Genomic DNA, 53,891 nt, shown 5'->3' with positions numbered 1-53,891 from the left:
AAATGCGTCTCCGCACGGCCGAGCGGAGCGAGGCGTGAGCGACGCTTGCGGAGCGACAAGGGAAATGCGTCTCCGCACGGCCGAGCGGAGCGAGGCGTGAGCGACGCTTGCGGAGCGGACACGGGAAGGCGTCTGCGTCCGACGCCGCGCCCGGGGGCCCGGGCGACGCTGCGCCGGTCGGCCTCGTGCCTGCTCGCGACGGCCACGCTGCTCGGCGCGGCGGCGCTGGCCGCGCCGGCGACGGGTTCCGCGGCGGTGGCCCCGGCCGCCACGAACCGGGTTCGCGCCGACACCGTGTCGGTGTCCGTGGCGAACGTCGACCCGGCCGTCCCCGCCATCACCGCGACACCGAGACCGCTGACGATCACCGCGACGCTGGTCAACAACGGCAGCCAGACCCTGACCGGGGTGTCGCTCGCGGCCGAGCGCGGTGACCCGATCGGATCGCAGGCGGTGCTCGACGACTCGGTGTCCGACAGCAGCGCCCGCACCGGTGGCCGGACGATCGAGGCGACCAAGGCCCCGTCGGTCACCCTGCCGCCGAAGGTGCCGGTGACCGCGACCTTCACCACGACGACGAGCCAGCAGAACGACGAGCACGTCTGCCTCTGCGCGACCGCGTCCGTCTACCCCATCGACCTCACGGCACAACGGACCGTGGAGGGTTCGACCATCACCATCGGCGGGACCCGCACCTACCTGCCCACCTTCGACCAGGCCCCGACGACGAAGGTCGGCGTCACGTGGATCTGGCCGCTCATCGACAGGCCCCACCGCACCACCACCGGGCGCACCTTCACCGACGACGCCCTGGCGAGCTCGGTCGCGAACGGCGGCCGGCTCGATCGCGCCCTGCAGGTCGTCGAGAGGCTCTCGAGCAGCCAACCGCTGACGCTCGTCGTCGACCCCGAACTGCTCGACGAGCTGCAGGAGATGACCCTCGGCTACCGCGTCCGCGCGAGCAACGGCACCCTGTCCACCGGCACCGGTCAGCAGGCGGCGTCCTCGTGGCTGACCCGGTTGCGCGCGCTGCTGGACGCGCGCCCGAACGTCCTCGATCTCCAGCTGACGCCGCTGGCCGACCCGGACGTCACCGGCCTGACCCGGCGCAACCTGTCCTGGACGCAGAACCTGCCGGAGCCCGTCTCCACCGGGGTGGCCAACGCGCTCGGCGACCACCAGCTCGCGCACACGCTGGCGTGGCCACCCACCAACGCGGCCACCGGGGCCACGTTGGACAGCCTGGTCGCCGGCGGGGCCGGCACCGTGGTCCTCGACGGCTCGCGGGTGCGGCCCAGCACCCGCAGCAGCATCCCCGTGTCGTCGGCCGCCCTGGCCTCGACGGGCGGACGGGTCTCCGCCCTGCTCACCGCGCCGACCTTGCAGCGCACCAGCGCCGCGATGCTGACACGTGCCGGGTCGACGGCGGCGATGCCGCAGCTGGTCTCGGAGCTGGCGGTGCGCATCGCCCAGCAGCCCGACCAGGCGCAGCACGCCGTGTTCGCTGCGCCACGCTACGTCGACCCATCGCCCGAGGCCGCGGCGAAGCTCATCACCGCGACCAGCAGCTCGCTGTTCACCCGGGCGGTCTCCGCCGACGCCGCGGCCCGTGCCGGTTCGCCCGGCACCAGTTCGACCGGCACGACCGCCTTGCGCCGCACCGTCACGTCCTCGAACGGGCTGTCGCCGGCCCAGCTGGACCGGATCGCCGCGGTCCGGCGCACCGAACAACCGGTCGCGTCGCTCATCCAGGGCTCCGCGGCCGGGCGCACCGTCCTCGCCGCCCTGCCGGTCACGGTGCAGCTCGCCGAGTCCGCGGCGTGGAGCCGGGCCGGCGCGTCCGCCGGTGTCGGTGGCCTCACCGGGGGTGCCCTCCGGAGCCAGGCCCTCCAGCGACAGCTGACGCGCTACCTGCACGGCGTCCGCATCCTGAACCGCCGCAACAGCAGCTACACCCTGGCGTCGAGCAACTCCAAGCTCCCGATCACCGTGCAGAACGACAACGCGCTGAGCGTGCAGGTGCGGGTCGGTGTGAACGCGGTGGGCGGCCTGCCCGGCTTCGCCGACCGCACCAGCCAGGTCGTGCAGATCGGCGCCGGTTCGAAGGCCACCGTCAGGGTCGACACCCACATCCAGCGCACCGGACGCATCCCGGTGAGCGCCCAGCTGCACACACCGGACAGCGGGACGCTGGGCCAGCCGGTGACGGTCTTCGTCCACAGCACGGTGCTCGGCACCATCGGCGTGGTCATCACGGTCGTCTCCGGGGTGGTGCTCGCGCTCGCCCTGCTCGTGCGCCTGACCCGTCGCATGCTGCGTCTGCGCCGCAAGCGCAGCGGCGCCGCGCCGCCGACCCCGGCCTCCACGCCCGAGCACGAGCCGGCGTCATGATGGGGTGCCGATGAGCACGCCGGTCGCCGAGGACGAGTGGGGCAGCCCCACGCTCTACGCCGGCAGCCAGCCCTTCGAGCCCCGGATGTTCACCGAGGCCGACCCGATGGGCTCGGTCCTGGTCGACAGCGAGGACGTCGGCCCTCGCGACGAACCGCGCTGGAGCGAGCCGACCTACACCGGACGCCCGCGCAAGCGAGGTCGCAAGCCTGCCCACGCCGCACCGGAGACGGCCGGGCCGACGGGTGACCCGCTCGACAGCGGCGTCGAGACCGCCGCCCTGCAGGCCGCGGAGGCCGAGGCCCGCGAGGACCCGGTCGCGCAGGAGAACACCACCCGCGGGCTGATGGCGGCCAGCGGCTCCATCGCGGTGGCCAGCCTGGCCAGCCGGGTGACCGGGTTCCTGCGCAGCATCCTGCTCGTCGCCGCCCTCGGCGTGGGCGCGGTCGGCAACGCCTACAACTCCGGCAACAACCTGCCGAACATGATCTACGAGCTGCTGCTCGGCGGCGTGCTGTCCAGCGTGCTGATCCCGCTGCTCGTCCAGGCCCAGGTCCACGACGACGACGACGGGGTCGCCTACACCCAGCGGCTGCTCTCCATCGCCACCGTCGCGCTGGGCGCGATGACCATGCTGGCCGTCCTGGCCGCACCGCTCATCGCCGCCGGGTTCGTCGAGGCCGGCCCGCGCCGGGAACTGACGGGCATCTTCGCGACCCTGCTGCTGCCCGAGATCTTCTTCTACGGCCTCGGCGCGATGTTCGTGGCCGTGCTCAACATCCGGCACAGCTACCGTCCCGGGGCCTGGGCACCGGTGCTCAACAACGTGATCATGATCGTCACCGTCGGCGTCTTCTGGGCCCTGCCCGGCCCGAAGACGCTGAGCCCCACGAGCATCACCACCCCGCAGATCCTCGTCGTGGGCATCGGGACCACGCTGGGCATCGCCGGCCAGGCCCTGGTGCTGATCCCGGCGCTGAAACGATCGGGGTTCACCTGGCAGTGGCGCTTCCGGGCCCGGTCGCACGAGGTCGGCCGGATGCGCGAGGTCGGGTCACTCGCCGGCTGGGTGCTGGCCTACGTCGTCGTGAGCCAGGTCGGCGTCACCGTCATCCAGGTGGTGGGCAACCGCAACGGCGGTTTCAGCGTCTTCACCTACGCCGACCTGCTCTTCCAGATGCCGTACGGGATCCTGGTCGTCTCCCTGCTCACGGCGATCATGCCGAGGATGTCCCGGGCCGCCGTCCGCGGTGACAACGACGCCGTCGTCGGCGACCTGTCCCTGGGCGCGCGCCTGTCCGCGGTCTCGCTGATCCCGGTCACCGCGGGCCTGATCGTGCTCGGCCCGGCCATGACGGTCACGCTGTTCGCCTACGGCAGCACCTCCATCGCCGGCGCGCACCTCATCGGCTCCTCGCTGGCGTGGTCGGCCTTCGGCCTGTTCCCGTTCGCGCTCGTCATGCTGCAGCTGAGGGTCTTCTACGCGATGCGCGACGGTCGGACGCCGACCCTCATCAACGCGTTCATGGTGGCGACCAAGGTCGTCCTGGTGCTCGTGACGGATCGGATCTACGCCGCCCCCAAGGGCACGAACGTCGAGCTGCACCCGTCGGTGCACGCCGTCCAGTGGCTCAACATCGCCACCTCGTTCTCCTATCTCGTCGGCGCCGTCGTCGGCCACATCGTGCTGACCAGGCGGCTGGGACACCTCGGCTTCGGCGCCGTGCTGGGCACCGTCACCCGGATCGCCGTGGCGTCCGCCGTCGGGGCCGCGGCCGCGTACGCGGTCGTCCTGCTGGCCCGTCACGAGCTCGGCGGCGCCCGGTTCGGGTCGTGGACGGGCCTGGTCGGTGGTGGGCTGGTGGGGTTGCTCGTGCTCGTTGTGGTCGCTTGGCGGATGCGCATCCCCGAGGTCCAGCAGGCGCTCGCCTCGGTGCGGCGCCGATGACGCCCACCGCCTCCCGCGTCACAGCTGGGCCCGGAACATCGCAGGCCCTAGGGTCGTTGCCCAGACCGTGCGGTTCGCGCGCAGTCGTCCAGCGACACGCTCGTCGCGACCGCGGAAATGAGGACACGTGACCACCCACCGCAAGGTCATCATCGTCGGCTCGGGACCGGCCGGCTACACCGCGGCGCTGTACTCCGCCCGCGCCGATCTCGCTCCCCTGGTGTTCGAAGGCAGCCAGTACGGCGGCGCCCTCATGAACACCACCGACGTCGAGAACTTCCCGGGGTTCCCCGACGGCATCATGGGCCCCGAGCTGATGAGCAACATCCGCAGCCAGGCCGAGCGCTTCGGGGCCGAGCTGGTGGCCGACGACGTCGTGTCCGTCGAGCTCAGCGGACCGGTCAAGGTCGTGCGCACCCACGACGGCGAGTTCACCGCGGACGCGGTCATCCTGGCCATGGGCTCCGCGTACAAGTCGCTGGGCCTTGCGCGCGAGGACGCCTTGTCCGGGCACGGCGTGTCCTGGTGTGCCACCTGTGACGGCTTCTTCTTCCGCGACCACGACATCGCGGTCGTCGGCGGCGGGGACACCGCGATGGAGGAGGCGACGTTCCTGAGCCGCTTCGCTCGATCGGTCACCATCGTGCACCGGCGCGACACCCTGCGCGCCAGCAAGTTCATGATCGAGCGGGCGGCCAACGACCCCAAGATCAGCTGGGCGTGGAACAGCGAGGTCGCCGACATCCACGGTGACACCTCGGTGAGCGGCGTCCGCCTGCGCGACACCGCCACCGGCGCCGAGCGCGACCTCGACGTCACCGGGCTGTTCATCGCGATCGGCCACGACCCGCGCAGCGAGCTGGTGAAGGGTCAGATCGACCTCAACGCGGAGGGCTACGTGCTCACCCACGACGGCACCTACACCAACCTCGACGGTGTCTTCGCCGCCGGCGACCTCGTCGACCACACCTATCGCCAGGCCATCACTGCGGCCGGCACCGGGTGTCAGGCGGCACTGGACGCCGAGCGGTACCTCGCAGCCCTCGACGAGGACCACGTCTCACCGGCCGTCGCCACCGAGGAGTCGGAGCTCGTCGGCAACGCGTAATCCAGTCACCACACGGCACCATCCGTCCCATGCACCACAGGTTTCACGGGAAACGATCACCATCGGAGCGGAATCCGCAGCACCCGGTCCGCGTTCCACCAGAGCCGGTTCGCCGGCAACACCTCACCGACAGGAGAATCACATGGGCGCCAACACCAAGGCCGTCACCGACAGCAGCTTCGACTCCGACGTCCTGGGCGCCGACGGGCCGGTCCTCGTCGACTTCTGGGCCGAGTGGTGCGGGCCGTGCCGCCAGGTCGCCCCGGTGCTCGAGGAGATCGCCGGCGAGCAGGCCGGCAAGCTCACGATCGCCAAGCTCAACATCGACGAGAACCCCGAGACCGCGCGCAAGTACCAGGTCATGTCCATCCCGACGATGGCCGTGTTCCAGGGTGGCGAGCTCGTCAAGACCATCGTGGGGGCCCGGCCCAAGGCCGCGATCCTGCGCGAGCTCACCGACTACGTCGGCTGACGAAGCCCCGCTGAGGCGGTCACCCACCGGGTGACCGCCTCTTTCGGTCGAACGGCTCTACGGTCATCGCGCCGTTCCCGAGCCCTGCCGCCGTAGCCCCGAGTTGACGGCTGGCTGAGACCGCTCCCGGAACGCGTCAGGCGCGTTTCGGCCCGTCGCCGCGTTGAGGCAGAATGTCCGTGGTCCGATGGTCCCTCCGAGATCGGAACGACCAGCTCGATGTGAAGCATGACGACGTGAACCAGCCGATGAAGCGCGAGGTCCGAACCGATATGCAACCCCTGCGTCGCGGTGACTCCGGCACCGCTGTCGCGGAGGTCCGCACGATGCTCGCCACGATCGGCCTGCTCGACAACATCGCACCGGTGTCCCAGTCCCACTTCGACGAGGCGACCGAACTCGCCATCCGGCACTTCCAGCAACGCCGTGGGCTGTCGGTCGACGGTCAGGTGGGCCGCGAGACCTACGTCGCGCTGACCGGGGCGCACTGGAAGCTCGGGGACCGCGTGCTGGCCCACGAGGCCGGCCAGCCGCTGGTCGGCGACGACGTCGCCGAGCTGCAGACCCAGCTGCTCGAGCTCGGTTTCCCGCTGACCCGTCCCGACGGGATCTTCGCGCTGGCCACGGCCGAGGCGCTGCGGGACTTCCAGCGCGACTACGGGCTCATCGCCGACGGCATCTGCGGGCCCGACACCCTGCGGGCCCTGCGCCAGCTCGGGCGCCGCGTCGTCGGCGGTCGGCCGCAGCTGCTGCGCGACCAGATCGCCGTCGCCGACTCCGGGCCCAACCTGCTCGGCAAGCGCATCGTGCTCGACGCCGGCCACGGCGGCCCGGACGCCGGTGCGGTCGTCGACGGCATCCGCGAGGCCGACCTGGTCTGGGAGCTGACCTCCCGCCTGGAAGGGCGGCTCAGCGCGCTGGGCGTGCAGACCTGGTTCACCCGCGGGCCGCACAACGGGGCCAGCACCGAGCAGCGCGCGCAGCTGGCGAACGACGTCGGGGCCGACCTGCTGCTGTCGATCCATCTCGACGCCTCCCCGTCGCCGCGGGCCAACGGGGTCGCCGCCTACTACTACGGCGCGGGTGTCTCCAGCTCGACCATCGGCGAGCGGCTGGCCGACCTCGCCCAGCGCGAGCTCGTCGCCCGCACGGGCATGCTCGACTGCCGCATCCACGGCAAGTCCTGGTCGATGCTGCGGCTCACCCGCATGCCCGCCGTGCGCATCGAGGTGGGGTACCTGAGCTCCGCCGAGGACCGCGCCAAGCTGCTCGACCCGCTCTACCGCGACACCATGGCCGAGGGCCTGCTCGTCGCCGTGCAGCGCCTGTATCTGCCGCTCGGCGACGACCCCACCACCGGGGTCATGCGGATGCCCGCCGCCGCCCACTGAGCCGTACCGGCGTGCTCACGCTCTCGACCACCGACGGGCGGGCGTGCTGACGAACCGTCTCAGCGGGTCGCGGCCGGCGAGGTGATCCCGCCGAGCAGCCGCTCGATCGCGCCCTCCATCTCAGCCCGCCAGGTGACCGCACCCCGCACGTCCAGCCGCAGCCGGGGCAATGTCGGATGCCGCCGGATGACGGTGAAACCGACCCCGGTCAGGTACGCCGCCGGCAGCACACACCCGGTCCCGTCCCCGTCGCCGGTGCGCCCGAACGCCTCGAGGGCGCGGTACCCGCGACGGGCCATCTCCCGCACCGTGGTCTGGGCCAGGACCCGCCCGATGCCGCCGTTGCGGAACTGCGGCGTGACGTAGGCGGTCATCAGCAGGACGGCGTCCGCGCCCACCGGAGAGGTCGGGAACCCGGTCGCCCGGGGCACGTACCCGGGCGGCGCGTACAGCACGTAGCCCACCGGCCGCCCGTCGGAGTAGGCGAGCTGGCCACACGTACCCCACTCCAGCAGGGTGTCGGAGACCCAGGCCTCCTTGTCCAGCGCCGCGTCGGCGCCCGTGTCGGCCGCCGGGGCCAGCTCCCAGTACACGCACCGCCGACAGGTGCCGGGCAGGTCCGACAGGTTGTCCAGGGTCAGTGGCACCACCTGACGTCCCATGACCGGCCTCCTCCAGAGCGCGTCGGGCCGTGCGGTCAGAGATCGCCCTGGTAGCTCGACAGGAACTCGCCGAGGCGGCCGATCGCATCGCTGAGCTGGTCCGGGTAGGGCAGGGTGACGATGCGCAGGTGGTCGTTGTGCATCCAGTTGAACCCGGTGCCCTGCACCACCAGGACGTGATGCGTCCGGAGGAACTCGAGCACGAAGCGCTGGTCGTCGCGGATCGGGTAGCGCTCCGGGTCCAGGCGCGGGAACACGTACAGCGCCCCGCGTGGCTCGACGCACGTCACGCCCGGGATGGCGCGCAGGGCCTGGACGGCCGCGTCGCGCTGGGCCAGCAGCCGGCCGCCGGGCAGGATGAGCTCGCGGATGGACTGCCGCCCGCCCAGGGCGATCTGCACCGCGTGCTGGGCCGGCACGTTCGCGCACAGCCTCATGTTGGCCAGGATGGTGATGCCCTCGAGGTAGCTGGTCGCGTGCTTCTTCGGCCCGCTGACCATCATCCAGCCCGAACGGAAACCGGCCACCCGGTAGGCCTTGGACAGCCCGTTGAACGTCAGGGTGAAGACGTCGGGTGCGATGCGGGCGAACGGCACGTGCACCGCGTCGTCGTAGAGGATCTTGTCGTAGATCTCGTCGGCGAGCACGACGAGGCTGTGCTCGCGGGCGAGGTCGGCGATCGCCTGCAGGACCGACTCGCTGTAGACGGCACCGGTCGGGTTGTTCGGGTTGATGACGACGATGGCCTTGGTGGCGCTGGTGATCTTGGACCGGATGTCGTCGAGGTCGGGCTGCCAGCCGTCGGATTCCGAGCACCTGTAGTGCACGGGGCGCCCGCCCGCCAGCGAGGTGGTGGCCGTCCAGAGCGGGTAGTCCGGGGCCGGCACCAGGACCTCGTCGCCGTTGTCGAGCATGGCCTGCAGGCTGATCGAGATGAGCTCGCTGACGCCGTTGCCCAGCCAGATGTCGTCGACGTCGACGCTGTCGATGCCCTGTGCCTGGTAGTGGTGCATGACCGCGGTGCGCGCGGACAGCAAGCCCTGGGAGTCCGAGTAGCCCTGCGCGGTCGGGAGGTTGCGGATGACGTCGACGAGGATCTCGTCCGGGGCCTGGAACCCGAACGGAGCCGGGTTGCCGATGTTGAGCTTGAGGATCTTGCGCCCTTCCTCCTCGAGGCGCTTGGCCTCGTCGAGGACGGGTCCGCGGATGTCGTAACAGACGTCCTGGAGCTTGCGTGACTGCATCAGATCCACTCCGCAACTCTGGCACATCGCCGCGCCCGTGTCCGAGTCGATATCGGTGCCGGGTCGATATCGGCGCCGCGGCGGGCGGTGTCACAGTGCAGGGGTGGAGTTTGCCGAGGTGGTTCGTCGACGTCGCATGATCCGCAGTTACGACACCGATCGGCCGGTGCCGCCGGAGCTGGTCACAAACCTCCTGAACCTGGCTATTCGGGCACCGTCGGCGGGCCATACCCAGGGGTGGAGATTTCTCGTCCTGGCTGACATAACATCAACGGCTCGGTTCTGGTCGGCGACCGCACAGGACGGTGCGGACGGCTGGCTGCGCCGGATGCGCACCGCACCGGTACTGATCGTCTGCCTGTCCGACCGCGACGCCTATCTCGACCGCTACGCCGAGCACGACAAGGGCTGGACGGACCGCGCGGTCGAGCGGTGGCCCGTCCCCTACTGGCACGTCGACACGGGGATGGCCGCGATGATCATGCTGCTGGCCGCGGAGGACGACGGCCTGGCCAGCTGCTTCTTCGGCGTGCCGGGTGAGCGCTGGGCGGCCCTGCGCTCGGCCTTCGCGATTCCCGAGCGGCTCGAGCCGGTCGGCGTCGTCAGCCTCGGTTACCCGGCGCCGGACCGCCGCTCGCCGTCGTTGCGGCGGGGCCGCCGAGGACTAGACGAGGTGGTCGCCTACGGAACGTTCGCTCCGCCCACGCCGCCCACGCCGGCTGAATCGTCCGGCCCGTCCGTCCCGTCGGCGCCGTCCGGCTGACCGCGACGCCGGGCCGACACCTGCGGGGCCATGACGGCGACGATGCGTTCCAGGTCGTCGATCGAGGCGAACTCGACGGTGATCTTGCCCTTGCGCCGACCGATGTCGACGCGCACCCGGGTGTCGAAGGCATCCGACAGGTTCGAGGCCAGCTCCGTCACGGCGGGAGCGGTGAAGGTGCGGGGTGCGCTGCGCCGCCGCGGGCCCGGGTCGTCACCGCGTTGCGCCAGGGCGACCAGCTCCTCGGTGGCGCGCACCGACAGCCCTTCGGCCACGATGCGGCCGGCGAGCTCGTCCTGCCGATCCCGATCGTCCAGGCCCAGCAGCGCACGCGCGTGCCCGGCGGAGAGCACCCCGGCCGCGACACGGCGCTGCACGGCCACCGGCAGGTTGAGCAGCCGGATGGTGTTGCTGACCTGCGGGCGGCTGCGGCCGATGCGTTGGGCGAGTTCGTCGTGCGTCGTCCCGAACTCCTCGAGCAGCTGCTGGTAGGCCGCCGCTTCCTCGAGCGGGTTGAGCTGCGCACGGTGGATGTTCTCGAGCAACGCGTCGCGCAGCATGGCGTCGTCGGACGTCGTGCGCACGATGGCCGGGATGGTGTCCAGACCGGCGGCCGTCGACGCGCGCAGCCGACGCTCCCCCATCACCAGCTCGTAGCCACCGGCCGGGTCGGCACGCACCACGACGGGCTGCAGGACGCCGAACTCGCGGATCGAGTGGCTGAGCTCGGTCAGTGCGTCCTCGTCGAACACCTGCCGCGGCTGTTTGGCGTTCGCGTGGATCTCGGCGACGGGCAGTTCGGCCAGCGTTGCGCCGGGCACGGCCATCGGGGACGACCCGTCCGTGGGGTCGTCAGTCGAGCTCGCACCCGTCGGGGCGCGATCGGCGTCCCCGGCGATCGTGGACCCGGCGTCGGTCGGGACGTTGGCAGGCGACGATGCGCCGGCCGGTGCGGCCGAGGCACCCGCGGCGGCCGAGCTCTGCGCCGTCGCGTCCTCCATGGTCTCGCCCTCTGCAGGGTCCGGAGGCGCTGTGGGGATGAGCGCACCGAGGCCCCGGCCGAGACCACCACGTCGTTGCTTACTCATGCCCCGAACCCTCCGCTGCGTGTACCGATGAACCTGCCCCGCGGTCGGCGAGCTCCCGAGCCGCGTCGAGATAGCCGATCGCTCCGCGGGAGCCGGGGTCGTAGGTGATGACCGTCTGGCCGAAGCCCGGCGCCTCGGAGACCCGCACGTTGCGCGGGATCCGGGGAGCCAGGACCAGCTCCCCGAAGTGCCGGCGCACCTCGTCGGCAACCTGGTCGGCCAATCGGGTCCGGCTGTCGTACATGGTCAGCAGCACCGTCGTCACCTCGAGCTGCGGGTTCAGGTGGGACGTGACCAGCTCGACCGTCTTGAGCAGCTGGGCCAGCCCCTCCAGGGCGTAGTACTCGCACTGGATCGGCAGCAGCACCTCCCGCGCAGCGACGAGAGCGTTGAGCGTCAGCAACCCCAGCGAGGGCGGGCAGTCGATGAGGACGTAGTCGAGCTGGTCGCCGGCCTGCTCGAGATAGGTCTCCAGTGCGCGCTGCAACCGGTACTCCCGGGCGACCTGCGAGGTCAGCTCGATGTCGGCGCCGGCCAGGTCGAGGGTGGCCGGGACACACTGCAGCAGCGGGGCGAAGTCGGTGGTGTGCGCGACCTCGGCGACGGGTCGGCCGCCGAGCAGCACGTCGTAGATCGACGGCGTCCCCACGCCGTGCTCGATGCCCAGGGCGGTGCTGGCGTTGCCCTGCGGATCCAGATCGATGAGCAGCACCCGTTGGCCGTGCAGGGCCAGCGCCGCGGCGATGTTGACGGCGCTGGTGGTCTTGCCGACGCCGCCCTTCTGGTTCGCGACCGTCAGCACGCGGGTCTTCGGGGGGCGCGGCCAGTGCTCCTGCCGCACGTTGAGGACGTGGATCGCCTGCGCGGCCTCACGGGCGATCGGGGTTCCGACGTCCCGCTCCCGGTCTGGAGCGTCGATGTCGAGGGCGGACGTGGTTTCCCGTGAAACGTCGGAGTCAGTGACCGCGGCGGTTTCCCGTGAAACGTCACTGAGGTCGTCACTGGCGCGATCCCGCGGCACCTCGTCGGGTGCCGGTTCGTCGAGGTCCAACGACGTCCCTCGGTCGGGTTCGCCCGGCGAGGGGCTGTCCTGGTTCATCCTGTCCTCCGTCGTCTGGCCTGGCTGCGCGCGCTGCGAACGACGCGGACCACGGTCGTCACGTCGGCCGACCCGTGCGCCCCGTCCTCCGCAGCCAGCGTCGCCACGTCGATGTCGGCCACGGCGTCGCGGAGGTCACGTGGGGCACCCTCACGGAACCGGTCCACCTCATCGGCCGCCCTCGATCCTTTCAGGGCGAGCAGACGACCACCAGGGGCGAGCAGCGGTAGGCACCACCGGATTAGCCGTTCGAGGGGGGCCACCGCCCGTGCGGTCACCCACTGCTGACCGCTCAGCAGGGCGCGGACCGGCTCGTCGTCGGCGCGGCCGCGGACGACCTGGACGCGTCCGGCCAGGTCCAGCTCGCCCACGGCCTGCTCGAGGAACAGGGTCCGTCGTTGCATGGGCTCGAGCAGGATCACCGAGAGGTCGACCCGCCGGATGGCCATCGGCAGGCCGGGCAGGCCGGCTCCGCTTCCGACGTCGACCACGGTGGCCCCGGTGGGCAGCAGGTCGGTCACCACGGCGCTGTTCACCAGATGCCGGTCCCACAGCCGCTGCACCTCGCGCGGTCCCAGGTGCCCGTGGGCGATTCCGGGGCCGGCCAGAAGTTCGGCGTAGCGTTCCGCCGCGCCGAGCTCGTCGCCGAACACCGACCGGGCGGCTGCGGACGGCGCGGGGAGGTGGGCCACCCCGCCGCCGGCGCCGCCGGACGGCTCGGGTACCCGACCGCTCCTGCCCGGACCGACGCGCGGGTCGGCCGGATCGCTCACCGCTGGGTCAGGATGACAACCCGACGGTGCGGCTCCTCGCCCTCGGACTCGCTGACCACTCCGTCCGTGGCGGACACGGCGTCGTGGACGACCTTGCGCTCGAACGGGTTCATCGGCGAGAGCCGGACTGGTTCGCCGGTCTCGCGCACCCGCGAAGCCGCGTCCGCAGCGAGCTTTTCCAGCTCACCGCGCCGGGCCTGACGGTGCCCGCTGATGTCGAGCATCAGTCGGCTCCGGACGCCCGTCTGCTGCTGCACCGCGAGGCGGGTGAGTTCCTGCAGCGCGTCGAGGGTCTCGCCGCGACCTCCCACCAGATCCTGCAGATCACTGCCCACGACGGCCACGGCGGCGCGGCCGTTCTCGACGTCCAGATCGATGTCACCGTCGTAGTCGACGATGTCGAGCAGGCGCTCCAGGTAGTCGGCCGCGATGTCACCCTCCTGCACGAGCAGCGACTGACCGGACGGCTCGCTGTCCGACACGTCCGCTGTGCGGGGATCGTCGGGAATGTCCGGGGTGTCCTCGTGCACGTCGACGTCGGTGTCACTCATGGCGGTTCCTCTCCAGCAGGTCCCGGGCAGCACCCGGGCAGGGTCGATGGCGATCCGTGCGCGGATCGCGTTCGGCGACGGTCAGCGTCGCTTCTTAGTCTGGGTCGCGCGCTTGGCGGGTGGTCGCTTGCCCGACGGGCGGGACGGACGCTGGCCGGGCCGCGGCACCGCACCACGGGCCGGCTCGCTGCGCGCCCCACCCGACGACGCACCACCCGACGTGCCGGTGGACGACGCACCGGCGGAGGACGCGCCGTTCGAGGTGCTGCCGCCCGTGGGCTTGGTGCCGTTCGTCGGCTTAGTGCCGTTAGTGGACTTGGTGCCGCCCGTGGGCTTGGTGCCGTTGGTGCCGCCGGACTTGGACATGCGTACGGGCCGCTGCCCGGGCTTGGGCGCCAGCGTCTTGCCGACCGCACCGGTGACGACCGGTTCGTCGTCGTCGGTCGGCGGATGGAAACGGATGATGTAGGCCTGCTGGCCGAGGGTCCACAGGTTGGACGTGAACCAGTACAGCAGCACACCGAGCGGGAAGTTGAACAGCAGACCGGAGGCCAGCGTGCCGACCGGGATCAGGTACAGCATCAGCTTCTGGACCGTCGCCGCCGTGCCCTCCGGCGGGGTGGTGGCATTGGCCCGAACCAGCAGCTGGGTGGCGAAGGTGGCGCTGGCGCTGACGATGAGCAGGATGACCAGCAGGATGCGCGTGGAGCTCGGATCGCCGCCCAGCCCACGGATGATGCTGCCGCTGTCGCGGAAGGACGCCGCTAGCGGGGCACCGAAGATGTGCGCCTTGGCCGCCGAGCAGGTCTCGCCACCCTGGCCGCCGGTGAAGGTGTAGAGCTCCAGCAGCTTGCTGTTGCCGGTCTTGCTCTGGCACAACCGGTTGGAGTTCGAGATGTGCCGCAGCACGTGATAGAGCCCGATGAACACCGGGATCTGCAGGAACATCGGCAGGCAGCCGGCCAGCGGGTTGAACCCCTCCGACTGCTGCAGCGCCATCATCTGGCGGTTCAGCTCGGGCCGGTCGTCCTTGTACTTCTCGCGCAGCTTCTGGATCTTGGGTTGGATCTTCTGCATGTTGCGCTGGTAGTGCACCTGCTTGACGAACAGCCGGAACAGCAACAGGCGCGCGGTGATGACCAGGAAGACGATGGACAGCGTCCAGGTCCACCCGTTGTCCGACGGCAGGCCGATCGCCGTGAACAGCTGGTGCCACCGCAACAGCACCCAGGCGACCGCGGTGTAGAGGAAGTTCAGCACTTCGGTTAGCTCCTAGCGGCCGACGATCGCGGGGACAGTGAGCGTTGCGGGCTCCTGCCGACCAACGCGCGGCGGCACGGGGTCGTGCCCACCGGAATGGAACGGGTGGCACCGGAGCAGGCGGCGGATCGCGAGCCATCCGCCGCGCAGCCCGCCGTGCACGGTGACGGCCTCGAAGGCGTACTCGCTGCACGTGGGCAGGTACCGGCAACTGGGGGGACGGAGCGGGCTGATCGCCGTGCGGTAGACCGTGATCGCCGCGAGCAGCATCCGGGACAGCGGGCCGGGGCCGCTCACGACGTCCCCGCCGCCGGGGCGGCGCCCCGTGCCCGGCCGATCCGCGTCAGCGCGAGGTCCAGATCGCGGGACAGCGTCGCCGAGTCGGCCTGGGCCGCCGGAGGCAGGGCCCGTACCACGGTGCCGCTCGTCGCGGGCAGGTCGGACACCCGTGCGGCCAGCTGGGCCCGCAACTTCCGGGTGACGGCGTGGCGCTGCACGCTGTTCCCGACCGCCTTGCTCACCACGAAACCGACCAACGGCGCTGCGGACCGGCTCGGCGGATCGTGCGGGTGCTGCAGGTCCGGCGAGTGCTGCAGGTCCGGCCGGTGGTGCACGACGATCCGGCCGGTGCGTGCACGCAGCCCGCCACGCACGACGGATCGGAAATCCGCGGAGCGGCGCATGCGGTTGACGCTGGCCAGCACGGTGAGGGAGCCGACAGGCTCAGGCCGAGAGTTCGCTGCGGCCCTTGCGGCGGCGAGCGGAGACGATCGCCCGACCGGCGCGCGTACGCATGCGCAGCCGGAAACCGTGCGTCTTGGCGCGGCGGCGGTTGTTCGGCTGAAAAGTACGCTTGCTCACGGGTCTGATCTCCTGGTTCGGCAACGGTGCGGTCGCCGTCGGGCAGGGCGGGCAGCGTGGAAGGTCGATGCTCGACGATGCTGCGATCTGCCTCGGGGCGACCGGCCTGAAGACGAGCCACAGCGGCCGCTATCCACAGACCGCTCCACGGTACGGACGCACCGCCGCACTGGTCAAACCCGGGCCACCGCGGCGACACGCCGATCCCTATTGTCGTGCCTCACAGCCGCTGTTAGGTTCCCCCCTCGTCGCTCACTGACGAGCGAGCTGTGGTGGTCACCGCGGCGCCCATCCGGCAGGGACCGGGAGTGCCTGCGGCGCCGCCGCGTCGTCCGTACACAGTCTGTGGACAACCCTGTGGATTTCGGCCGACACGTCTGCTCGTGAGAAGGTCGTCAGCGCAGATACGCACAACAGCACCACCGTCGTGACCACGTCCGCCCCGCGGCCGCAGCGACCCGACATGCAACATGGAGTGAGCCGCCAAGTGGACGACAGCGCCGAACTGGTCGCCGTATGGAACAGAGCCAGACCGCGCTTCGAGGATCCGTCGATCCGTCCGCAGCAGAAGGCATGGATCGGTCTGACCCGGCCCCTCGGCCTGGTCGAGGACACCGCCCTGCTCGCCGCGCCGAACGACTTCGCCAAGGACTACCTCGAGAACCGCCTCCGTCCGCTGATCGCGTCGGTGCTCAGCGAGGAGCTCGGGCGCGACATCCAGGTCGCGGTCACCGTCCAGAACGGTGACGGCCCGCCGCCTCCGGTGGACGAGCTCGACGACGGCCTGACGACCGACGAGGAGGACTGGGTCGCCGACCCGCCCCGGTTGGTCAGCCCGTCCTACCGCCCGAGGCACTCCGAGGACCAGCGCGACACCAGGCTGAACCCGAAGTACACCTTCGACACCTTCGTCATCGGTTCCAGCAACCGGTTCACCCACGCGGCCGCGGTCGCGGTCGCCGAGGCGCCGGCGCGTGCCTACAACCCGCTGTTCATCTACGGCGACTCCGGCCTGGGCAAGACCCACCTGCTGCACGCGATCGGGCACTACGCCCAGCGGCTGCAACCGGGCCTGCGCACCCGCTACATCTCCAGCGAAGAGTTCACCAACGACTTCATCAACTCGGTGCGCGACGACAAGATGCAGGCCTTCCAGTCCCGCTACCGGTCCGTCGACCTGCTGCTCATCGACGACATCCAGTTCCTCGAGCGCGCCGAGCGCACGCAGGAGGAGTTCTTCCACACCTTCAACACGCTGCACAACGCCAACAAGCAGATCGTCATCAGCTCCGACAAGTCCCCGCGACAGCTGAACTCGCTGGAGGACCGGCTGCGCACGCGGTTCGAGTGGGGGCTGATCAGCGACGTCCAGGCGCCCGACCTCGAGACGCGCATCGCGATCCTGCGCAAGAAGGCCGCCCAGGAAGGCACCGATCCCCCGCCCGAGGTGCTCGAGTTCATCGCCTCGAAGATCCAGAGCAACATCCGTGAACTCGAGGGGGCGCTGATCCGCGTCACCGCGTTCGCCAGCCTGAACCGCCAGTCGGTCGAGCTGGGCCTGGCCGAGATGGTCCTCAAAGACCTCGTCGGCGAGAGCGACGCGCCGCAGATCAACTCCTCCACGATCATGGCGGTGACCGCCGAGTACTTCCAGATCAGCCTCGACGACCTGGTCGGCACGTCCCGCAGCCGCACGCTCGTCGGCGCCCGCCAGATGGCCATGTACCTGTGCCGCGAGCTGACCGACCTGTCGCTGCCCAAGATCGGCGAGAAGTTCGGCAACCGCGACCACACCACCGTCATGCACGCGGAGCGCAAGATCCGCGCGCAGATGGCCGAGAAGCTCACCGTCTACAACCAGATCACCGAGCTGACCAGCCGCGTCAAGATCCGGGCGCGGTCGTGACGGCGCCGGCGCTCCCCGGCCGGGTTCGTGTCGTCCACCCGGCTGTGGGTAACGCGGTGCACCGTTGGGGACACGGTGTGGACGCGGCGCGACGACCGGCCGCCGTCCACCGTTGCGTGCGTCGCCGGGGGACGTCCACCACGTTGTCGTCCACAGCCCGTACCGTCACCGGAGCCAGTAACGACGGCCGATCTAGGCTGTTGTCCCCAGTGTCCACACCTGCGAAGACGATGGACGAGAATCTCAATTCCTTGATGGTGAACGACCAGAGCAACAGCCCAGTGGACAACGTGGATATCCACCGTGACCTGCACGGTGCTCCCGGGGCCGGCGAGGCTGACGACGACGGAGGTTGGCGATGAAGTTCCGGGTCGAGCGGGACGCGCTGGCGGACGCGGTCACCTGGGCCGCGCGCAGCCTGGCCAGCCGGCCCACCCTGCCGGTGCTCGCCGGGCTGCTGCTCGCGGTCGAGGGCGACCAGCTGTCGGTGTCCGGCTTCGACCTCGAGGCCTCGACCCAGGTCGACCTCGAGGTGAGTTCGGGTGCGGACGGTCAGGCGCTGGTCTCGGGCCGCCTGCTCGCCGACATCACCCGGTCCCTGCCCCCGCACCCCGTCGACGTGACCCTCGACGGCAGCCGCCTGACCATCGCCTGCGGGGCGGCTCGCTTCACGCTGCCCGGTATGCCGGTCGACGATTTCCCGAAGCTGCCGGCCATGCCGACCACCGCCGGAACGGTGGACGGCGCCGAGTTCGCCGCCGCGGTGTCGCAGGTCGCCGTGGCCGCGGGCCGCGACGACACGTTGCCGATGCTGACCGGCGTGCGCCTCGAGATCGACGGCGACCGGTTGACCCTCGCGGCGACCGACCGCTACCGGCTGGCGGTGCGCGAGCTGTCCTGGAACCCCAGCGACCCGAGCGCCGCGGCCGTCCAGGTGCTGGTGCCGGCGCGCACGCTCGCCGATGCGGCCAAGAGCCTGTCGCACAGCGAGTCGATGACCATCGCGCTCTCGGGCGCGGGCGGAACGGGTGAGGGCATCATCGGCTTCGCCGGCACCACCAACGGCCGCGCCAGCCGGGCCACCACCCGACTGCTCGACGCGACGTTCCCCGCCTACCGCTCGCTGCTGCCCACCGAATGGGCCTCGACGGCCGAGGTCTCCGTGCCGCCGCTGGTCGAGGCCGTGCGCCGCGTGGCGCTGGTGACCGACCGCAACGCGCCCGTCCGGATGGAGTTCGCCGACGGCACGGTGTCGCTGACCGCCGGTGGTGACGACGAGGGCCGGGCCGAGGAGCAGCTCGAGGTGGCCTACGACGGCGAACCGATCACCACCGCGTTCAACCCGCAGTTCCTGCTCGACGGGTTGGGCGCCCTGGCCACCAGCACCGCACGCATGCTGTTCACGTCCTCGACCAAGCCGGTGGTGCTGCGCCCGACCGAGAGCGCCGCGGCCGAGCACGCCGGCGCCGCGGCCGAGTACACGTACCTGATCATGCCGGTGCGGCTGCCCGGCTGAGTCGCGGCGTGTACGTACGCCATCTCGCCGTCGCCGATTTCCGGAGCTGGCGCAGCGCCGACCTCGCCCTCCCACCCGGCCCCGTCGTGCTCGTCGGGGCGAACGGGCAGGGCAAGACCAACCTCGTCGAGGCCCTGGGCTTCCTCGCCACCCTCGGCAGTCACCGCGTGGCCAACGACGCGCCCCTGATCCGCTCGGGTGCCGAACGGGCGCTCGCGCGGGCTGCCGTGGTGGCCGACGGCCGCGAGCTACGCGTCGAGGTCGAGATCGTGGCCGGCCGGGCGAACCGGGCGCGCCTCAACGGGGCGCCGGTGACCCGGCCGCGCGACATCCTGGGGGTGCTGCGCACGGTGCTGTTCGCCCCCGAGGACCTGGCCGTGGTCCGTGGCGACCCGGCCGAACGCCGCCGCTTCGTCGACGAGCTGGTGGTGGCCCGCGCGCCCCGCGTCGCCGGGGTGCGCGCCGACTACGAGCGGGTGCTCAAGCAGCGGGCGGCGCTGCTGAAGTCGGCCGGCGGGGCACGCCGTTCCTCGGCCGGCGCGGACCTGCCGACCCTGGACGTCTGGAACGGCCATCTGGTCGAGCACGGGTCGCAGTTGCTGCACGCCCGCCTGCAGGCGGTGCGCGACCTCCACCCGCACGCCGCCGCCGCGTACGCGCAGGTCGCGCCCACCAGCGCGCCGCTGTCGCTGCGGTACGTGACCTCGCTGGCGGAGGTCTTGCCGGCGCTCGCCGAGGCCGACGCCGTACCCGAGCCGGGCGAGCTCGCGCAGGCCATGCTCGCCCAGCTGCAGACCGTGCGCTCGGCCGAGCTGGATCGTGGGGTCAACCTGGTCGGGCCGCACCGCGACGACCTCGACGTGCGGCTGGGCGAGTTGCCGGTGCGCGGCTACGCCAGCCACGGCGAGGGCTGGTCGTCGGCGCTGTCGCTGCGACTCGGCAGTTTCGAGCTGCTGCGCGCCGACGCCTTGCCCGGCGGCGAGCCGGTGCTCATGCTGGACGACGTGTTCGCCGAGCTCGACGTCGACCGTCGGGCGCAGCTCGCGCTGGTCGCCGGGAAGGCCGAGCAGGCCATCGTCACGGCCGCCGTGGGCGGCGATGTCCCCGGTGAGCTGGACGGGGTCCGCATCCAGGTCGCGAGCGGTGCCATCGTGGGAGGGGCGTGAGGTCGTGTCGTCGCCTGCGGTGAACGAGAGCTGGGTCACCCCGTTGTCCACACCTACCCGTGGAAAAGGTCCTCGGTCTGTGGACGACGAGACCAGCGGCCGACCCGGAAACCGGACAAACGTATGTCAATCTCACGCCGACAGCCCACGTCCTGTGGACAACCCTGTGCAGGACTGCGGCGCCCCGGTGAGGCCCCCGGGTGACCGTCTCGGTGGTGACGGCTGGTGAGCACCGAGCATCCGCCGACTCCAGACCCCGACGACGACGATGGCGCGTGGGCCCATGAGCCCTATCCCGCCGAGGACGTCGATGTCGATCTGGCAGACGGAGTCGACGACGACGGTCCGGACGAATTGGGTCCGGACGATGAGGTCGGACCGGACGATGGAGCGACGGACGACGACGACCTGGCGCGGATGATGCTCGCCGGCGCGCGCGGCACGTCGCGGACCTCGCGCCGGCGTCCGGGGCAGCGCGGCCGCCGGGCCGACGTGCCGGGCCGCAACCGGGGCGGCTACTCCGGCCCGGGACCGGACCCGGCGCGCGACCCGCAACGGATCGGCGCCCTGCTACCGGGGTACGTGGCCGACCTGGGATGGGAGGCGCCGATGGCCGACGCCCGGGTCTTCGCCCAGTGGCCCACCCTCGTCGGGGCCGACGTCGCGGCGCACTGCGAACCGCAGAGCCTGCGCGACGGCGAGCTGCGGATCACGGCGGAGTCGACGGCGTGGGCGACGCAGCTGCGCCTGCTCGCGGGCACGCTGCTCGCCCGCCTGGTCGCCGAACTGGGCCCCGACGTCGTCCGCAGGCTCGTCATCAGCGGGCCGACCGCGCCGAGCTGGAAACACGGCCCCCGCAGCCTGCGCAACGGGCGCGGCCCCCGGGACACCTACGGCTGATCGCCTCGCAGTAGTCCACACCAGGTGGTGTCGGTAGGTCCCCCGACGACCGGGGGCTGCAACGCTCAGCGGCGCACTGAGCCCGCGTGGCGGCCACCGAGTACGCCAACAAGGGCTAGACTGGTCGGGTACCGAGAACTGTCGGTCCCTGCCGCAACAGTGGCGTGGGCCGGTGCTCCGGCTCCGGCGCGCGACGCCGTGTCCCGCTGAGCAGTCTAGTCGCCAGCCCCGTCCCGAGGCCGGCGTGCGCCCTGGTGGCGAGAGAGGTCATCCTGTGACAAGTAGTCCGGCCCGCGCGAAGAGCCCGAAGAAGGACGAGTACAGCGGCAGCTCCATCACCGTGCTCGAGGGCCTCGAGGCAGTCCGCAAGCGCCCCGGCATGTACATCGGCTCGACCTCGGCCCGCGGCCTGCACCACCTCGTGTGGGAGGTCGTGGACAACTCGGTCGACGAGGCGCTCGGCGGCCACGCCGACCGCATCGAGGTCACCCTGCTCGCCGACGGCGGCGTCCGCGTCAAGGACAACGGTCGCGGCATGCCCGTCGACATGCACCCCACGCAGAAGCGCCCGACCGTCGAGGTCATCCTCACGGTCCTGCACGCAGGCGGGAAGTTCGACGGCAAGGCCTACGCCGTCTCGGGCGGTCTGCACGGCGTCGGCGTCTCGGTCGTCAACGCGCTGAGCCGCCGGCTCGAGGTCGACATCGAACGCGACGGCTTCCGCTGGACCCAGCCGTTCGTCGACCAGGTCCCGGCCGAGCCGCTGAAGAAGGGCGGCCCGTCGACGAAGACCGGCACCACGGTCACGTTCTGGGCCGACCCGGCCATCTTCGAGACCACCGAGTACGACTTCGAGACGATCCGCCGGCGCATCCAGGAGTACGCGTTCCTGAACAAGGGCCTGACGATCGTGCTGCGCGACGAGCGCACCGAGAAGATCGTCGAGGAGGACGACGCCCAGGTCGGCTCCACCGAGGCCGAGGCCAAGGCGCCGGCGAAGGTCCGCGAGCTCACCTACTGCTACGCCGACGGCATCGCCGACTTCGTGCGGCACATCAACCGGACCAAGGACAAGGAACCGATCCACGCCAACGTGATCTCCTTCTCCGGCGAGGACCCGGAGAAGGCCCTGTCGCTCGAGGTGGCCATGCAGTGGAACACCTCGTTCTCCGAGAGCGTGCACACCTTCGCCAACACCATCGCGACGATCGAGGGCGGTACCCACGAGGAGGGTTTCCGCGCGGCCTTGACCGGCGTGGTGAACAAGTGGGCGGTGGCCGCCAAGATGGTCAAGGACACCAAGGAGGACCGGCTCACCGGCGACGACATCCGCGAGGGCCTGGCCGCCATCATCTCCATCAAGCTCGGCGAGCCGCAGTTCGAGGGTCAGACCAAGACCAAGCTCGGCAACTCGGTGGCCAAGACGTTCGTGCAATCGGTGTGCAACCAGTGGATCGAGGACTGGTTCAACCGCAACCCCGGCGAGGCCAAGAAGATTGTCACGAAGATGACGCAGGCGGCCCGGGCCCGCAAGGCCGCGCAGCAGGCCCGCAAGCTGGCCCGCAAGAACGCCCTCGACACCTTCGGGATGCCCGGCAAGCTCGCCGACTGCCGCTCCACCGACCCCGGTGAGAGTGAGCTCTACATCGTTGAGGGTGACTCCGCCGGCGGCTCGGCGAAGTCGGCGCGCAACTCCCAGTTCCAGGCCATCCTGCCCATCCGCGGAAAGATCATCAACGTCGAGAAGTCGCGGATCGACCGGGTGCTGAAGAACAACGAGGTGCAGTCGCTGATCACGGCGCTGGGCACCGGCATCCATGACGACTTCGATCTGACCAAGCTGCGCTATCACAAGATCGTGCTCATGGCCGACGCCGACGTCGACGGCCAGCACATCACGACGCTGCTGCTGACGCTGCTGTTCCGGTTCATGCGTCCGCTCGTCGAGGCCGGTCACGTGTATCTCGCCGCCCCGCCGCTGTACAAGATCAAGTGGACGAAGAACGAGCCGGGTTACGCCTACTCCGACAAGGAGCGGGACGCCCTGATCAAGGACGGCCTCGCCGCCGGGCGCAAGCTGCCCAAGGACGAGACCGAGCGGACGCAGCGCTACAAGGGCCTCGGCGAGATGAACGCGACCGAGCTGTGGGAGACCACGATGGATCCGGACAACCGGATCCTGCGCCTGGTCACGCTCGACGACGCGGCCACGGCCGACGAGCTGTTCAGCGTGCTCATGGGTGAGGACGTCGAGGCCCGGCGGTCGTTCATCATCCGCAACGCGCGTGACGTGCGGTTCTTGGACATTTGAGGTGCTAGAGGCCGGGGTCACGACCTGTTCGCGGGTTGCGGATGATGCACGGTCCTCGTGCTCGGAAGGGAAGCTGTAGATGACGGACATAACGGAGCCCCCTGGGTTCGATCGGATCGAGCCGGTCGACATCCAGACGGAGATGCAGCGCAGCTACATCGACTACGCGATGTCGGTCATCGTCGGGCGTGCGCTGCCCGACGTGCGTGACGGGCTCAAGCCGGTGCACCGCAAGATCCTCTACGGCATGTTCGACTCCGGGTTCCGGCCCGACCGCGGTTACGTGAAGTGCGGCCGCGTCGTCGGTGACGTCATGGGCAACTACCACCCGCACGGCGACTCGGCGCTCTACGACGCCCTGGTGCGGATGGCCCAGCCGTGGTCGCTGCGCTACCCGCTCATCGACCCGCAGGGCAACTTCGGCTCGCCCGGCAACGACCCGGCCGCCGCGATGCGCTACACCGAGTGCCGGCTGGCGCCGCTGGCCATGGCCATGCTGGCCGACATCAACGAAGAGACCGTCGACTTCGTCCCGAACTACGCCGGCAACACCGTCGAGCCCGTCATCTTGCCCGCCCGGATCCCCAACCTGTTGATGAACGGGTCCGAGGGCATCGCGGTCGGCATGGCCACCCGCATCCCCCCGCACAACCTGCGTGAGCTGGCGGCCGGCGTCACCTTCGCCCTCGACCACCCGGACGCCACCGAGGAGGAACTGCTCGAGAAGCTCATCGAGCTCATCCCCGGGCCGGACTTCCCGACCAAGGGCCTCATCGTCGGGCGCGACGGCATCGAGGACGCCTACCGCACCGGCCGCGGCTCCATCCGCATGCGTGCCGTCGTCGAGGTCGAGGAGGACCAGAAGGGCGCCACCATCCTGGTGATCACCGAGCTGCCCTACCAGGTCAACCCCGACAACCTCGTCACCTCCATCGCCGAGCAGGTCAAGGAAGGCAAGATCGCCGGCGTCCGCAACATCCACGACGAGAGCTCCGACCGCATCGGCATGCGCATGGTCATCACGCTGTCGCGCGACGCCGTGGCCAAGGTCGTGCTGAACAACCTGTTCAAGCACACCCAGCTGCAGACCACCTTCGGCGCGAACATGCTGGCCATCGTCGACGGCGTCCCCCGCACCCTGCGCCTCGACCAGTTCGTCACGCACTACGTCGACCACCAGGTCGAGGTCATCGTCCGGCGCACGCGGTACCGGTTGCGCATCAAGGAGGAGCGCGCCCATATCCTGCGCGCGCTGCTCAAGGCCCTGGACCAGCTCGACGCAGTCATCACCCTGATCCGCAACGCGCCGTCGGCCGACGAGGCCCGCGGCGGGCTCATGGAGCTGCTCGAGATCGACGAGCTCCAAGCCACCGCGATCCTCGACCTGCAGCTGCGCCGGCTCGCCGCCCTCGAACGCAACCGGATCATCGAGGAGGCCGCCGAGATCGAGGCGACGATCGCCGACCTCAACGACATCCTGGCCAAGCCGGGGCGTCAGCGGCAGATCATCCGCGACGAGATGAACGAGATCGTCGACAAGTACGGCGACGAGCGACGCACCCGGATGATCCCGCACGACGGCGACGTCTCCATCGAGGACCTCATCGCGCAGGAGGACGTGGTCGTCACCATCACCCGCGGTGGCTACGCGAAGCGCACCAAGACCGACCTGTACCGGGCGCAGCGGCGCGGCGGCAAGGGCGTGCAGGGTGCCGGCCTGCGTCAGGACGACATCGTCCAGCACTTCTTCGTGACGTCCACGCACGACTGGATCCTGTTCTTCACGAACAAGGGCCGGGTCTACCGCGCGAAGGCCTACGAGCTGCCCGAGGCCAACCGGAACGCGCGCGGCCAGCACGTCGCGAACCTGCTGGCCTTCCAACCGGACGAGCAGATCGCCGAGGTCATCACCCTCAAGAACTACGAGGTGGCCCCGTACCTGGTGCTGGCCACCAAGCACGGGCTGGTGAAGAAGACCAAGCTCACCGACTTCGACTCCAACCGGTCGGGTGGCCTGGTGGCCATCAACCTGCGCGAGGACGACGAGCTCATCGACGCGGCGCTGATCTCGGCCAACCACGACCTGCTGCTGGTCAGCCGCCAGGCGATGTCGATCCGGTTCACCGCCGACGACGAGGCGCTGCGCCCGATGGGCCGCGCCACGTCCGGAGTGTTCGGGATGCGGTTCAACGACAGTGACTCGCTGCTGTCGATGGTCGTCGTCGAGGACGAGAACGCCGAAATCTTGGTTGCCACTGAGGGCGGATACGCCAAGCGGACACGGGTCGGGGAGTATCCGGTTCAAGGCCGAGGCGGCAAGGGCGTGCTCACCGCGCGTATCGTCTCCACCCGAGGCGGACTTGTGGGCGCCATCGCTGTCGCCCCCACGGACGAGATCTTCGCGATCACCTCGGACGGTGTCGTGATTCGTACGACCGCCGGTGAAGTTCGCCGGGCGCAGCGCCAGACGATGGGCGTGCGGCTGATGAACCTGCCGGACGGCGTGCTGTTGAACGCCATCGCACGCAACGCCGACGAGCCGGAGGAGCAGGAATAGGCCTGCCAGAGCCGGACCGGCGAGAGCAGCGCGTCACACGGCGCGCTCGAGGACGGAGTGACATGACGCAAGGCGGAGCCCCCGGGGCCACGGGTGGCCGGTCGGCCCAGCAGACCGCGCCACGGAGCCCCGACTACGGGTTCTCGGCCCCGCAGCACACGACGTCCGGGTCCGCGCCCGGCTCGTGGAGCCCGGCGGGACCCGCCGGGCCGGCCCACGGTCAGGCGACGGCCGACTCCACCACGGGCTCGCTGCCGTCGGTGCCGGAGGCACCCACCGTCCAGACCCCACCGGCCCCGATGCGTCAGGCCCAGACGCCCCCGCCCCAGGGGGCGAACCAGCAGGCCGGCGCGAACGGCGCAGCGAACCCGTCGGGCGGCAAGTCCCGTGCCGCGCGCAACCGGGGCCCGCGTCGGGCCCGGTTGCAGCTTCGCCACATCAACCCGTGGACGGTGCTGAAGTTCTCCTGCGTGCTGTCGATCGCGCTGTTCTTCGTGTGGCTGATCGTGGTCGGCGTGCTCTACGGGATCCTCGACGGCGCCGGCATCATCGGCAAGATCAACGACACCGTCACCACGATCCAGGGCAACAACGCCGACGCTCCGGTCACCGCCGGCGTCGTGTTCGGCGGCGCGGCCATCATCGGCGTGGTGAACGTCGTCCTGTTCATCGCGTTGTCGACCATCGGCTCCCTGGTCTACAACCTGTGCGCTGATCTGGTCGGCGGCATCGAGATCACGCTGTCCGAACGCTGACCAACTCGCGCGACGGGGTCGGTGACACGAGGCACGGCGCCGCCCGATAGTCTTACTCGTCGCGTTCGCGGGCCTGTAGCTCAGACGGTTAGAGCGCATCCCTGATAAGGATGAGGCCGGAGGTTCAAGTCCTCCCAGGCCCACCCCGCACCGAACGGCCGTGGCCTGCCCTGCACCCGCGGCCGGCCCGGTCGCGGCGTAACCTCAGGCAGATGCGCCGCACCACGCCAGCTCTGCTCGCCGCCGCCCTCGCCGCTGCGGTGGCCACCGTCGCCCGGCGCAAGCAGGCCCGCAACGACGCGGCGATCCTGTGGCGGGAAGCCACCTCCGACGCGTCCCGCTGAGCGACGTCCGTCCTGCTCGGGTGCGCCGCTATAATGGGCGTTTCCCGGGGCCATAGCTCAGCTGGCAGAGCGCTGCCTTTGCAAGGCAGATGTCCGGAGTTCGAATCTCCGTGGCTCCACCGATCGGGCGCGGCGCGCCGGTCTCAGCCGGCCGCCGTCGCGGTGGTCAGGTGCGACATCAGCCGCTCGATGCGCAGCACACCGAGGAACCGGCCGGCGTGGTCGGTGCAGGCCAGCGGCGTGAACCTGACGTCGCGCGGTCGCGCCATCGCCCGCTCGACCGCGTCCGCGACCGGGGTGTCGATGTTGACAGCGAGCACCGGGCTGGTCACCCACTCGCCGACGACGTCCTGCTCCAGCAGGGCCACGGGCCGGCTGTGGTCGTCGAGGACGACGAGCACGTCGAAGCCGGTGGTCTCCGGGAGCACGCTGCGCGCGGCCTCCAGGTTCGTGGCCGTGTAGGCCCGCTGCAGCAACTCGCGCAGCACCCCGTCGGTGGGCATGGTGCAGGCCGGCAGTGCGGTGCGGGCCTTGAGCTCGATGTCCGGCCAGAACTGCTGCGGCTCGCCGATGAACGACCCCTGGGCCAGCGGCACGTCCAGGCCGGCCAGCGCGCGCAGCTCGGCCGACGTGCTCACGCCCTCGGCCAGGATCCAGGCGTCGAGCTGACTGGCCAGGCGGCCGGTCACCTCGATGGCCGAGCGCTTGGCCTCCGACCGGTCGACGCCGCGGACCCAGGCCCGGCCGAGACGTACGACGGCGGGCTTGAGGCGCACGATGCTGGTCAGCTCGGGCTGGGCGGCCTCTTGCCCACCGACCGCCAGCAGGGCACCGGCGTCGCGGTAGGCGGCGAGCGCACCGGCGGCGGTGTCGAGCTGGGCGGCGGAGAATTCCACGATGTCCAGGATGATCCCGGCCAGGCTGCCGTGCCGGGTGAGCACCTCGCGGACGCGGGGGTCGGCGAGCACCGGGAACGGCGTGGGGATCGAGATGAAGGTGTTGGGCGGCAGCGTCGCGAAGGCCTCGAGCGCCGTGCGCGCGGCGGCCGCAGTGACCTCGGCCTTGGCCTCGGGTGAGCGGTCGGCGCGCTCGAGCATCCCGGCGTCGGACTGCACGACCGCCTGATAGCCGGCGGCCACGCCGCGGGCCACGTCGAGGATGGGCAGGTAAGCGATGCGGCAGGTCGGCTCGAGGGTGTCCACCGTGTCCACGGCCTTGTTCCCTCCCGCTCGCGGCCGCCCGGACCGAGGAGCTGACACTTCGGCGTCGGGCGACAGGACGGCCGAGGTATGACGAACCATGACCTAGCCGACGGCCACGATGTGCGAACGCACGGTGGTCACGAGCTCGGGTGGCACGTGGGTGATGCCGTGCGCCGAGGCGGCGTGGCGGGCGACGTTCGCGAGGATCTCGTCCTCCTCGGAACACACCCAACTCGCCTCACAGCCGGGCACTACATCTCCGCAGGCAAAGCGCTTCATCGTCGTCCTTCTCCCAGAAACGGCCCCCCGCAGCGATCCTCGAATGTTAGTTCGAGGTAAAACTGTTCGGCAAGACTGTCTTTCTTGGTCAGACCGCCCAACTCGGTCACAACCGGCCTGGCAGCAAGACGCCACCGCATCCCCCTGTGCAGTTCCTCGTGAACACCTAGGTTGGGACTTTCGGTCTTATCCGGTCATAGCGTGGCCGGCCTGGACACCCCACCTGGAGGAACTGGATGCATCCACGCACCATCGCGGCGGCCACCGTCGCCGCGGGCACCCTCGTCGGCACGATGATCGCGGTGACACCGTCGGCATCGGCATCGGCGAGCCCCAAGGCCGTTCCGCACACCAAACCGGCATGGACGGCGCACGCCAAGCACCTCGGTGCGGCCAAGACGTCCGCTCCGGTCACGGCCCGGGTCTACCTCGCCCCCAAGGGCGGGCTCGACGCCCTCAAGGCCAGGGTCGCCTCGATCTCGACCCCGGGCAGCGCCCAGTACCAGCACTTCTTGACCCAGCCGCAGTTCCAGAAGCAGTACGGGGTCACGGCGAAGAGCGTCCACAGCGTCACCTCCTACCTGCGCTCGCAGGGCCTGAAGGTCAGCAAGCCGAGCTCCGGCAACCACTACGTCACCGTCACCGGCACGGTGAAGGCGGCGAACAAGGCCTTCGGCGCGAAGATCCAGCGCTACAGCCACTCGGGCCAGACCGTGCAGGCCCCGTCGACCTCGGTGAAGGTCCCGCAGTCGATCGCCGGCACCGTGCTGGCCGTCTCGGGCCTGGACACCACGAAGCACAAGATGGCACCGGCCACCCGCCAGCCCTCCGCCGCCAAGCCGGTGGACGCACCGGCCGGGTTCCGCAACGCCCGTCCCTGCTCGCGTTACTACGGCCAGCTCTCGGCGAAGTACCAGGCCGACTTCAAGACCCCGCTGCCCAAGTACCAGGGCAAGACGCTGCCCTACGTGCTGTGCGGCTACACCGGCCCCCAGTTCCGCAGCGCCTACGAGGGCGGCACCACGCTCGACGGCAGCGGTGCCACGGTGGGCATCGTCGACGCCTACAACGCGCCGACCATTCAGGCCGACGCCGCGCGCTACGCCAGCGAGCACGGTGACGCCTCCTACGCCAAGGGCCAGTACACCTCCACGACCCCGAAGACGTTCACCAACCAGACCGAGTGCGACTCGACCGGCTGGTACGGCGAGCAGACCCTCGACGTCGAGGCCGTGCACGCCATGGCCGGCGGCGCCAAGATCCACTACTACGGTGCCAAGAGCTGCCTGGACCCCGACTTCACCGACGCGATCCAGAAGGTCGTCGACGACGACGACGTGCAGATCGTCTCGAACTCCTACGGTGAGCCCGAGGAAGCGCTCGACACCAACCTGATCGCGGCGAACGAGGCCGTGTACCTGCAGGGCGCCACCGAGGGCATCAGCTTCCTGTTCTCCTCCGGTGACAGCGGCGACGAGCTGGCCAACACCGGCATCAAGCAGGCCGACGCGGACGCCTCCGACCCCTACGTCACCGCGGTCGGCGGCACGGCCACCGGCATCGGTTCCGACGGCAAGATGATCTTCCAGACCGGTTGGGGTACGGGCCTGGCCAACCTCAGCAGCAACGGCCAGAGCTGGGGCCCGACCGCGTTCTCGGCCGGCGCCGGCGGCGGTGTCTCGGCGATCTTCAACCAGCCGAGCTACCAGCAGGGCGTGTCCAACAGCGCCTACCGCACCGTCCCGGACGTGGCGATGGACGCCGACAACGCGACCGGCATGCTGATCGGTGAGACGCAGACGTTCCCGAACGGGACGTACTACGACGAGTTCCGCCTGGGCGGCACCAGCCTGGCGTCCCCGCTGTTCGCAGGCATGACGGCGCTGGCCGTCGGCAAGGCCGGCCACGGCGGCGGTTTCCTCAACCCGACGATCTACGCCAAGAAGAGCTCCTTCGCCGACGTCCTCCCGGCCGCCCAGGCGGGCGCTCCGGACAAGGGCGTCGTGCGGGTGAACTTCGTCAACAGCGTCGACGCCTCGCAGGGACTGTCGTACTCGGTCCGCACCTTCGACCAGGACAGCAGCCTGGCCACCACGAAGGGCTACGACCTGGTGACGGGCGTGGGCGTGCCGAAGCCGGCGTGGTTCTCCGCGCTCGGCGGGAGCTGACCCACCACTGATCGCGACTGCGCCCCCTCCCGTCCCACGGGAGGGGGCGCAGTCGCGTCTGCCGGACCCGTCGATCACGTCTTCCTGCGGAGTTGCCGGTTCGGCGCCGCAGATCGGCAACAGCAGGGGAAGACGTGATCGACCCGGGTGATCGGTACCGTTGCCCACCATGGAGATGCTCGCCGTCTGGCTCGGCAAGCTGACGTTGTCCGCGCTCCGGATCCTCGGGCGGCGGGGCAACGCGCTGCCGGGTCTCGTCGTCGAGAAGGTGTTCCCTCGCTATCTCGCCGCGGCCATGGCCGGCCTGCCGCAGGGCGTCGTCGTCGTCACCGGTACGAACGGCAAGACCACGACCACAAAGATGGTCGCGACCGTCCTCGGCGAGCGGTACCGCGTGCTCACCAACGACACCGGGTCGAACTTCGTGCGCGGGGCCATCACCGCGACCGTCGAGCACGCCACCTGGAGCGGTCGGCTGCCCTACGACGTCGCCGTCTTCGAACTCGACGAGGCCTGGGCCGTGCGCTTCGTCGCACGGGTCGCGCCCCGGCACTGTCTGCTGCTGAACGTGATGCGCGACCAGCTCGACCGCTTCGGCGAGATCGACACGACCGCACGGCTGCTCGGCAAGGTCGCGGCCGCGACGACCGGCCACGTCGTCCTCAACCGCGACGACGAACGCATCGCCGCGCTCGCCGACGTCACCGCCGCCGAGGTCACCCACTACGGGGTGGCGCCCGCGCTGCGCGAGCTGTTCCCCAACGACGAGGAGCTCTACGGCGGCCCCGTGTCGGTGTCGTCGGTGCCGGCCGCGGTCGAGCTGCAGACCCTGCCGAGCACGGCGCACCCCGCGGCGACGCTGCGCATCGACGGTGTCGACCACGACGTGACGTTGCGCGCCGAGGGCCCCCACAACGCGCAGAACGCCTGTGGCGCAGCGGCTCTCGGCCTGGCCCTGGGTCTGGACACGGACACCGTCGTGGCGGGGCTGGCCAAGGTCTCACCGGCGTTCGGGCGGGGGCAGTCCTTCGACGTCGACGGTCGCCGGGTCGTGCTGCAGCTGGTCAAGAACCCGGCGGGGTTCCGGCAGACGCTGCGCACGCTCGACACGGCCACGCCGGACGCGGTGGTGGTGGCGATCAACGACGACTACGCCGACGGGCGCGACGTGTCGTGGCTGTGGGACGTCGACTTCGCCGCGCTCGGCCCGCTGCCGTCCCGGCGCTCGACGGCCGGCACGCGTGCGGCCGACATGGCCGTGCGGTTGCGCTACGACGACGTCGAGGTCGACGAGATCGAACCGGACCTGGAGAAGGCCGTCCGCTCGGCCGTGGCCTCGGTGGCCACCGGCCGCTACGTCGTCGTGTTCAGCACCTACACCGCGATGTGGGCGCTGCACGCGGTGCTGCAGCGCATCGGGACGGCGGCGTCGTGAAGACCCTGACCCTGGTGCACCTGTACCCGCGCGAGATGAACATCTACGGCGACACCGGCAATGTGCTGGTCCTGCGGCGCCGCCTGCAGTGGCGCGGCCTGCCGGTGACCGTCACGCCGGTGAGCGTCGGCGACCCGTTGCCGCACGACACCGACATCCTGCTCGGCGGCGGCGGGCAGGACGCCGCCCAGGGCGAGATCGGCGCCGACTTCGCCGGCCGTGGTGCGCAGCTGCGCGCGATGGCCGACGACGGCGTCGTCATGCTGGCCATCTGCGGCACCTTCCAGATGCTCGGGCACGAGTTCGTCACCCACGAGGGGCGCCACCTCGCCGGCGTGGGAGTCCTGGACGTGGTCACGCACGGCCAGCCCGAGCGGCTCATCGGCAACAACTGGGTCGACACCCCCCAGGCCGGCCGGTTGGTCGGCTACGAGAACCACAGCGGCCTGACGACCCTCGGCCCCGACGCCGCCGCACTCGGCCGGACCCAGACCGGGCGCGGCAACAACGGCAAGGACGGCACGGAAGGCGCGGTCCGCGACAACGTCCTGGGGACCTACCTACACGGCCCCGTGCTCGCCAAGAGCCCGCGTCTCGCCGACGACCTGCTGCGCCGCGCCTACGACCGGGCGGGCGTGACGAGCGAGCTCGAGCCGATCGACGACGCCCTGCCCGAGCTCGCCGCCAAGGTGGCGGTCGGGCGCCCGCGGTGACGCGGCCCGCACGTCCGCGGGTGGCGGCCGGGGTACTCGCCCTGTGCGGCGTCCTGTCCCTGGCCGCGTGCACGTCGGGCGGCGGCTCGGGTGCAAGTACCGCGGCCCCGTCGACCCGCACGGTCGTGCAGACCGAGACCGCCCCGGCGCCGTCCGGGTCCTTCACCCCGGCACCCGCCACCAGCGTCGCAGCGCTGCCGGCCAGTGGCCGGCTGCCGCGGGGCGAGGTCGACCGCTCGTGCCCGTACCTCAAGGCCGGCCTGGACAGCGAGCCGACGAGCGGGCCGAACGTCGCCGACCTCGAGGGCGACCGCGTCGGCCAGGTGACCGTGCTGACCGGCCTCCGGCCCGTCGGCTGCCGGTTCTACTTCGCGTACTCCTACGGCAACACCCGGCACGAGGCGGTGGCCGACATCCTGCCCCGCACCTTCGCCAGCGCCGACGACGCGCACAACGCGCTCGTGCTCACGGCCCGAGCCGGGACCGAGCCGATCAGCGAGCCGGACGTCACCCCGGGCGTCGACGGCGTGGCCTACCGGACGCGCTTCTTCGGCCCGGACGGGGCCCGCGACTGGGCGTTCGCCTTCGCCAAGGGACGCGTGCTGGTCGTCGTGCACACCCAGCAGACCGACACCTCGCGCAACGCCGTCAACCTGGGCCGGGCGATCGTCGCGAAGTTCTAGGCGTCCGGGCCCGTTTGGGCCGTCTGGCAGGATCGAGTCATGAGCAACGCAACCCAGATCGCCACGCTGCACACGACCTCCGGTGACATCCGGATCGAGCTGTTCGGCAACCACGCCCCCAAGACCGTCAAGAACTTCGTCGACCTCGCCACCGGTGCCAAGGAATGGACGCACCCCGGCACCAGGACGAAGACCAACGACCCGCTCTACGACGGCACCGTGTTCCACCGTGTCATCGAGGGCTTCATGATCCAGGGCGGCGACCCGCTCGGTGAGGGCTACGGCGACCCGGGTTACAAGTTCGCGGACGAGTTCCACCCCGACCTGCAGTTCGACCGCCCCTACCTGCTGGCCATGGCCAACTCGGGGCCGAACACCAACGGCTCGCAGTTCTTCGTCACCGTCGGCCGCACGCCGCACCTCAACCGCAAGCACACCATCTTCGGTGAGGTGGCCGACGCCGACAGCCGCGCCGTCGTCGACGCCATCGCCACCACCAAGACCGGCCGTGGCGACAAGCCGGTCGAACCGATCACCATCACGTCGGTGACCGTCGAGGCCGTCTGAGCCCCTGCATGGCCGACCGTCCGGGCAGCTCGGGCCCCCAGCTCGCGCAGCACTGTTACCGCCATCCCGACCGGGAGGCCTACATCCGGTGCACGCGCTGCGACCGGCCGATCTGCCCGGACTGCATGCATCCGGCGTCGGTCGGCTTCCACTGCCCGGACGACGTTCGGGCGGGCGCCCGCTCCGTGCGGGCTCCACGCAACGCCCTCGGTGCGAGCCTGCGCCAGAACCCGCCCTACGTCACGATTTCCCTCATCGTCCTGAACGTGGCGACCTACCTGGTCAGCGGGACGCAGACCCACGCCACGTTGCAGGATCCGCGCAACTCCCGGTTGTTCCTGGACTGGCAGCTGTTCCCGCTCTACCTGCACGACAAGCACGAGTACTACCAGCTGGTCACCTCGGCCTTCCTGCACCTGACCCCGCTGCACATCGCCACCAACATGATCTCGCTGGCCATCGTGGGTCCGGTTCTCGAACGAGCCATGGGCCCATGGCGCTACCTGGCCGTCTACCTGCTCAGCGCGCTCGGTGGCAGCGCCGCGATCTACGCCTTCGGCAACGCATTCGGCACCACGGCCGGGGCATCGGGGGCGATCTTCGGGTTGTTCGGCGCCTGCCTGGTGCTCGTCCGCCGGCTCGGCCTCAACACCCAGTGGCTGGTCGGCACCATCGTGCTGAACTTCATCATCACCTTCTCGGTGCCCAACATCTCCAAGCTGGGACACATCGGAGGCTTCGTCACCGGCGCACTGGCCGCCGTCGTGATCGCCGGGTTGCCCACCGCGCGTCGAAAGATCGCGCCGCGCCTGCAGGCGGCCGGACTCACCGGCGTGCTCCTGCTGGTCGTGCTCGTGGTCGGGGTGCGCACCGCCACCTGGTGAGGCTCAGGCCGGCCGCAGCGCGTTGATCAACCCGGCGGCCTGCTCGGGGTCGGCGCCGATCGCCCGGCGACTGAGCACGACCAGCACGGGCCCGGCGTCGATCTCCAGGGTGGTGCTGCGCAGCCCCAACCGCAGCCGCGTGTCGGCCCGGACGTGCTCGACGTCTGCCCAGGGCAGGCGCGCGCGGGTGGCCGGCGAGCGGACGACCAGGCCCTGCGCGTCGGCCGTCAGCCGCGGCGAGAACACCAGGTCACCGACGGCGTAGGCACCGAGCACGACGGCCGCGACCGCGGCGATCAGCCGGCCGGGGCCGTCGGCGGCCACCAGCGCCACCACCACGGCGACGACCAGGCCGGCAGCGGCCAGGCCGGTGGCGCGCCGGTCGGGCACGAAGCGCAGGCGGGTCGGGGTGGCGTCGTCCACAGTGTTTTCCCCAGCTGGGGACAGAACTACAGTCGTGTAATCACAGGCGTGGACAACCGTGTGGACGGACGAGTCAGCGCCAGCGGACGGCCATGACGAGGCCGAGCAGCATGATCCCGAAGCCGACGGCGAAGTTCCACGCGTGCAGCCCGGCCATCACCGGGATGTGCGGGTCGGTGCCGCTGGAGGTCAGGTAGTAGGTGACCAGGTAGGCCAGCCCGAGCACGAGGACGACGGCCATGACGATCGGGTACCACGACGGGCTCGGGGACAGCTGACGCGCCGGGGCCGCTGCGCTGGACGAGGACCGGACCGGCGCGTCGTTCTTCTTGCGGACCTTGGACTTGGGCACGTGCGCTCACTCCCGGGATGCAGGCAGGACAGATGTCGACTGCCCGCTAGCGTAGACGCCGCACCCCGACCGGCGCCCGGACCACTGCGTCCCGGCGCTCAGCCCGACGGACGGATCCTGCGGATGGCACGAGCGTCAGAGCCGGCTCCGGCCACGCCCGGACCGGCGCGCCCCCGCCCCCGGGCGTGGCGGGTGCTCGTACCGGTGATCTGCCTCATCGCCGGGATCGGGTTCGCCACCAGCGCCCGGGACTCCCATGGCACCGAGCTGCGCGCGCCCGGCATCGGCAGCCTGGCCGACACCGTCGGCGCCGCGGAACGGACGGTGCGCGGCCTCGACGGCCAGGTCGCGTCGTTGCAGGCGCAGGTGCAGGCGGCCGCCACCTCGGCGGGCATGAGGGACGGCAAGGTCTCCGCGGCGCAACGGGCGGTGTCGCCGCTGGCGGCGGCCGCGGGCCTGACCGCGGTCCACGGAGCCGGGCTCCAGGTCGTGCTCGACGATGCCGACCCGTCCTCGGCGAACGCCTCGGTGGATCCGAACCAGCTCGTCGTGCACCAGTCCGACCTGCAGTCGGTGGTGAACGCGCTGTGGGCCGGCGGTGCCGAGGCCATGTCGATCGCCGGGCAGCGGGTGATCCCGACCTCGGCCGTCCGGTGCGTCGGCAACACGCTGCTGCTGAACGGAGATGTGTATTCACCCCCGTTCCGTGTTGCGGCGGTGGGTCCATCAGCCACAATGCAGGAGCAGTTGACCGCCTCGCCGGGCGTCACGCTCTTCCGGCAGGCGGCCGGGTACTTCGGTCTGGGCTATACCGTCGAGTCCGAGGACCGGGTCGACGTGCCCGCCTACACGGGCCCGCTGACCTTGATCTACGCACGGCCGGGTTCCTGAACGCACGTCGCCCCCGCACCCGAGTGAGGACGTATGACCGACACCGCGGTAGTCGAGCCGCCCCCGCCGCCGGCGCCGAGCGGCCAGGGACGCTCGGTCGGCGACCGTGTCCGCTTCGTGTTGCGTGGCATCGGTCAGACCCTCATCACCGCCGGCCTCGTCGTGCTGCTGTTCGTCGTCTACGAGGTCTGGATCACCAACCTCTACGCCGAGCGCGAGCAGAAGCACGTGGCCAACGCGTTCAAGAAGGAACTGGTGCAGGGCAAGGACCCGCTGCTGGCCCTGCCCGGCAGCAAGGACCCAACGATTGCGCTCGGCACCGGCATCGCCAACCTCTACATCCCCCGCCTGGGCAAGGACTTCCACTTCACGATCGTCGAGGGCAGCGTCGTCCCGACCGATTCCCAGCTGGAGAAGGGTCCGGCGCACTACCGCGACACCGGACTGCCCGGCAAGGTCGGCAACTTCGCGATGGCCGGGCACCGGGTCGGCAAGGGCGAGCCGTTCCTCAACCTCGACCAGTTGCGTGCCGGCGACACGGTGATCGTCGAGACCCGTTCCGCGTGGTTCGTGTACCGCGTCAAAGGACAGCAGCACGGGCTCACGAAGGAGGACTCCGACGGGATCCCGGGCCGGGAGATCGTGTCGCCGAGCGACGGCAACGTGTTGCTGCCGAAGCCCGACCACCCGGGTGCTCGCGCCGACGAGGCCCTGCTGACCATGACCACGTGCCACCCGAAGTTCTCCGCCAACAAGCGCATGATCGTCTACGCCGCCCTCGACACCGCGTCGTCGGTGCGGGTGAGCGCGAAGTCCGGTGATCAGGTGCTGGCCATGCCGGCGTCGATCGAGGCCCTCTACTCGCAGGTGAGTCACTGATGTACACCTGGATCTGGCGTCACCTCCCCGGCCCGCTCGCGGTCAAGCTGGTGCAGACCCTGCTGCTGCTGCTGGCCGTCACCGCGTTGCTGCTGTTCGTCATCTTCCCGTGGATCGAGCCGCACCTGCCGATCAACCAGGTGACCGTCCCCAACCACAAATGAGCCCTGTCCGGGTGGTTCTGTGACGCGCGTTCTCGTCGTCGACAACTACGACAGCTTCGTCTACAACCTGGTCCAGTATCTCGCCCAGCTCGGAGCCGAGGTGGTGGTGCGCCGCAACGACGAGGTGTCCGCCGCCGACCTCGACGGCCTCGGCGTCGACGGGGTGCTGATCTCCCCCGGCCCGGGCGACCCCGACGACGCGGGTTCCTCGCTGGCCGTCGCGCAGGCCGCCGCCGACCGCGCGCTGCCGCTGCTGGGCGTGTGCCTGGGGCACCAGGTGATCGGTCAGCTGTTCGGTGCACCGATCGTGCGTGCCCCGGAGCTGCTGCACGGTAAGACGAGCGACGTGGTGCACGACGGGACGGGCGTGCTGGCGGGGTTGCCGTCACCGTTCACCGCGACGCGGTACCACTCGCTGACCGTGCCGGAGGACGCGTTGGACCCCGAGATCGTGGTGACGGGCCGCACCGCGTCGGGCGTCGTCATGGCCCTGCGGCACGCGACACTGCCGGTCGAGGGCGTGCAGTTCCACCCGGAGTCGGTGCTCACGCAGCACGGACACCGTATCGTCGGCAACTGGCTGCGCCGGTGCGGGACGACGGTGGACGACGCGCTGGTGACGCGGCTCGGCGACGAGGTCGCCGCGCTGCAGGCCACGGCGTTCGCGACGGCCTGAGACATCCCCTGCGTCGATCAACACGCAACATGCCGGGCTGCAGGCCTGCGGACTGCGAGTTGATCAAACGGCGTCGGCCGCCGCGTGACGAACGTCAGGCCTGGGCCGCCTTCGCTGCGGCTTTGGCCTGTTGCTTGGTGGCGCGCACCTTGAGCAGCGAGGCGTCGTCGACGACGTCGGCCACCGAGCGGAACGCGCCGCTGTCGCCGTAGGCACCGGTGGCCTCGCGCCACCCGGACGGGTGGACCCCGAACTGCTTGCCGAGCAGGGCCGCGAAGATGCGGGCCTTCTGCTCGCCGAACCCGGGCAGGCGACCGATCCGCGCGACGAGGTCCGCCCCGTCGCCCGCCTGCGTCCAGACGTTCTCGGCCCGCCCGTCGAACTGCTCGACGAGGACGCGGGCCAGGGCCTGGACCCGCTTGGCCATGGCCGCGGGGAAGCGGTGCAGCGCCGGCGGCGTGCGGAACAGCTCCTCGAAGGCGGCGGGGTCGTGCTCGGCGATGGCGGTGGCATCCAGGGACGAGCCGCCACCGAGGCGCTCGAGCAGCACCGACGGTGAGGTGAAGGCCTTCTCCATCGGGATCTGCTGGTCCAGCAGCATGCCCACGAGCAGGGCGAGCGGGTCGTGCTCGAGCAGCGCGTTCCCGGAGGTGGTGGTGGCGAGGTGCATGGCCGCGATCCCACCACAGGACCATGGGCGCACCCAACACCCTGCGTCGCCTGCGGTGACGTTCAGTCGCTACTTCGTTGCATTGCCTAACACAAAACTTACAGTTATTCTTCGGGTCTCGTTTCTCAAAGGGAGGTGACCCGATGACCGCCACCCTGGTACGGGCGGAACCGGTCGCCGGCCTCGATCGCCTGGCCCACATCACCTCCGAGCTCCTGGACGCGCCGGTCGTGCTGGTCAGCGTCATCGACGAGCACCACCACGCCGTCCTCGGCGGCGACGGGTTGCCGCCACGGCTCGCTCGGCACCGGACAGTCCCGTTGTCGCTGTCCGTGTGCCGGGAGGTCGTCCGTGACGGGTGCCCGCTGGTCATCGACGACGTGCGGCGGGAGCCGCGCTGGTACGACCACCCCGGCGTGCTCGAGTTCGGCATCGCGGCCTACGCCGGGTTCCCGCTGACCGACTCGCAGGGTCACGTCATCGGCACCCTGTGCGCCATCGACCACGCACCCCGCCGCTGGACCCACCGCGAGCTCGGGCTGCTCGACGATCTCGCGCGGCAGTGTGCGCGTGACCTGGCCCTGCACGAGCTGACGCACCGCCCGGCCGCGGTCGGGGAGTCGGCGCAGGACGCGTCCCGGCACTCCCGGGTCCTGCTCGCGTTGAGCGAGACGCTCTCGGACACCCTCAGCATGGCCGACGTCGCGGCGGCGGTGGCCCGGGCGGCCGAGACCGGCCTCGGGTGCCGGCACGCGGGCATCTGGCACCGGCCCGATCGCAATCATGCGAGCCTGCACAGCGTCCGGGACCCCGGCGCGAGCTGGGAGCGCCTGGAGGAGTTGTCGCAACTCCCGGTGGCCGGTGCCCACCCCGTCGCCGAGGTGTACCGCACCGGCCAGGCCGTGTTCCTGCCCGACGAGGCGGCGGTGAGCGCGTCACGGGCCGGGTATCCGGGCGGTGACCCGCTCGACCGGTCGGCCGCGGCCGTCCCGCTGGTCGTCGGCGACACGACCATCGGCGTGCTCGCGCTCACCTGGCCGGACGAAGTACGTGTGGACGACGACCTGCGCACCACTGTCGCCGCCCTCGCCCTCTATGCGGGGCAGGCCGTGCACCGCGCGAGCCTGCTCGACGAGCGGATGAGCGCGGCCAGCACCATGCAGCGGGCCCTGCTGACCGCGCTGCCCTCCCCGGCCGGGCTCGAGCTCGGCGCGCGCTACCGCACCGCGGCCGCGAACGACCAGGTCGGCGGCGACTGGTACGACGCGACCGTGCTCGCTGACGACAGCGTGACCCTGATGATCGGCGACGTGATGGGTCACGACATCCGCGCCGCGGCCGCCATGGGTCAGCTCCGCAGCATGCTGCGCGCGCTCGGCTGGGCGCTGGACGACGCGCCGTCGGTCAACGTCGCTCGTCTGGACCGCGCTGCGAAGGACCTGCAGGTGGCCACCCTCGCGTCACTGGTGTACGCCCGCCTGGACCGTCCCGATCCGTCCACCGGGCGCCGTCGCCTGCGCTGGACGAACGCCGGGCACCTGCCGCCCCTGCTCGTCGACCGGCGGGGCCACTGCCGCGTGCTGGGCACCGCGGGCCCGGCCGATCCCGTCCTCGGTGTCCTGCCCGAGTTCGTCCGCCACGACCACGAGGTCGAGCTGCGCCAAGGCGACACGGTGCTGCTGTACACCGATGGGCTCATCGAGCAGCGCGGCGAGAGCCTCGAGGACGGTGTCCGTCGGCTCCGTGGCGCGCTGGAGCGCCACCACGCCCGCCCCGTCGGGGAGCTGCTCGATTCGGTGCTCGGCGACGTGGTGGGCGTGTCCCGGGCCGACGACGTCGCCGTTCTCGCCGTGCGGGTGGCCTAGCGGCCCGGTCGTCTCGAGCGTGCGCCGCTCGCCCCGGTGGGAAGGCTGCCCGGGTGACCATCTCGCGACGCTGGCTGTTCGGCGACCAGCTCGGCCCACACTTCCTCGACGCCCCCGACCAACCGGTCCTGATGATCGAGTCGCGCGCGGTCTTCACGCGGCGGGCGTACCACCGCCAGAAGGCGCACCTCGTGCTCTCGGCCATGCGCCACCGCGCCGCCGAGCTGGGTGACCAGTGCACCTACGTCCGCGCCGACACCTACCGTGAGGCACTGCGCGAGGTGACGGACGAGCTCACCGTGTGCCAGCCGACCTCGCACGCCGCCGACGACTTCGTCCGCGGTCTCGACGGGGTCGAGGTGCTCGAGCCGCGCGGGTACGCGACGTCGCTGGCGGACTTCGCGACCTGGGCGGACGGACGCGGCCGCAAGCGGATGCTCATGGAGGACTTCTACCGCGACAGCCGGCGGCGGCTCGGCGTGCTCATGGACGGCTCGGAACCGGCCGGCGGCAAGTGGAACTTCGACGCCGACAACCGCGAGCCGCCACCGAAGACGCCGACCCTCGGCGTGGACGAGCCGTGGTGGCCGGACGAGGACGAGATCGACGAGCAGGTACGCGCCGACCTCGACGCCTGGGAGTCGGACGGCGACGTGACGTTCCTCGGCGCCGACGGACCGCGGCGGTTCGCGGTCACCCACACCGAGGCCCTGCACGCCTTGGGTGACTTCGTCGAGCACCGCCTGCCGAGCTTCGGCGCCCAGGAGGACGCGATCCTGTCCGCGGATCCGTGGATGGCGCACTCGCTGCTGTCGGCGGTGATGAACCTGGGGCTGCTCGACCCCGTCGAGGTCGCGCACCGGGCCGAGGAGGCGTACCGCGCCGGCGACGCGCCGATCGCGTCGACGGAGGGGTTCGTCCGGCAGGTCATCGGCTGGCGCGACTACGTCTGGCACCTCTACTGGCAGCAGCCGCGCAACTATCGCCGTCGCAACGAACTGGGCGCCACCGCGTCGCTGCCGAAGTGGTTCGCCGAGCTGCAGCACGAGTCGGTCGACGCCGCGTGCCTCTCGCACACCCTGCAGGACGTGGCCGAGCACGGGTGGGTGCACCACATCCCGCGGTTGATGGTGCTCGGCAACTACGCGATGCAGCGCGGCTGGCGGCCGAGCCAGGTCACCGACTGGTTCCACCGCGCGTTCGTCGACGGCTACGACTGGGTGATGGTGCCCAACGTCGTCGGCATGTCGCAGTACGCCGACGGTGGGGTGATGGCGACCAAGCCCTACGCCGGTGGCGGCGCCTACATCGACCGGATGAGCGATTACTGCGGCGACTGTCGCTACAACCCCAAGGTGCGGGTGGGCGAGTACGCGTGTCCGTTCACGGCCGGGTACTGGGCCTTCCTGGAGCGCAACCGCGAGGCGCTGCAGGGCAACCAGCGCATCGCCCGCGCGGTTCACGGGCTCGACCGGCTCAAGGACCTCGACGAGCTGGTGGTGCAGGAGCGCGACCGCGGCTCGCGCGCACCGTGACCGAGCCGGCGCGGGTCGCGGTGGTGGCGGCGGCGATCGTGGCGGACGGGCGGGTGCTGGCCGCGCGCCGGTCGCGGCCGGCGGCGCTCGCCGGGCGGTGGGAGTTCCCGGGCGGCAAGCGCGAGCCCGGGGAGGACGACGTGCAGGCGCTCGTCCGCGAGTGCCGTGAGGAGCTGGGCATCACCGTCTCGGTCGGAGCACGGCTCGGGTCCGGACGCGACGGCGACGTCGACCTGGCGCTGTATCTCGCCGTCGTCGAGCGAGGGACGCCCGCGGCGGGCGAGGACCACGACGAGCTGCGCTGGCTGGACGACACCACTCTGTCTTTGGTGGACTGGCTGCCCGTGGACGCCGCCCTGCTCGACGCGGTCCGCCCTGCCTTGCGGTGAGCACCGCGCCGGGGCACGGTGTGTCCAGTCGATGACGGGGGTCAGGCAGATGAGCAGTGGGACGACGGTCGAGACGATCAGCTTCGACAGCCACGGCACGCGGTGCGAGGCGAGCTACCTGAAGGCGGTCAACGACGCGCTGACGACCTCGCGCGGGCGGCCCTGCGTCGTCATGGCGCACGGCTTCGGCGGCACCCGCGACACCGGGCTGCTGCCGTTCGCCGAGCACTTCGCCGCGGCCGGCGCCGACGTGCTCGTCTTCGACTACCGCGGTTTCGGCACGTCGGACGGGCAGCTGCGCCAAGACGTCGATCACCGGCGGCACCGCGAGGACTACCACGCCGCCATCGCCGCGGCGAGGGGTCGGCGCGGCGTCGACCCGGACCGGATCGCGATCTGGGGCAGCTCCTACTCGGGCGGCCACGTCATCGCCGTCGCCGCTAAGGACCAGCGCGTGGCCGCGGTCATCAGCCAGGGCGCGGCGATGGACGGGTTGGCCGCGTTGCTCATGGTGCGCGAGGAGAGCGGCATCGGGAAGACAGTGGCACTCACCCGTGCCGGCCTGCGCGACGCCCGCCGGGCCGTGACCCGACGCTCGCCGGCCTACGTGCCGATCGTCGGGCCGCCCGGCTCCGCCGCGGTGCTGTCGGCCCCCGGCGCCGAGGAGGGCTACGCGGCCATCACCGGACCCACCTTCCGCAACGAGATGTGCGCGCGGGGTGTGCTGCGGATCGCCGCCAACCGCCCGGTGACCGCCGCTGCCGACGTGTCATGCCCGCTGCTGCTCGTCGTCGCCGAGCGCGACAACATCGCCCCGGTCAGCGCGGTGCGCAAGGTGGCCGAGAAGGCGCCGCGCGCGGAGACGATCGCCTTCCCGGTCGGCCACTTCGACATCTACACCGGCGAGCCGTTCGAGAAGTCGGTGGCCGCGCAGGTCGAGTTCCTGCGCCGCGTCCTCGCCGGCTGAGCTCACCCGCCCGTTCCAGCCGGACGGTATGCAGACACGCGGGTCACAGCCCGCGCGTCTGCCTACCGTCGTCGGGACCGTCAGTCGAGCGGGCCCGCCAGCGCCGACTCGGCCGCCCGCACGGCGGCCCCGCTCGCGACGAACGCCACGGCCGCCTCGATCTCGGGCGCCAGGTAGCGGTCGGGGCCGGGCCCGGGAACCTGCTCGCGCAGGGCCCGCACCACGGCACCCGTGGCCGGCCCGGGCTCGAGCGGGGCCCGCAGGTCGAGCGCGCGGGCGGCGGTGAGCAGCTCGATCGCGAGCACGCGGGTCAGCGCGTCCACGCTGCGCCGCAGCTTGCGGGCCGCCGACCACCCCATCGAGACGTGGTCCTCCTGCATGGCGCTGGACGGGATCGAGTCGACGCTCGCCGGCACCGCCAGCCGCTTGAGCTCGCTCACCAGGGCGGCCTGGGTGTACTGGGCGATCATGTGCCCCGAGTCGACGCCCGGGTCGGCGGCGAGGAACGGCGGCAGCCCGCGCGAGCGCGCGACGTCGAGCATGCGGTCGGTGCGCCGCTCGCTGATGCTCGCCACGTCCGCGGCGGGGATGGCGAGGAAGTCCAGGACGTACGCGACCGGCGCCCCGTGGAAGTTGCCGTTGCTCTCGACCCGGCCGTCCAGGGTGACGACGGGGTTGTCGACGGCGGAGGCGAGCTCGTACCCGGCCACCCGGCGGGCGTGGGCCAGGGTGTCGCGGGCGGCACCGGCCACCTGCGGCGCGCACCGCATCGAGTAGGCGTCCTGGACGTACACGCAGTCCGGGCCGGCGTGGCTGGCCATGATCGGTGAGCCGGCGAGCAGGGCCCGCATGTTGGCAGCCGCGACCGACTGGCCGGGCTGCGGGCGCAGCGCCTGCAGGTCCGCCGCGAACACGTGGTCGGTGCCGAGCAACGCCTCGACGCTCATCGCCGCGGTGAGGTCGGCCGTGCGCAGCAACAGGTCCAGGTCCGTGCACGCGAGCAGCAGCTGGCCGAGCATGCCGTCGGTGCCGTTGATGAGGGCCAGGCCCTCCTTCTCGGCGAGCCGGACCGGCTCCAGGCCGGCCGAGGCAAGGGCGTCGGCGGCGGGCTGCTCGACCCCGTCCAGGTCGCGGACCGTGCCCTCACCGGTCAGGGCCAGGGCGACGTGCGCCAGGGGTGCGAGGTCGCCGGAACAGCCCAGCGACCCGAACTCGCGCACCACGGGGGTGATGCCGGCGTCGAGCATGCCGGCCAGGGTCGCCGCGGTCTGCGGGCGCACGCCGGTGCGACCGGTGGCCAGCGTCGACAGGCGCAGCAGCATCAGCGCGCGCACGACCTCGCGCTCGACCTCGGGGCCGCTGCCGGCGGCGTGCGAACGGATCAGCGACTGCTGCAGCAGCGCTCGCTGGTCCGGCGGGATGTGCTTCATGGCCAGGGCGCCGAACCCGGTGGAGATGCCGTAGTGCGGCTCGACGTCGTCGGCCAACGCCTCCACGACGCCGCGCGTGGCCGCAATCGCCTGCTGCGCCCCGTCGGTGAGCTCGACGCCGGCGCCGAAGCGGGCGACGGCAACGAGGTCGGCCTCGCCGACCGGTCCGGTGCCGACGGCGATGCGCGAGGCGGCAGACAATGCGGGGGACGTCGGGACGTCGTCAGTCATGCCGTCACTGTGCCGCGACCCGTGCGGGCGGGTCAGTCCGGGGTGGGCCGGGTCTGCGATCCCAGACTCTCGGCAGTGGTCGGTTCGGTCGACCGGTGGTCGCTCACACCTGACCACCCGTCCACCGAAATGACCACCCGGTGCCTGGGTACGTTCGCAGGATGCGTGCAGTCGTGATCACCGAGCCCGGCGGACCCGAGGTCCTCCAGGTGCAGGACGTCCCCGACCCGACCCCGAAGCCGGACGAGGTGATCGTGCAGGTGGCGGCCGCCGGGCTGAACCGGGCCGACCTGCTGCAGCGCCAGGGCTTCTACCCGCCGCCGCCCGGTGCGTCGGAGTACCTGGGCATGGAGGTCTCCGGAACCGTTGCCGAGGTCGGCGACGAGGTGGCCGGCTGGAACGTCGGCGACCGCGTCTGCGCGCTGCTCGCCGGTGGTGGCTACGCCGAGCGCGTCGCGGTGCCGGTCGGGCAGCTGATGGCCGTGCCCAGCGGCGTCGACCTGGTCGCCGCGGCTGCGCTGCCCGAGGTCACCTGCACGGTGTGGTCGATGGTCTTCGGCGCCGCCGCCGGCCGGCTGCAGCCCGGCGAGTCGTTGCTCGTCCACGGCGGTTCCAGCGGCATCGGGACGATGGCCGTCCAGCTCGCTACCGGTCGTGGCTCCCGCGTGTTCGTCACCGCCGGCTCGCAGGCCAAGCTCGACGTCTGCCGGGACCTGGGCGCCGACGTGGGGATCAACTACCGCAACGAGGACTTCGTCGAGCGCGTCAAAGCCGAGACGGACGGCGCCGGCGTCGACGTCATCCTGGACAACATGGGTGCGTCCTACCTCGCCCGCAACATCGAGGCGTTGGCCACCGACGGGCGGCTCGTCGTGCTGGGCATGCAGGGCGGCGCGAAGGGCGAGCTGAACCTGGGTGCCCTGCTGACCAAGCGGGCGACGGTGCACGCCGCCGGCCTGCGCGCCCGCCCCGCCCAGCAGAAGGCGGCCATCGTGGCCGAGGCGCAGAACGCGATCTGGCCGATGATCGAGGCCGGCACGGTGCGTCCCGTCGTCGACTCGGTGCTGCCGCTCGAGGACGCCGGACGGGCGCACCAGCTCATGGACGACAGTGGCCACATCGGCAAGATCCTGCTGCAGCTCTGAGCACCGCGGGCCGGCCGGACGTGCCGCGCCCGGGTCGTCGGACCCGCTACTGCGTCAGGCGGCAAACGGCCTCGACCAGCTGGCGTACCTCGGCGCTCGACGTGTGAGCCATCAGCCCGACGAACGACGCCCCACCCAGCTCGTCGGCGCCCACGGCCCGCAGCAGCTCGCGCATCCCGGCCGGCCCCGTCCACACCGACACCTCGTGTCGTTGCAGGAACGCCCCGACCTGCGACGGGGTGCGGTCGGCGATGGTGAACGCGGCCACCGGGAGCGCGCGTTCGGCGGCGCCGAGCACGGTGACGCCGGGCAGCGCGCGCAGTCCCGCGTCGAGCTCGCGGTGCAGCCCGCGCGTGTACTCGCCGGCCACGATCAGCGAGCGCGCCAACCGCTCGCGTCGGGTGCCCTGGGTGCTCTCTGCGAGGTCGGCCAGGTGCTCGACCGCGGCGGTGAACCCGTCGAGCAGTTCGGTCGGCAGGGGTGCGGTCTCGACGAGCGGCGGGTCGTCGCGGTGGCCCGGGCTCGCCGCCAGCTCGGCCAGCAGACCGGGACGGGTGACGAGCGCCGCGACGGTCGGGCCGCCGAAGGCCGGTGCAGCCACGGCCACCGCGTCGGCACCGAGCTCGCCGAGGTCGATGGGCAGGTAGGGCGGCGCCGCACCGGCGTCGACGACGACGAGCGCACCGTGGCCGTGGGCGAGGTCGGCGATGGCCCGGACGTCGGGGACGGTGCCGGTGGCGGGATTGCCGAGCGCGACCGTGACGACCCGGGTGCGACGACCGAGCAGCGTCTCGTACTGCCAGGCCGGCACCTCGCCGGTCTCCAGATCGACCTCGGCCCACCGCACGATCGCGCCGCGCGCCCGCGCCTGGCCCAGCCAGGGGTCGGCTGCGGCGTCGGAGTCGAGACGGCTGAGCACGACCTCGTCGCCGAGCTGCCAGTCACCGCCCGCCAGCGCCGCGAACCGGGTAAGCAGCGAGAGCAGGTCCGACCCCAGCACCACGTCCCCGGACCGGGCACCGACGAGGTCCGCGGCCGCGTGACGGGCCCGCGCCACGCGCTCGGCGGCCTGCTGCGAGCGGATCGAGCGGGACCCGGGTTGGCTGGGTGCCGAGCGGAGGGTGGCAATGACGGCCCGGATGACGGACTCGGGCTGCAGCGCCGCGAACGAACCGTCGAGGTGGGCGGTGCGGGTGGCCAGGGTCGGATACAGCCCGCGGACTCGCGCCACGTCCACGCCGATCACCTGCACGTCCGCCCCCCGGGATCCGTCCTCGATGTTGCTGCCCGCAGTGGCCCGGGCAGACTGGATCGGTGAGTGAATCCCCCGACGACAACGCCGCCCAAACCGACGAACATGACATCGACGAGATTACGGCCCAGGTCGAGCAACCGGCCAAGGTGATGCGAATCGGCACGATGATCAAGCAGCTGCTCGAGGAAGTCCGGGCCGCACCGCTCGACGAGGCGGGCCGCCGTCGGCTGCGCGAGATCCACGAGACGTCCATCCACGAGCTCGAGGACGGGCTGGCGCCGGAGCTGCGCGAGGAGCTGCGGCGCCTGAGCCTGCCGTTCGGCGGGGACGTTCCCTCCGAGGCCGAGCTGCGCATCGCCCAGGCCCAACTGGTCGGCTGGCTCGAGGGGTTGTTCCACGGCATCCAGACTGCGCTGTACGCCCAACAGGCCGCGGCACGCGCGCAGCTCGAGGAGATGCGCCGCCGTGCCCTGCCCGGGGGTCCGGGCAGCGGGCAGGTCATCGTCGGCCCCGGCGGGCAGATGATCATGCCGCCGGGTGCGGGGCTCGGTGGCCCGGGCGAGGAACGCGAGCCGGGTGACGGCCGGGGCACCGGCCAGTACCTCTGACCGGGCACGGCAGGGCTCGGTGACGGTGGGCAACGCCGTACGCGATCTCGTGCTGGTCCGCGGGCCGGACGAGCGGGCCGTCGTCACGCTCGACGCCGACGGCACCCGCGAGGAATGGACGTTCGACCGGCTCGGCCGCGCGGCCGGCGCCTTCGCCGCCACCCTGGCCGACCACGGCGTCGACCGTGGCACCGTCGTGCTCACGCTCGTCGGCAGCCGCATCGAGTACGTCCTGACCATCCTGGCCGGGCTGTGGCTGGGCGCGCCCGTCCTGCCCTGCAGCGAGCAGCTGCGCCCGAAGGACATCGCGTTGCGGCTCGAACGGGCGCGGCCCGGCGCGATCGTCTGCGACCCACGAAATCGAGCGGTCCTGGACGCCGCCGGTCCCTCGTGCCCGGTGCTGGCTCCCGACCCGGCGCAGTGGGCCGGCGACGCCGCACCGCCGTTCGCCGAGCTCGGCGACCTGGATCCGGCGTTCGTGCTGTTCACCTCGGGCACCAGCGGAGAGCCGAAGCTGGTCACCCACGGGCAGCGGTACGTCACCGGACAGCAGCTGCAGGCGACGCAGTGGATGGCGGCCCGGCCCGGCGAGCTGGTGTGGTCGACCGCCGCGCCCGGCTGGTCGAAGGCGGCCCGCAACAGCTTCCTGGCGCCGTGGTTCGGCGCTGCCGCCGCCCTGTTGCAGGACACCCGTTTCGACGCCGCGCAGCGCCTGGCCACCATCCGGGCCGAGGGCGTCGACGTGTTGTGCATGGCGCCCACCGAGTACCGCCTGATCGCGGCGGCCGGCCCGATCGATCCGCTGCCGACGCTGCGTCGCGCGGTCACCGCGGGCGAGCCGCTCGGCGTCCCCGCCTTCGAGGCCTGGCGTACGCAGACCGGGCTCGAGATCTCCGACGGCTACGGGCAGACCGAGACCGGGCAGATCACCGGCGTACGCCCGGGCGAGACCGCGCCGCCCGGCTCGATGGGCCGCGCCCTGCCCGGCATCGACGTCGAGATCGTCGACGGTGAGCTGACCCTCGACCCGGCCACGGTCCCGACCTTCTTCCTGGGCTACGACGGCGCCCCCGTGCCGGCCGGCCGCTGGCACACGGGAGACCAGGTCCGGCAGGACGCCGACGGCTGGCTGTTCTTCGAGTCGCGCGCCGACGACGTGATCATCAGCGCCGGTTACCGGATCGGGCCCACCGAGGTCGAGTCGGCGCTGCAGTCGCACCCGGCGGTGCGCGAGTGCGCTGTGCTCGGTGTGCCCGACGCCGCCCGCGGGTCCGTGGTGGGTGCGGCGGTGGTGGTGAAGGACGACGTCGAGGCCGACGACGCGCTGGTGGCCGAGCTGCAGGCACACGTCCGGGCCGAGACCGCGCCGTACAAGTACCCCCGTCGGGTGTGGTTCGTCGACGAGCTGCCCAAGACCACCAGCGGCAAGATCCACCGGGCGGCACTCCGTCCGCCGCCACCAACCTGATGCGCGCCCTCTTACCGCGGCCGGCGGTGTCTGGCGTCTGATAGGACGGGTCGTAGCTGACGTCACCACTGGCTGTCGGCGGCGCTTGTGCCTTGCACGCATGTTCGCAACGGCCCTCGGGCACGGCTGACAACGGCCCCGCGGCGGGGGTTGCAAGGGTGCTTGCAGACCTCAAGCGCCGCGCGAGGTGGGTGAAACACCGCCCACGTCAGGACGAGCGGCGCAGCTTCGCGTCCTGGGCGCGGGCCACGTCGCGGGCGATCGTGGCCGGCTGGGCGACGACCGAGCTCACGATGACGCTGACCGCAACCTCGCCGTCGGCGAAGTAGACACCCCGCTGGGCCGCGCCGTCACCCTTGGCGCGCCCGGCGACCTCGCGGCCGTGGGTGCCCAGCCCGACGGGCGTCGACGTCGGTGCGTCGCGCAGGCCGGCCGTTGCGGACGCCACCGCGTCGTCCACCCGCGCGCGGGCGGCCACCGGACTGCTCGTCGCGACCAGGGTGACCGTCACCTGGCTCGCGACGTCCGAGCTGTGCAGCCCGGAGTCGGTGAAACCGGCGCGGTTGAAGTACGCGGTGGCCGTCGCCGCACCCGGTTGCTCCTCGCCGTCGGGTCGCGTCGTGGTGTAGCCCTGCAGGTCGACGTCGCGCGCAGTGACGAGCAGCTTGATCAACGCCGGCACCCGGTAGGCCGGCCGGGTGTCGTTCGACGACGAGCAGGCCGGCAGGACCAGCAGCGCACCCGGCAGCAGCGCCGTGACGAGCGCTGCCCTGCGCATCAGCCCAGGATGCGTTCGATGAGGTCGGCGACGGCGTCGTCGTCGTTGCGCCCCACGGTGGTCCGGGCGGCGGCCCGCGCCGAGGCGTGTCCGTTGGCCACGGCGAAGGAGTGACCGGCCCACTCGAGCATCGGGATGTCGTTGGGCATGTCGCCGACGGCCAGGATGTCCTCGCGGCGCACGCCGTGCCGCGTCGCCAGCTCGGCGAGACCGGTGGCCTTGGTGACACCGGCTGACGCGATCTCGAGCAGCCCGAACGACGAGGAGTGGGTGATGCTCGCGCGCGTGCCCAGCAGCTCGGTGGCGGCAGCCAGGAAACGGTCGGGCTTCTCCGCGCGCTCCTTGGCCAGCAGCTTGATGCCGGGCTCGCCCGTGATGTCGGCCAGCGCGCCGGTACGCGGCGCGGGGATGGGTCGGCCCTGCCGGTCCAGGCGGGGGTTGACCCGCCAGTCGTGGACGTAGCCCGGCTCGGCGGCGAACCCGTTCGCGTACTCGACGGCGAAGGTGACGTCCGGGAACTCGGCCCGCAGCTCGTCGCCGATCTCGCGCATCAGTTCCGGTGGCAAGGCGTGTACCGACAGCAGCGTCTGGTCGGCCATGTCGTAGAGCACCGCGCCGTTCGCGCCGACGGCGACGCCGACGTGCCCGGTCTCGTCGATGACGTCGTCCAGCCAGCGCGGCGGGCGACCGGTGACGAACGCGACGACCAGGCCCGCCTCGGCCGCGGCGCGCAGGGCCGCCCGGGTGCGGTCGGAGACGGTGTCGTCGCTGCGCAGCAGGGTGCCGTCGAGGTCGGTGGCGACGAGTCGGATGCCTGCGCCGGACAGCTCCGCCGTCTCTGCCGCGGTCATCGGGGGGTCAACAGTTCGCGCCCGCCGAGCCAGGGACGCAGCGCGGCCGGCACGTACACCGAACCGTCGGGTTGCTGGTGGTGGTCGAGCAGGCAGGCGATGGTGCGCGCCGCCGCGCACAGCGTGCCGTTGAGCGTCGCGACCGGCGCCGTTCCGGCCTGCCCGCGGGTGCGGATGTTGAGCCGGCGGGACTGGAAGGTCGTGCAGTTGGACGTCGACGTCAGCTCGCGGTAGGCCTGCTGCGACGGGAACCAGGCCTCGATGTCGAACTTGCGGGCAGCGCTGGACCCGAGATCGCCCGCGGCGACGTCGATGACCCGGTACGCCAGTTCGAGGGAGTCCATGAACTCGCGTTCCCAGGCCAGCAGGCGCTGGTGCTCGTCCTGCGCGTCGTCGGGCGTCACATAGGAGAACATCTCCACCTTGTCGAACCAGTGCACGCGGATGATGCCCTTGGTGTCCTTGCCGTACGACCCGGCCTCCCGGCGGAAGCAGGAGCTGAAGCCGGCGTAGCGCAGGGGCAGCTGCGTGGGGTAGAGGATCTCGCCCTGGTGGTAACCGGCGAGCGCGACCTCGGAGGTGCCGACGAGGTACAGGTCGTCGCCCTTGTCGAGGTGGTAGACCTCGTCGGCGTGCGCACCGAGGAAGCCGGTGCCCTCCATGATCTCGGGCTTGACGAGCGACGGTGCGATGACGGGGGTGAACCCGGCCGCGGTGGCCTGCTGCATGGCGAGATTGACGAGCGCGAACTCGAGCTGGGCGCCGACCCCGGTGAGGAAGTAGAACCGCGCTCCGCTGACCTTCGCGCCCCGCTCGGTGTCGATGGCCCCGAGTGCCGTACCGATCTCGAGGTGGTCGCGCGGCTCGTCCACGTGCGGGGGCGTGCCCACGGTCTCGAGGGTGACGAAGTCGTCCTCTCCCCCGGGCGGGACGCCGTCCTCGACGAGGTTGGCGACCGACAGCTGGGCGGCCCGCAGTTCCTGCTCGGCGGCCGTCGCCTCGGCGGCCGCCGACGCGACGCGGGCCGACAGCTCCTTGGCCTGCGCCTGGATCGCCGGACGCTCCTCGGGGGTCGCCCGTCCCACCTGCTTGCTGATGGTCTTCTGCTCGCCGCGCAGGGTGTCGGCCCGCGTGACGGCCGCGCGTCGCGCCTCGTCGGCGGCCAGCAGGGTGTCGACGACGCCCTCGTCGTCGCCGCGCAGGCGCTGCGAGGCCCGGACCCGCTCGGGGTCCTCGCGCACGGTCTTCAGGTCGATCACCCACTCAGGCTACTGACGCGCTGCTCGTCGGTTGTCCACAGGCCGCTCCGGGACGGGCCGGATCGATCTAGGGTCGGTCGGGAGCAGACGGAGGTGGTGGCGGTGCCCGGGTACGACGTCGATCCCAGCGAGCTGTTTGCCGCCGAGGGTCAGGTGCACCAGGCCGCCGGCGAGGGGCGGGACGAGCTGGCCCGGCTCGAGACGTTGGCGAACGACCTGTTCGCCGCCGGCTGGCGCGGTGGGGCGGCGAGCGCGTTCCACGCCGGTTACGCCGAGTGGCACGCCGGGGCCGTCAGCATGCTGGCCGCGCTCGACACCCTCGCCGGCGCACTGGGTGACGCGGGGGTCGACTACGAGCGCGCCGAGACCGCCAACGCCACCGACCTGAACCGGATGGCGTCATGAGCAGCCGGCCGTCATGAGCAGCCGGCCGTCATGAGCAGCCGGCCGTCATGAGCGACGGGTCCGGCGCTTTCAGCGTCGACCTCGAGCAGCTCGAGGAACTGGTGGCCGCGCTCGCCCGCTTCGGTGACGCGCTGGAGTCGGTGCAGACGGATGTGCAGTCGCGCATGAACCGGGTGCACGCGGTGTGGCGCGGCGTGGCGGCCGAGGAACACGCCGCCGCCCACGACCGGTGGCGGGCGGGCAGCACCGACGCGCACGAGGCGCTGCGGACCATGCGCTCGATCGCGGCCACGGCGCACGCGAACTACGCGTCGGCGATCCGCGTCAACGGGGCGCTGTGGGCGCACTGACCCCGGCGTGGCCGGCGGCCGGTGGGCGGACGCCGGCCGCCGTGTCCGACGACGCCGTGTCGTCGGGTGCTCCGTTTACCGGGGCGACGTTCCCGGACCGGCAGTTCCCCGCGCACCCCTACCCGGGTGCCCGGCCGGACTGCTCGTTCGTCCACGACGACGGCATCGGGCGGGTGCTGACGTCGGACGCGGACGGGTGGCGGGTCGGGCGGGTGCCGCTCGACGACTGGCTGGTCGCCCGTGGTGCGCTGCCGACGGTGGGCCGGCACCCGGTCCTGGCCTACGGCTCCAACGCCTGCCCGT

General features: G+C 71.4%; 53 protein-coding genes, 2 tRNA genes and 1 pseudogene. 36 read left to right on the top strand and 20 right to left on the bottom strand.

The window, feature by feature from the left end; genetic code table 11:
* Positions 1 to 96: 96 nt before the first annotated feature.
* The 5 genes from ACFFCA_RS10765 (at position 97) to ACFFCA_RS10745 (ending at position 7,310) form a co-directional block, all read left to right on the top strand.
* Positions 97 to 2,391 carry a DUF6049 family protein gene (locus tag ACFFCA_RS10765; protein WP_375484580.1) on the top strand — a complete coding sequence of 765 codons (2,295 nt, stop codon included), beginning with the start codon at positions 97 to 99 and terminating at the stop codon, positions 2,389 to 2,391.
* 10 nt (positions 2,392 to 2,401) lie between these two features.
* Positions 2,402 to 4,339 carry a murein biosynthesis integral membrane protein MurJ gene (gene murJ / locus ACFFCA_RS10760; protein WP_375484578.1) on the top strand — a complete coding sequence of 646 codons (1,938 nt, stop codon included), beginning with the start codon at positions 2,402 to 2,404 and terminating at the stop codon, positions 4,337 to 4,339.
* Positions 4,340 to 4,466: 127 nt separating this feature from the next.
* The gene (gene trxB / locus ACFFCA_RS10755) at positions 4,467 to 5,447 is read left to right on the top strand and encodes a thioredoxin-disulfide reductase (RefSeq protein WP_375484576.1); all 981 of its coding nucleotides are present in this window, start codon (positions 4,467 to 4,469) and stop codon (positions 5,445 to 5,447) included.
* Positions 5,448 to 5,589: 142 nt separating this feature from the next.
* Positions 5,590 to 5,919, top strand: coding sequence for a thioredoxin (trxA, locus tag ACFFCA_RS10750; protein ID WP_375484574.1), 330 nt, complete (start codon positions 5,590 to 5,592; stop codon positions 5,917 to 5,919).
* 272 nt (positions 5,920 to 6,191) lie between these two features.
* Positions 6,192 to 7,310 carry an N-acetylmuramoyl-L-alanine amidase gene (locus ACFFCA_RS10745; RefSeq protein WP_375484620.1) on the top strand — a complete coding sequence of 373 codons (1,119 nt, stop codon included), beginning with the start codon at positions 6,192 to 6,194 and terminating at the stop codon, positions 7,308 to 7,310.
* Between the two features lie 59 nt (positions 7,311 to 7,369).
* Here ACFFCA_RS10745 and ACFFCA_RS10740 read toward each other — a convergent pair whose 3' ends face one another.
* Positions 7,370 to 7,972, bottom strand: coding sequence for a GNAT family N-acetyltransferase (locus ACFFCA_RS10740; protein WP_375484572.1), 603 nt, complete (start codon positions 7,970 to 7,972; stop codon positions 7,370 to 7,372).
* Between the two features lie 35 nt (positions 7,973 to 8,007).
* Positions 8,008 to 9,216: a pyridoxal phosphate-dependent aminotransferase gene (locus ACFFCA_RS10735; RefSeq protein WP_375484570.1), complete on the bottom strand. Its 1,209-nt coding sequence runs from the start codon at positions 9,214 to 9,216 to the stop codon at positions 8,008 to 8,010.
* Positions 9,217 to 9,319: 103 nt separating this feature from the next.
* On the opposite strand from ACFFCA_RS10735, the gene ACFFCA_RS10730 reads away from it, so the two are divergent.
* The gene (locus tag ACFFCA_RS10730) at positions 9,320 to 9,979 is read left to right on the top strand and encodes a nitroreductase family protein (RefSeq protein WP_375484568.1); all 660 of its coding nucleotides are present in this window, start codon (positions 9,320 to 9,322) and stop codon (positions 9,977 to 9,979) included.
* On the opposite strand, the gene ACFFCA_RS10725 is transcribed toward ACFFCA_RS10730, so the two are convergent.
* The 8 genes from ACFFCA_RS10725 to rpmH form a co-directional block, all read right to left on the bottom strand.
* Positions 9,898 to 11,067 carry a ParB/RepB/Spo0J family partition protein gene (locus ACFFCA_RS10725; RefSeq protein ID WP_375484566.1) on the bottom strand — a complete coding sequence of 390 codons (1,170 nt, stop codon included), beginning with the start codon at positions 11,065 to 11,067 and terminating at the stop codon, positions 9,898 to 9,900. The two genes, ACFFCA_RS10730 and ACFFCA_RS10725, sit on opposite strands and share 82 nt — an antisense overlap.
* Positions 11,060 to 12,166, bottom strand: a complete 1,107-nt coding sequence (locus ACFFCA_RS10720) for a ParA family protein (RefSeq protein WP_375484564.1) — start codon at positions 12,164 to 12,166, stop codon at positions 11,060 to 11,062. The genes ACFFCA_RS10725 and ACFFCA_RS10720 overlap by 8 nt, the downstream gene beginning before the upstream one ends.
* The gene (gene rsmG, locus ACFFCA_RS10715; RefSeq protein ID WP_375484618.1) at positions 12,163 to 12,858 is read right to left on the bottom strand and encodes a 16S rRNA (guanine(527)-N(7))-methyltransferase RsmG; all 696 of its coding nucleotides are present in this window, start codon (positions 12,856 to 12,858) and stop codon (positions 12,163 to 12,165) included. The genes ACFFCA_RS10720 and rsmG overlap by 4 nt, the downstream gene beginning before the upstream one ends.
* Positions 12,859 to 12,935: 77 nt before the next feature.
* Positions 12,936 to 13,490, bottom strand: a complete 555-nt coding sequence (locus ACFFCA_RS10710) for a protein jag (RefSeq protein WP_375484562.1) — start codon at positions 13,488 to 13,490, stop codon at positions 12,936 to 12,938.
* 81 nt (positions 13,491 to 13,571) lie between these two features.
* Complete coding sequence (gene yidC, locus ACFFCA_RS10705; protein WP_375484560.1) at positions 13,572 to 14,750, bottom strand: membrane protein insertase YidC; 1,179 nt, start codon at positions 14,748 to 14,750, stop codon at positions 13,572 to 13,574.
* Positions 14,751 to 14,762: 12 nt separating this feature from the next.
* On the bottom strand, positions 14,763 to 15,047 hold the full coding sequence (gene yidD / locus ACFFCA_RS10700; RefSeq protein WP_375484558.1) for a membrane protein insertion efficiency factor YidD: 285 nt from the start codon (positions 15,045 to 15,047) through the stop codon (positions 14,763 to 14,765).
* A complete protein-coding gene (rnpA, locus tag ACFFCA_RS10695; protein ID WP_375484556.1) occupies positions 15,044 to 15,433 on the bottom strand; it encodes a ribonuclease P protein component in 390 nt (129 codons plus the stop codon). The genes yidD and rnpA overlap by 4 nt, the downstream gene beginning before the upstream one ends.
* A gap of 40 nt (positions 15,434 to 15,473) precedes the next feature.
* Positions 15,474 to 15,611, bottom strand: coding sequence for a 50S ribosomal protein L34 (gene rpmH, locus ACFFCA_RS10690; protein ID WP_375484554.1), 138 nt, complete (start codon positions 15,609 to 15,611; stop codon positions 15,474 to 15,476).
* A gap of 463 nt (positions 15,612 to 16,074) precedes the next feature.
* Between rpmH and dnaA the strand changes: the two genes are divergently transcribed.
* The 10 genes from dnaA (at position 16,075) to ACFFCA_RS10640 (ending at position 27,185) form a co-directional block, all read left to right on the top strand.
* Entirely contained in the window at positions 16,075 to 17,517 is a 1,443-nt protein-coding gene (gene dnaA / locus ACFFCA_RS10685; RefSeq protein WP_375484616.1) for a chromosomal replication initiator protein DnaA, read from the top strand.
* A gap of 358 nt (positions 17,518 to 17,875) precedes the next feature.
* Positions 17,876 to 19,033: a DNA polymerase III subunit beta gene (dnaN, locus tag ACFFCA_RS10680; RefSeq protein ID WP_375484552.1), complete on the top strand. Its 1,158-nt coding sequence runs from the start codon at positions 17,876 to 17,878 to the stop codon at positions 19,031 to 19,033.
* Between the two features lie 8 nt (positions 19,034 to 19,041).
* Positions 19,042 to 20,199, top strand: coding sequence for a DNA replication/repair protein RecF (gene recF / locus ACFFCA_RS10675; protein WP_375484550.1), 1,158 nt, complete (start codon positions 19,042 to 19,044; stop codon positions 20,197 to 20,199).
* A 318-nt stretch (positions 20,200 to 20,517) separates the two neighbouring features.
* A complete protein-coding gene (locus tag ACFFCA_RS10670) occupies positions 20,518 to 21,099 on the top strand; it encodes a DUF721 domain-containing protein (protein WP_375484614.1) in 582 nt (193 codons plus the stop codon).
* 274 nt (positions 21,100 to 21,373) lie between these two features.
* Positions 21,374 to 23,410: a DNA topoisomerase (ATP-hydrolyzing) subunit B gene (gene gyrB, locus ACFFCA_RS10665; protein WP_375484548.1), complete on the top strand. Its 2,037-nt coding sequence runs from the start codon at positions 21,374 to 21,376 to the stop codon at positions 23,408 to 23,410.
* Between the two features lie 79 nt (positions 23,411 to 23,489).
* A complete protein-coding gene (gene gyrA, locus ACFFCA_RS10660) occupies positions 23,490 to 25,967 on the top strand; it encodes a DNA gyrase subunit A (protein ID WP_375484546.1) in 2,478 nt (825 codons plus the stop codon).
* Positions 25,968 to 26,029: 62 nt separating this feature from the next.
* Positions 26,030 to 26,722 carry a DUF3566 domain-containing protein gene (locus ACFFCA_RS10655; protein WP_375484544.1) on the top strand — a complete coding sequence of 231 codons (693 nt, stop codon included), beginning with the start codon at positions 26,030 to 26,032 and terminating at the stop codon, positions 26,720 to 26,722.
* Positions 26,723 to 26,791: 69 nt separating this feature from the next.
* Positions 26,792 to 26,865 (top strand) — tRNA-Ile (locus tag ACFFCA_RS10650).
* Between the two features lie 69 nt (positions 26,866 to 26,934).
* Positions 26,935 to 27,066, top strand: coding sequence for a hypothetical protein (locus tag ACFFCA_RS10645; RefSeq protein WP_375484542.1), 132 nt, complete (start codon positions 26,935 to 26,937; stop codon positions 27,064 to 27,066).
* 46 nt (positions 27,067 to 27,112) lie between these two features.
* Positions 27,113 to 27,185: transfer RNA gene (locus ACFFCA_RS10640), tRNA-Ala, on the top strand.
* Between the two features lie 24 nt (positions 27,186 to 27,209).
* Here ACFFCA_RS10640 and ACFFCA_RS10635 read toward each other — a convergent pair.
* Together ACFFCA_RS10635 and ACFFCA_RS10630 are read right to left on the bottom strand one after the other, a co-directional pair.
* Positions 27,210 to 28,277 (bottom strand): EAL domain-containing protein, encoded by a 1,068-nt coding sequence (locus ACFFCA_RS10635; RefSeq protein WP_375484540.1) that lies wholly within the window; start codon positions 28,275 to 28,277, stop codon positions 27,210 to 27,212.
* A gap of 93 nt (positions 28,278 to 28,370) precedes the next feature.
* Positions 28,371 to 28,547: a DUF1059 domain-containing protein gene (locus ACFFCA_RS10630; RefSeq protein WP_375484538.1), complete on the bottom strand. Its 177-nt coding sequence runs from the start codon at positions 28,545 to 28,547 to the stop codon at positions 28,371 to 28,373.
* Positions 28,548 to 28,783: 236 nt separating this feature from the next.
* On the opposite strand from ACFFCA_RS10630, the gene ACFFCA_RS10625 reads away from it, so the two are divergent.
* From ACFFCA_RS10625 to ACFFCA_RS10600, 6 genes are all read left to right on the top strand, one after another.
* On the top strand, positions 28,784 to 30,715 hold the full coding sequence (locus ACFFCA_RS10625; RefSeq protein WP_375484536.1) for a protease pro-enzyme activation domain-containing protein: 1,932 nt from the start codon (positions 28,784 to 28,786) through the stop codon (positions 30,713 to 30,715).
* A gap of 169 nt (positions 30,716 to 30,884) precedes the next feature.
* Positions 30,885 to 32,150 carry a MurT ligase domain-containing protein gene (locus tag ACFFCA_RS10620; protein WP_375484534.1) on the top strand — a complete coding sequence of 422 codons (1,266 nt, stop codon included), beginning with the start codon at positions 30,885 to 30,887 and terminating at the stop codon, positions 32,148 to 32,150.
* On the top strand, positions 32,147 to 32,863 hold the full coding sequence (locus ACFFCA_RS10615) for a type 1 glutamine amidotransferase (protein WP_375484532.1): 717 nt from the start codon (positions 32,147 to 32,149) through the stop codon (positions 32,861 to 32,863). Before ACFFCA_RS10620 ends, ACFFCA_RS10615 begins: the two co-directional genes overlap by 4 nt.
* Positions 32,860 to 33,546: a hypothetical protein gene (locus tag ACFFCA_RS10610; RefSeq protein ID WP_375484530.1), complete on the top strand. Its 687-nt coding sequence runs from the start codon at positions 32,860 to 32,862 to the stop codon at positions 33,544 to 33,546. Before ACFFCA_RS10615 ends, ACFFCA_RS10610 begins: the two co-directional genes overlap by 4 nt.
* 39 nt (positions 33,547 to 33,585) lie before the next feature.
* Positions 33,586 to 34,113 (top strand): peptidylprolyl isomerase, encoded by a 528-nt coding sequence (locus tag ACFFCA_RS10605; protein ID WP_375484528.1) that lies wholly within the window; start codon positions 33,586 to 33,588, stop codon positions 34,111 to 34,113.
* Positions 34,114 to 34,121: 8 nt separating this feature from the next.
* Positions 34,122 to 34,997: a rhomboid family intramembrane serine protease gene (locus ACFFCA_RS10600; protein WP_375484526.1), complete on the top strand. Its 876-nt coding sequence runs from the start codon at positions 34,122 to 34,124 to the stop codon at positions 34,995 to 34,997.
* A 3-nt stretch (positions 34,998 to 35,000) separates the two neighbouring features.
* Here the strand turns inward: ACFFCA_RS10600 and ACFFCA_RS10595 are convergent, their stop codons facing one another.
* A complete protein-coding gene (locus tag ACFFCA_RS10595) occupies positions 35,001 to 35,420 on the bottom strand; it encodes a PH domain-containing protein (protein WP_375484524.1) in 420 nt (139 codons plus the stop codon).
* 73 nt (positions 35,421 to 35,493) lie between these two features.
* Positions 35,494 to 35,772 (bottom strand): cell division protein CrgA, encoded by a 279-nt coding sequence (locus ACFFCA_RS10590; protein ID WP_375484522.1) that lies wholly within the window; start codon positions 35,770 to 35,772, stop codon positions 35,494 to 35,496.
* 123 nt (positions 35,773 to 35,895) lie between these two features.
* Here ACFFCA_RS10590 and ACFFCA_RS10585 point away from each other — a divergent pair, with 123 nt between their 5' ends.
* Genes ACFFCA_RS10585 through ACFFCA_RS10570 form a run of 4 tightly spaced genes read left to right on the top strand, consistent with a single transcriptional unit; the run spans position 35,896 to position 38,382 of the window.
* Positions 35,896 to 36,663, top strand: coding sequence for a DUF881 domain-containing protein (locus ACFFCA_RS10585; RefSeq protein WP_375484520.1), 768 nt, complete (start codon positions 35,896 to 35,898; stop codon positions 36,661 to 36,663).
* 33 nt (positions 36,664 to 36,696) lie between these two features.
* Entirely contained in the window at positions 36,697 to 37,542 is an 846-nt protein-coding gene (locus tag ACFFCA_RS10580) for a class E sortase (protein WP_375484518.1), read from the top strand.
* Positions 37,542 to 37,706 carry a hypothetical protein gene (locus tag ACFFCA_RS10575; RefSeq protein ID WP_375484517.1) on the top strand — a complete coding sequence of 55 codons (165 nt, stop codon included), beginning with the start codon at positions 37,542 to 37,544 and terminating at the stop codon, positions 37,704 to 37,706. The genes ACFFCA_RS10580 and ACFFCA_RS10575 overlap by 1 nt, the downstream gene beginning before the upstream one ends.
* Positions 37,707 to 37,725: 19 nt before the next feature.
* Positions 37,726 to 38,382: an aminodeoxychorismate/anthranilate synthase component II gene (locus ACFFCA_RS10570; protein WP_375484515.1), complete on the top strand. Its 657-nt coding sequence runs from the start codon at positions 37,726 to 37,728 to the stop codon at positions 38,380 to 38,382.
* A 94-nt stretch (positions 38,383 to 38,476) separates the two neighbouring features.
* Here ACFFCA_RS10570 and ACFFCA_RS10565 read toward each other — a convergent pair whose 3' ends face one another.
* Entirely contained in the window at positions 38,477 to 39,052 is a 576-nt protein-coding gene (locus ACFFCA_RS10565) for an HhH-GPD-type base excision DNA repair protein (protein WP_375484513.1), read from the bottom strand.
* Between the two features lie 143 nt (positions 39,053 to 39,195).
* On the opposite strand from ACFFCA_RS10565, the gene ACFFCA_RS10560 reads away from it, so the two are divergent.
* Genes ACFFCA_RS10560 through ACFFCA_RS10545 form a run of 4 tightly spaced genes read left to right on the top strand, consistent with a single transcriptional unit; the run spans position 39,196 to position 43,808 of the window.
* Positions 39,196 to 40,917 (top strand): GAF domain-containing SpoIIE family protein phosphatase, encoded by a 1,722-nt coding sequence (locus tag ACFFCA_RS10560; RefSeq protein ID WP_375484511.1) that lies wholly within the window; start codon positions 39,196 to 39,198, stop codon positions 40,915 to 40,917.
* A gap of 59 nt (positions 40,918 to 40,976) precedes the next feature.
* Positions 40,977 to 42,452, top strand: coding sequence for a cryptochrome/photolyase family protein (locus ACFFCA_RS10555; RefSeq protein ID WP_375484612.1), 1,476 nt, complete (start codon positions 40,977 to 40,979; stop codon positions 42,450 to 42,452).
* Complete coding sequence (locus ACFFCA_RS10550; RefSeq protein WP_375484509.1) at positions 42,449 to 42,841, top strand: (deoxy)nucleoside triphosphate pyrophosphohydrolase; 393 nt, start codon at positions 42,449 to 42,451, stop codon at positions 42,839 to 42,841. Before ACFFCA_RS10555 ends, ACFFCA_RS10550 begins: the two co-directional genes overlap by 4 nt.
* A 49-nt stretch (positions 42,842 to 42,890) precedes the next feature.
* The gene (locus tag ACFFCA_RS10545; protein WP_375484507.1) at positions 42,891 to 43,808 is read left to right on the top strand and encodes an alpha/beta hydrolase; all 918 of its coding nucleotides are present in this window, start codon (positions 42,891 to 42,893) and stop codon (positions 43,806 to 43,808) included.
* Positions 43,809 to 43,888: 80 nt separating this feature from the next.
* On the opposite strand, the gene hutH is transcribed toward ACFFCA_RS10545, so the two are convergent.
* Positions 43,889 to 45,469, bottom strand: coding sequence for a histidine ammonia-lyase (hutH, locus tag ACFFCA_RS10540; RefSeq protein WP_375484505.1), 1,581 nt, complete (start codon positions 45,467 to 45,469; stop codon positions 43,889 to 43,891).
* A gap of 161 nt (positions 45,470 to 45,630) precedes the next feature.
* On the opposite strand from hutH, the gene ACFFCA_RS10535 reads away from it, so the two are divergent.
* Positions 45,631 to 46,614, top strand: coding sequence for an NAD(P)H-quinone oxidoreductase (locus ACFFCA_RS10535; protein ID WP_375484503.1), 984 nt, complete (start codon positions 45,631 to 45,633; stop codon positions 46,612 to 46,614).
* A 46-nt stretch (positions 46,615 to 46,660) separates the two neighbouring features.
* Here the strand turns inward: ACFFCA_RS10535 and ACFFCA_RS10530 are convergent, their stop codons facing one another.
* Complete coding sequence (locus ACFFCA_RS10530) at positions 46,661 to 47,851, bottom strand: aminotransferase class V-fold PLP-dependent enzyme (protein WP_375484502.1); 1,191 nt, start codon at positions 47,849 to 47,851, stop codon at positions 46,661 to 46,663.
* Between the two features lie 77 nt (positions 47,852 to 47,928).
* Between ACFFCA_RS10530 and ACFFCA_RS10525 the strand changes: the two genes are divergently transcribed.
* Both ACFFCA_RS10525 and ACFFCA_RS10520 read left to right on the top strand, forming a co-directional pair.
* A complete protein-coding gene (locus ACFFCA_RS10525; protein ID WP_375484500.1) occupies positions 47,929 to 48,477 on the top strand; it encodes a bacterial proteasome activator family protein in 549 nt (182 codons plus the stop codon).
* A 19-nt stretch (positions 48,478 to 48,496) separates the two neighbouring features.
* Positions 48,497 to 49,945, top strand: a complete 1,449-nt coding sequence (locus ACFFCA_RS10520) for an acyl-CoA synthetase (RefSeq protein ID WP_375484498.1) — start codon at positions 48,497 to 48,499, stop codon at positions 49,943 to 49,945.
* A 208-nt stretch (positions 49,946 to 50,153) separates the two neighbouring features.
* Here ACFFCA_RS10520 and ACFFCA_RS10515 read toward each other — a convergent pair whose 3' ends face one another.
* The 3 genes from ACFFCA_RS10515 to serS are packed head-to-tail and all read right to left on the bottom strand — an operon-like array spanning position 50,154 to position 52,833.
* Positions 50,154 to 50,723, bottom strand: coding sequence for a hypothetical protein (locus ACFFCA_RS10515; protein WP_375484496.1), 570 nt, complete (start codon positions 50,721 to 50,723; stop codon positions 50,154 to 50,156).
* A complete protein-coding gene (locus ACFFCA_RS10510) occupies positions 50,723 to 51,574 on the bottom strand; it encodes an HAD family hydrolase (RefSeq protein WP_375484494.1) in 852 nt (283 codons plus the stop codon). The genes ACFFCA_RS10515 and ACFFCA_RS10510 overlap by 1 nt, the downstream gene beginning before the upstream one ends.
* Positions 51,571 to 52,833, bottom strand: a complete 1,263-nt coding sequence (gene serS, locus ACFFCA_RS10505) for a serine--tRNA ligase (protein ID WP_375484492.1) — start codon at positions 52,831 to 52,833, stop codon at positions 51,571 to 51,573. The genes ACFFCA_RS10510 and serS overlap by 4 nt, the downstream gene beginning before the upstream one ends.
* Before the next feature lie 102 nt (positions 52,834 to 52,935).
* Between serS and ACFFCA_RS10500 the strand changes: the two genes are divergently transcribed.
* The 3 genes and pseudogenes from ACFFCA_RS10500 to ACFFCA_RS10490 all read left to right on the top strand — a co-directional run.
* Entirely contained in the window at positions 52,936 to 53,238 is a 303-nt protein-coding gene (locus ACFFCA_RS10500; protein WP_375484490.1) for a WXG100 family type VII secretion target, read from the top strand.
* Positions 53,239 to 53,285: 47 nt separating this feature from the next.
* The gene (locus ACFFCA_RS10495; RefSeq protein ID WP_375484488.1) at positions 53,286 to 53,588 is read left to right on the top strand and encodes a WXG100 family type VII secretion target; all 303 of its coding nucleotides are present in this window, start codon (positions 53,286 to 53,288) and stop codon (positions 53,586 to 53,588) included.
* Positions 53,576 to 53,891 (top strand): annotated as a pseudogene (locus ACFFCA_RS10490) (hypothetical protein); the annotation flags it as partial. The gene ACFFCA_RS10495 and the pseudogene ACFFCA_RS10490, both read left to right, overlap by 13 nt.

This window comes from uncultured Jatrophihabitans sp. (assembly GCF_964252635.1).
Lineage (GTDB): Bacteria > Actinomycetota > Actinomycetes > Mycobacteriales > Jatrophihabitantaceae > Jatrophihabitans.
This window is presented reverse-complemented; position numbering and strand designations above follow the sequence as displayed.

Excerpts from the sequence above, each read along its gene's own strand:
- murJ (WP_375484578.1), top strand. The coding sequence starts at position 2,402 with ATGAGCACGCCGGTCGCCGAGGACGAGTGGGGCAGCCCCACGCTCTAC.
- trxA (WP_375484574.1), top strand. The coding sequence starts at position 5,590 with ATGGGCGCCAACACCAAGGCCGTCACCGACAGCAGCTTCGACTCCGAC.
- ACFFCA_RS10745 (WP_375484620.1), top strand. The coding sequence starts at position 6,192 with ATGCAACCCCTGCGTCGCGGTGACTCCGGCACCGCTGTCGCGGAGGTC.
- ACFFCA_RS10740 (WP_375484572.1), bottom strand. The coding sequence starts at position 7,972 with ATGGGACGTCAGGTGGTGCCACTGACCCTGGACAACCTGTCGGACCTG.
- ACFFCA_RS10735 (WP_375484570.1), bottom strand. The coding sequence starts at position 9,216 with ATGCAGTCACGCAAGCTCCAGGACGTCTGTTACGACATCCGCGGACCC.
- ACFFCA_RS10725 (WP_375484566.1), bottom strand. The coding sequence starts at position 11,067 with ATGAGTAAGCAACGACGTGGTGGTCTCGGCCGGGGCCTCGGTGCGCTC.
- ACFFCA_RS10720 (WP_375484564.1), bottom strand. The coding sequence starts at position 12,166 with ATGAACCAGGACAGCCCCTCGCCGGGCGAACCCGACCGAGGGACGTCG.
- ACFFCA_RS10710 (WP_375484562.1), bottom strand. The coding sequence starts at position 13,490 with ATGAGTGACACCGACGTCGACGTGCACGAGGACACCCCGGACATTCCC.
- rnpA (WP_375484556.1), bottom strand. The coding sequence starts at position 15,433 with ATGCGCCGCTCCGCGGATTTCCGATCCGTCGTGCGTGGCGGGCTGCGT.
- dnaA (WP_375484616.1), top strand. The coding sequence starts at position 16,075 with ATGCAACATGGAGTGAGCCGCCAAGTGGACGACAGCGCCGAACTGGTC.
- dnaN (WP_375484552.1), top strand. The coding sequence starts at position 17,876 with ATGAAGTTCCGGGTCGAGCGGGACGCGCTGGCGGACGCGGTCACCTGG.
- gyrA (WP_375484546.1), top strand. The coding sequence starts at position 23,490 with ATGACGGACATAACGGAGCCCCCTGGGTTCGATCGGATCGAGCCGGTC.
- ACFFCA_RS10655 (WP_375484544.1), top strand. The coding sequence starts at position 26,030 with ATGACGCAAGGCGGAGCCCCCGGGGCCACGGGTGGCCGGTCGGCCCAG.
- ACFFCA_RS10645 (WP_375484542.1), top strand. The coding sequence starts at position 26,935 with ATGCGCCGCACCACGCCAGCTCTGCTCGCCGCCGCCCTCGCCGCTGCG.
- ACFFCA_RS10630 (WP_375484538.1), bottom strand. The coding sequence starts at position 28,547 with ATGAAGCGCTTTGCCTGCGGAGATGTAGTGCCCGGCTGTGAGGCGAGT.
- ACFFCA_RS10625 (WP_375484536.1), top strand. The coding sequence starts at position 28,784 with ATGCATCCACGCACCATCGCGGCGGCCACCGTCGCCGCGGGCACCCTC.
- ACFFCA_RS10620 (WP_375484534.1), top strand. The coding sequence starts at position 30,885 with ATGGAGATGCTCGCCGTCTGGCTCGGCAAGCTGACGTTGTCCGCGCTC.
- ACFFCA_RS10605 (WP_375484528.1), top strand. The coding sequence starts at position 33,586 with ATGAGCAACGCAACCCAGATCGCCACGCTGCACACGACCTCCGGTGAC.
- ACFFCA_RS10600 (WP_375484526.1), top strand. The coding sequence starts at position 34,122 with ATGGCCGACCGTCCGGGCAGCTCGGGCCCCCAGCTCGCGCAGCACTGT.
- ACFFCA_RS10585 (WP_375484520.1), top strand. The coding sequence starts at position 35,896 with ATGGCACGAGCGTCAGAGCCGGCTCCGGCCACGCCCGGACCGGCGCGC.
- ACFFCA_RS10580 (WP_375484518.1), top strand. The coding sequence starts at position 36,697 with ATGACCGACACCGCGGTAGTCGAGCCGCCCCCGCCGCCGGCGCCGAGC.
- ACFFCA_RS10575 (WP_375484517.1), top strand. The coding sequence starts at position 37,542 with ATGTACACCTGGATCTGGCGTCACCTCCCCGGCCCGCTCGCGGTCAAG.
- ACFFCA_RS10565 (WP_375484513.1), bottom strand. The coding sequence starts at position 39,052 with ATGCACCTCGCCACCACCACCTCCGGGAACGCGCTGCTCGAGCACGAC.
- ACFFCA_RS10560 (WP_375484511.1), top strand. The coding sequence starts at position 39,196 with ATGACCGCCACCCTGGTACGGGCGGAACCGGTCGCCGGCCTCGATCGC.
- ACFFCA_RS10545 (WP_375484507.1), top strand. The coding sequence starts at position 42,891 with ATGAGCAGTGGGACGACGGTCGAGACGATCAGCTTCGACAGCCACGGC.
- hutH (WP_375484505.1), bottom strand. The coding sequence starts at position 45,469 with ATGACTGACGACGTCCCGACGTCCCCCGCATTGTCTGCCGCCTCGCGC.
- ACFFCA_RS10535 (WP_375484503.1), top strand. The coding sequence starts at position 45,631 with ATGCGTGCAGTCGTGATCACCGAGCCCGGCGGACCCGAGGTCCTCCAG.
- ACFFCA_RS10515 (WP_375484496.1), bottom strand. The coding sequence starts at position 50,723 with ATGCGCAGGGCAGCGCTCGTCACGGCGCTGCTGCCGGGTGCGCTGCTG.
- ACFFCA_RS10510 (WP_375484494.1), bottom strand. The coding sequence starts at position 51,574 with ATGACCGCGGCAGAGACGGCGGAGCTGTCCGGCGCAGGCATCCGACTC.
- ACFFCA_RS10495 (WP_375484488.1), top strand. The coding sequence starts at position 53,286 with ATGAGCGACGGGTCCGGCGCTTTCAGCGTCGACCTCGAGCAGCTCGAG.